General features: G+C 37.0%; 53 protein-coding genes and 2 pseudogenes (1 of these 55 running past the window's edge). 24 read left to right on the forward strand and 31 right to left on the reverse strand.

The window, feature by feature from the left end:
- Positions 1 to 353 precede the first annotated feature (353 nt).
- The 3 genes from BUC06_RS19995 to BUC06_RS20005 are packed head-to-tail and all read right to left on the reverse strand — an operon-like array spanning position 354 to position 2,598.
- The gene (locus tag BUC06_RS19995; RefSeq protein WP_123881212.1) at positions 354 to 1,043 is read right to left on the reverse strand and encodes a Bax inhibitor-1/YccA family protein; all 690 of its coding nucleotides are present in this window, start codon (positions 1,041 to 1,043) and stop codon (positions 354 to 356) included.
- A gap of 32 nt (positions 1,044 to 1,075) precedes the next feature.
- Complete coding sequence (locus tag BUC06_RS20000) at positions 1,076 to 1,519, reverse strand: peptidylprolyl isomerase (protein WP_073335838.1); 444 nt, start codon at positions 1,517 to 1,519, stop codon at positions 1,076 to 1,078.
- 44 nt (positions 1,520 to 1,563) lie between these two features.
- Positions 1,564 to 2,598 (reverse strand): acyl-CoA reductase, encoded by a 1,035-nt coding sequence (locus tag BUC06_RS20005; protein ID WP_073335840.1) that lies wholly within the window; start codon positions 2,596 to 2,598, stop codon positions 1,564 to 1,566.
- A gap of 59 nt (positions 2,599 to 2,657) precedes the next feature.
- Between BUC06_RS20005 and BUC06_RS20010 the strand changes: the two genes are divergently transcribed.
- From BUC06_RS20010 to BUC06_RS20035, 6 genes are all read left to right on the forward strand, one after another.
- Positions 2,658 to 3,008, forward strand: coding sequence for a 4Fe-4S binding protein (locus BUC06_RS20010; RefSeq protein ID WP_073335842.1), 351 nt, complete (start codon positions 2,658 to 2,660; stop codon positions 3,006 to 3,008).
- Between the two features lie 119 nt (positions 3,009 to 3,127).
- Positions 3,128 to 4,192 (forward strand): 3-phosphoserine/phosphohydroxythreonine transaminase, encoded by a 1,065-nt coding sequence (gene serC / locus BUC06_RS20015; RefSeq protein WP_073335844.1) that lies wholly within the window; start codon positions 3,128 to 3,130, stop codon positions 4,190 to 4,192.
- A 116-nt stretch (positions 4,193 to 4,308) separates the two neighbouring features.
- Entirely contained in the window at positions 4,309 to 5,274 is a 966-nt protein-coding gene (locus tag BUC06_RS20020) for a D-2-hydroxyacid dehydrogenase (protein ID WP_073335846.1), read from the forward strand.
- A 3-nt stretch (positions 5,275 to 5,277) separates the two neighbouring features.
- Positions 5,278 to 6,522 carry a DUF1015 domain-containing protein gene (locus tag BUC06_RS20025; RefSeq protein WP_073335848.1) on the forward strand — a complete coding sequence of 415 codons (1,245 nt, stop codon included), beginning with the start codon at positions 5,278 to 5,280 and terminating at the stop codon, positions 6,520 to 6,522.
- A gap of 55 nt (positions 6,523 to 6,577) precedes the next feature.
- Entirely contained in the window at positions 6,578 to 7,981 is a 1,404-nt protein-coding gene (locus tag BUC06_RS20030; protein ID WP_083564144.1) for a M28 family peptidase, read from the forward strand.
- 3 nt (positions 7,982 to 7,984) lie between these two features.
- Positions 7,985 to 9,343 carry a M20/M25/M40 family metallo-hydrolase gene (locus BUC06_RS20035; protein WP_073335850.1) on the forward strand — a complete coding sequence of 453 codons (1,359 nt, stop codon included), beginning with the start codon at positions 7,985 to 7,987 and terminating at the stop codon, positions 9,341 to 9,343.
- 157 nt (positions 9,344 to 9,500) lie between these two features.
- On the opposite strand, the gene BUC06_RS20040 is transcribed toward BUC06_RS20035, so the two are convergent.
- Complete coding sequence (locus BUC06_RS20040; protein WP_073335852.1) at positions 9,501 to 10,031, reverse strand: hypothetical protein; 531 nt, start codon at positions 10,029 to 10,031, stop codon at positions 9,501 to 9,503.
- A gap of 495 nt (positions 10,032 to 10,526) precedes the next feature.
- On the opposite strand from BUC06_RS20040, the gene BUC06_RS20045 reads away from it, so the two are divergent.
- Positions 10,527 to 10,781 carry a hypothetical protein gene (locus tag BUC06_RS20045; protein WP_123881224.1) on the forward strand — a complete coding sequence of 85 codons (255 nt, stop codon included), beginning with the start codon at positions 10,527 to 10,529 and terminating at the stop codon, positions 10,779 to 10,781.
- 459 nt (positions 10,782 to 11,240) lie between these two features.
- Here BUC06_RS20045 and BUC06_RS20050 read toward each other — a convergent pair whose 3' ends face one another.
- The 7 genes from BUC06_RS20050 to BUC06_RS20080 form a co-directional block, all read right to left on the reverse strand.
- Complete coding sequence (locus BUC06_RS20050; RefSeq protein ID WP_073335856.1) at positions 11,241 to 12,407, reverse strand: retropepsin-like aspartic protease; 1,167 nt, start codon at positions 12,405 to 12,407, stop codon at positions 11,241 to 11,243.
- A 95-nt stretch (positions 12,408 to 12,502) separates the two neighbouring features.
- Positions 12,503 to 14,077 carry a tetratricopeptide repeat protein gene (locus tag BUC06_RS20055; protein WP_073335858.1) on the reverse strand — a complete coding sequence of 525 codons (1,575 nt, stop codon included), beginning with the start codon at positions 14,075 to 14,077 and terminating at the stop codon, positions 12,503 to 12,505.
- Positions 14,078 to 15,124 (reverse strand): protein kinase domain-containing protein, encoded by a 1,047-nt coding sequence (locus tag BUC06_RS20060; protein WP_073335860.1) that lies wholly within the window; start codon positions 15,122 to 15,124, stop codon positions 14,078 to 14,080.
- 131 nt (positions 15,125 to 15,255) lie between these two features.
- Positions 15,256 to 16,296: a peptidylprolyl isomerase gene (locus BUC06_RS20065; protein ID WP_228423857.1), complete on the reverse strand. Its 1,041-nt coding sequence runs from the start codon at positions 16,294 to 16,296 to the stop codon at positions 15,256 to 15,258.
- Between the two features lie 81 nt (positions 16,297 to 16,377).
- The gene (locus BUC06_RS20070) at positions 16,378 to 16,890 is read right to left on the reverse strand and encodes an FKBP-type peptidyl-prolyl cis-trans isomerase (RefSeq protein ID WP_073335864.1); all 513 of its coding nucleotides are present in this window, start codon (positions 16,888 to 16,890) and stop codon (positions 16,378 to 16,380) included.
- Between the two features lie 391 nt (positions 16,891 to 17,281).
- Positions 17,282 to 18,553 (reverse strand): spondin domain-containing protein, encoded by a 1,272-nt coding sequence (locus BUC06_RS20075; RefSeq protein ID WP_083564145.1) that lies wholly within the window; start codon positions 18,551 to 18,553, stop codon positions 17,282 to 17,284.
- Between the two features lie 115 nt (positions 18,554 to 18,668).
- Complete coding sequence (locus BUC06_RS20080) at positions 18,669 to 19,742, reverse strand: branched-chain amino acid aminotransferase (RefSeq protein WP_073335868.1); 1,074 nt, start codon at positions 19,740 to 19,742, stop codon at positions 18,669 to 18,671.
- A gap of 85 nt (positions 19,743 to 19,827) precedes the next feature.
- Here BUC06_RS20080 and mnmD point away from each other — a divergent pair, with 85 nt between their 5' ends.
- Together mnmD and BUC06_RS20090 are read left to right on the forward strand one after the other, a co-directional pair.
- Entirely contained in the window at positions 19,828 to 20,553 is a 726-nt protein-coding gene (mnmD, locus tag BUC06_RS20085) for a tRNA (5-methylaminomethyl-2-thiouridine)(34)-methyltransferase MnmC2 (RefSeq protein WP_073335870.1), read from the forward strand.
- Between the two features lie 86 nt (positions 20,554 to 20,639).
- Positions 20,640 to 21,056 (forward strand): NUDIX domain-containing protein, encoded by a 417-nt coding sequence (locus BUC06_RS20090; protein WP_073335872.1) that lies wholly within the window; start codon positions 20,640 to 20,642, stop codon positions 21,054 to 21,056.
- Between the two features lie 22 nt (positions 21,057 to 21,078).
- On the opposite strand, the gene BUC06_RS20095 is transcribed toward BUC06_RS20090, so the two are convergent.
- Positions 21,079 to 21,783 (reverse strand): DUF4294 domain-containing protein, encoded by a 705-nt coding sequence (locus BUC06_RS20095; protein WP_073335874.1) that lies wholly within the window; start codon positions 21,781 to 21,783, stop codon positions 21,079 to 21,081.
- A gap of 51 nt (positions 21,784 to 21,834) precedes the next feature.
- On the opposite strand from BUC06_RS20095, the gene chrP reads away from it, so the two are divergent.
- Together chrP and rpe are read left to right on the forward strand one after the other, a co-directional pair.
- Positions 21,835 to 22,908 (forward strand): chryseobasin maturation metalloprotease ChrP, encoded by a 1,074-nt coding sequence (chrP, locus tag BUC06_RS20100; protein ID WP_073335876.1) that lies wholly within the window; start codon positions 21,835 to 21,837, stop codon positions 22,906 to 22,908.
- 143 nt (positions 22,909 to 23,051) lie between these two features.
- On the forward strand, positions 23,052 to 23,702 hold the full coding sequence (gene rpe, locus BUC06_RS20105) for a ribulose-phosphate 3-epimerase (RefSeq protein ID WP_072923387.1): 651 nt from the start codon (positions 23,052 to 23,054) through the stop codon (positions 23,700 to 23,702).
- 73 nt (positions 23,703 to 23,775) lie between these two features.
- Here rpe and BUC06_RS20110 read toward each other — a convergent pair whose 3' ends face one another.
- The 4 genes and pseudogenes from BUC06_RS20110 to chrA form a co-directional block, all read right to left on the reverse strand.
- On the reverse strand, positions 23,776 to 24,405 hold the full coding sequence (locus tag BUC06_RS20110) for a DUF4082 domain-containing protein (RefSeq protein ID WP_139263406.1): 630 nt from the start codon (positions 24,403 to 24,405) through the stop codon (positions 23,776 to 23,778).
- 322 nt (positions 24,406 to 24,727) lie between these two features.
- Positions 24,728 to 25,216, reverse strand: a complete 489-nt coding sequence (chrI, locus tag BUC06_RS20115; protein ID WP_167367442.1) for a chryseobasin maturation helper ChrI — start codon at positions 25,214 to 25,216, stop codon at positions 24,728 to 24,730.
- A gap of 39 nt (positions 25,217 to 25,255) precedes the next feature.
- A complete protein-coding gene (chrH, locus tag BUC06_RS20120) occupies positions 25,256 to 26,350 on the reverse strand; it encodes an MNIO family chryseobactin maturase (protein ID WP_073335882.1) in 1,095 nt (364 codons plus the stop codon).
- A 3-nt stretch (positions 26,351 to 26,353) separates the two neighbouring features.
- Positions 26,354 to 26,566, reverse strand: a pseudogene (gene chrA / locus BUC06_RS24510) (MNIO class RiPP chryseobasin precursor ChrA).
- Between the two features lie 281 nt (positions 26,567 to 26,847).
- Here chrA and BUC06_RS20125 point away from each other — a divergent pair.
- A pseudogene (locus BUC06_RS20125) lies at positions 26,848 to 28,598 on the forward strand (alpha-L-fucosidase).
- Between the two features lie 76 nt (positions 28,599 to 28,674).
- Here BUC06_RS20125 and BUC06_RS20130 read toward each other — a convergent pair.
- The 9 genes from BUC06_RS20130 to BUC06_RS20170 form a co-directional block, all read right to left on the reverse strand.
- Positions 28,675 to 29,091 (reverse strand): nucleoside-diphosphate kinase, encoded by a 417-nt coding sequence (locus BUC06_RS20130; protein WP_034687444.1) that lies wholly within the window; start codon positions 29,089 to 29,091, stop codon positions 28,675 to 28,677.
- 656 nt (positions 29,092 to 29,747) lie between these two features.
- Positions 29,748 to 30,674, reverse strand: a complete 927-nt coding sequence (gene rsgA / locus BUC06_RS20135) for a ribosome small subunit-dependent GTPase A (RefSeq protein ID WP_073335884.1) — start codon at positions 30,672 to 30,674, stop codon at positions 29,748 to 29,750.
- Between the two features lie 112 nt (positions 30,675 to 30,786).
- Complete coding sequence (locus tag BUC06_RS20140) at positions 30,787 to 31,869, reverse strand: chorismate mutase (protein ID WP_073335886.1); 1,083 nt, start codon at positions 31,867 to 31,869, stop codon at positions 30,787 to 30,789.
- A 436-nt stretch (positions 31,870 to 32,305) separates the two neighbouring features.
- Positions 32,306 to 32,884 (reverse strand): hypothetical protein, encoded by a 579-nt coding sequence (locus tag BUC06_RS24205; RefSeq protein WP_228423852.1) that lies wholly within the window; start codon positions 32,882 to 32,884, stop codon positions 32,306 to 32,308.
- Between the two features lie 32 nt (positions 32,885 to 32,916).
- Positions 32,917 to 34,002: a DNA polymerase III subunit gamma/tau gene (gene dnaX / locus BUC06_RS20150; protein ID WP_073335888.1), complete on the reverse strand. Its 1,086-nt coding sequence runs from the start codon at positions 34,000 to 34,002 to the stop codon at positions 32,917 to 32,919.
- A gap of 97 nt (positions 34,003 to 34,099) precedes the next feature.
- Positions 34,100 to 34,741, reverse strand: coding sequence for a TetR/AcrR family transcriptional regulator (locus BUC06_RS20155; RefSeq protein ID WP_073335890.1), 642 nt, complete (start codon positions 34,739 to 34,741; stop codon positions 34,100 to 34,102).
- Between the two features lie 6 nt (positions 34,742 to 34,747).
- Entirely contained in the window at positions 34,748 to 36,004 is a 1,257-nt protein-coding gene (locus BUC06_RS20160; RefSeq protein WP_073335892.1) for an aminotransferase class I/II-fold pyridoxal phosphate-dependent enzyme, read from the reverse strand.
- Positions 36,005 to 36,421: 417 nt separating this feature from the next.
- Entirely contained in the window at positions 36,422 to 36,775 is a 354-nt protein-coding gene (locus BUC06_RS20165; RefSeq protein ID WP_073335894.1) for a helix-turn-helix domain-containing protein, read from the reverse strand.
- Positions 36,776 to 36,977: 202 nt separating this feature from the next.
- A complete protein-coding gene (locus tag BUC06_RS20170; protein WP_073335896.1) occupies positions 36,978 to 37,721 on the reverse strand; it encodes a response regulator transcription factor in 744 nt (247 codons plus the stop codon).
- Between the two features lie 83 nt (positions 37,722 to 37,804).
- Here BUC06_RS20170 and BUC06_RS20175 point away from each other — a divergent pair, with 83 nt between their 5' ends.
- From BUC06_RS20175 to BUC06_RS20200, 6 genes are all read left to right on the forward strand, one after another.
- A complete protein-coding gene (locus tag BUC06_RS20175; RefSeq protein WP_073335898.1) occupies positions 37,805 to 38,452 on the forward strand; it encodes a DUF1349 domain-containing protein in 648 nt (215 codons plus the stop codon).
- Positions 38,453 to 39,001: 549 nt separating this feature from the next.
- The gene (locus BUC06_RS20180; protein ID WP_073335900.1) at positions 39,002 to 39,451 is read left to right on the forward strand and encodes a hypothetical protein; all 450 of its coding nucleotides are present in this window, start codon (positions 39,002 to 39,004) and stop codon (positions 39,449 to 39,451) included.
- Positions 39,444 to 40,055: a response regulator transcription factor gene (locus BUC06_RS20185; RefSeq protein WP_073335901.1), complete on the forward strand. Its 612-nt coding sequence runs from the start codon at positions 39,444 to 39,446 to the stop codon at positions 40,053 to 40,055. The genes BUC06_RS20180 and BUC06_RS20185 overlap by 8 nt, the downstream gene beginning before the upstream one ends.
- 557 nt (positions 40,056 to 40,612) lie before the next feature.
- On the forward strand, positions 40,613 to 41,575 hold the full coding sequence (locus BUC06_RS20190; RefSeq protein ID WP_073335903.1) for a helix-turn-helix domain-containing protein: 963 nt from the start codon (positions 40,613 to 40,615) through the stop codon (positions 41,573 to 41,575).
- A 116-nt stretch (positions 41,576 to 41,691) separates the two neighbouring features.
- Positions 41,692 to 42,894, forward strand: a complete 1,203-nt coding sequence (locus BUC06_RS20195) for an MFS transporter (RefSeq protein ID WP_073335905.1) — start codon at positions 41,692 to 41,694, stop codon at positions 42,892 to 42,894.
- Positions 42,895 to 43,097: 203 nt separating this feature from the next.
- Positions 43,098 to 43,514: a hypothetical protein gene (locus tag BUC06_RS20200; RefSeq protein WP_073335907.1), complete on the forward strand. Its 417-nt coding sequence runs from the start codon at positions 43,098 to 43,100 to the stop codon at positions 43,512 to 43,514.
- A 137-nt stretch (positions 43,515 to 43,651) separates the two neighbouring features.
- Here BUC06_RS20200 and BUC06_RS20205 read toward each other — a convergent pair whose 3' ends face one another.
- On the reverse strand, positions 43,652 to 44,176 hold the full coding sequence (locus BUC06_RS20205) for a thermonuclease family protein (protein ID WP_073335909.1): 525 nt from the start codon (positions 44,174 to 44,176) through the stop codon (positions 43,652 to 43,654).
- A 387-nt stretch (positions 44,177 to 44,563) separates the two neighbouring features.
- Between BUC06_RS20205 and BUC06_RS20210 the strand changes: the two genes are divergently transcribed.
- Positions 44,564 to 45,667, forward strand: a complete 1,104-nt coding sequence (locus BUC06_RS20210) for an alkene reductase (protein WP_073335911.1) — start codon at positions 44,564 to 44,566, stop codon at positions 45,665 to 45,667.
- Positions 45,668 to 45,906: 239 nt separating this feature from the next.
- On the opposite strand, the gene BUC06_RS20215 is transcribed toward BUC06_RS20210, so the two are convergent.
- On the reverse strand, positions 45,907 to 46,749 hold the full coding sequence (locus BUC06_RS20215) for an AraC family transcriptional regulator (RefSeq protein ID WP_073335913.1): 843 nt from the start codon (positions 46,747 to 46,749) through the stop codon (positions 45,907 to 45,909).
- Between the two features lie 112 nt (positions 46,750 to 46,861).
- Between BUC06_RS20215 and budA the strand changes: the two genes are divergently transcribed.
- From budA to BUC06_RS20230, 3 genes are all read left to right on the forward strand, one after another.
- Positions 46,862 to 47,632 (forward strand): acetolactate decarboxylase, encoded by a 771-nt coding sequence (gene budA / locus BUC06_RS20220; RefSeq protein ID WP_073335915.1) that lies wholly within the window; start codon positions 46,862 to 46,864, stop codon positions 47,630 to 47,632.
- A 28-nt stretch (positions 47,633 to 47,660) separates the two neighbouring features.
- Positions 47,661 to 49,061, forward strand: coding sequence for an L-dopachrome tautomerase-related protein (locus BUC06_RS20225; protein WP_073335985.1), 1,401 nt, complete (start codon positions 47,661 to 47,663; stop codon positions 49,059 to 49,061).
- Between the two features lie 148 nt (positions 49,062 to 49,209).
- Entirely contained in the window at positions 49,210 to 49,509 is a 300-nt protein-coding gene (locus tag BUC06_RS20230) for a putative quinol monooxygenase (RefSeq protein ID WP_073335917.1), read from the forward strand.
- Here the strand turns inward: BUC06_RS20230 and BUC06_RS20235 are convergent.
- The 4 genes from BUC06_RS20235 to BUC06_RS20250 all read right to left on the reverse strand — a co-directional run bounded on the left by BUC06_RS20235 (position 49,504) and on the right by BUC06_RS20250 (position 55,401).
- Positions 49,504 to 50,799, reverse strand: coding sequence for a TolC family protein (locus tag BUC06_RS20235; RefSeq protein ID WP_073335919.1), 1,296 nt, complete (start codon positions 50,797 to 50,799; stop codon positions 49,504 to 49,506). The genes BUC06_RS20230 and BUC06_RS20235 overlap by 6 nt on opposite strands.
- Positions 50,800 to 50,853: 54 nt before the next feature.
- Positions 50,854 to 53,268 (reverse strand): ABC transporter permease, encoded by a 2,415-nt coding sequence (locus BUC06_RS20240; protein WP_073335921.1) that lies wholly within the window; start codon positions 53,266 to 53,268, stop codon positions 50,854 to 50,856.
- A 133-nt stretch (positions 53,269 to 53,401) separates the two neighbouring features.
- On the reverse strand, positions 53,402 to 54,124 hold the full coding sequence (locus BUC06_RS20245) for an ABC transporter ATP-binding protein (RefSeq protein ID WP_073335923.1): 723 nt from the start codon (positions 54,122 to 54,124) through the stop codon (positions 53,402 to 53,404).
- A 29-nt stretch (positions 54,125 to 54,153) separates the two neighbouring features.
- The gene (locus tag BUC06_RS20250; protein WP_073335925.1) at positions 54,154 to 55,401 is read right to left on the reverse strand and encodes an efflux RND transporter periplasmic adaptor subunit; all 1,248 of its coding nucleotides are present in this window, start codon (positions 55,399 to 55,401) and stop codon (positions 54,154 to 54,156) included.
- 207 nt (positions 55,402 to 55,608) lie between these two features.
- Here BUC06_RS20250 and BUC06_RS20255 point away from each other — a divergent pair, with 207 nt between their 5' ends.
- Both BUC06_RS20255 and BUC06_RS20260 read left to right on the forward strand, forming a co-directional pair.
- The gene (locus BUC06_RS20255; protein WP_073335927.1) at positions 55,609 to 56,952 is read left to right on the forward strand and encodes a sigma-54-dependent transcriptional regulator; all 1,344 of its coding nucleotides are present in this window, start codon (positions 55,609 to 55,611) and stop codon (positions 56,950 to 56,952) included.
- Between the two features lie 22 nt (positions 56,953 to 56,974).
- Positions 56,975 to 57,671, forward strand: partial view of a sensor histidine kinase gene (locus tag BUC06_RS20260; protein WP_073335929.1) — the 5' portion only. Its footprint extends 620 nt past the window's final position; the window shows 697 of its 1,317 coding nt (coding positions 1–697); its start codon is at positions 56,975 to 56,977; the stop codon falls past the right edge of the window.

Raw genomic sequence — 57,671 nt, forward strand, 5'->3', positions numbered from 1 at the left:
AAGACTTAATCTAAAAGGAAAGAGTCCGGTACAGTACCGAACTCTTTCATATAATAATATTGTTTAATTTTGTCTAAACTTTGGGGTGCAGTCTAAAATGTCATCAGGATTTTTTGGGTTGAATTTATTAAGGTTTATTAAACACTAATTACACTAATGGTTTGCACTGATAACACCAAACAGACACGCAACATTAGTGATATTTGTGAAAAAAAAATTAGTGGGTATTTGTGTTTATAAAGTTCAGAAGAGTATAAAAAATCCCGGTGAAACGATCACCAGGATTATTATTGATAAGAGATTCAATCTGAATTTACCACTCTTCATTCATCACTTTACATCCTTCATTTAAACTAGCTTCTTCTGCTCATTAAAATTCTCAGAATGTACCAGAACAGTAGCATAATAGAAGCAAAAAGCTGTAAAGAAGCTCCCACATACTGTCCCGTAGTGTAGGTATTCTTAAGTTTGCTGGTTTCATACAGAATACTTGCAGAAGCCAGTACCATCATTCCTACTGAGAACCAAAGGCCCAGGTTGAAGCCGAAAATAGCTCCTGCCACAATCAATCCTATCGAAAGAAAACCTCCGATAATAATGATGTTTCTTAAGAATGAAAAGTCTCTTTTAGAAGTAAATGCTATTAATGAAAGGCCTGCAAACATAGCAATTGTAAGCATGGCAGCCTGGAAAATAATATTCCCTCCACCCTGCATTCCGGCAGCAATATAAAGCATTGGCATAAAAATAACAGCCTCCAGAATGACATAAAATCCAAGCCCGAAATACTGTGTAGTCCTGCTTTGAGAAAGCGACCATTTAGACGCTAACATCGAAGCAAGCCAGAAAACACCAATGATCAGCAACCAAGTGTATTTCTGTCCGAACATCATCGCAATGATTTCCACAGGAACCGTTTTTAATAAAATAGTTTCAACCCCAATAAACGCGAGAATTGATAAAGCAACGTGCAGATACGTTTTTCTGTAAAAAGCTGCTTTTTCCATATCTGAGGAATGGGCAACCAAGACATCTGTCATCATAGTTATTATTTTTTCGTTTTTCTACTATAAAATTATTTTTCTTTTTTCGCCGGCATCACTCCAAGGATCTTTCCATCCTCTTCAAACACAGCCATAATCACTTCCTTTGAAGAAGAATCTCCTGCATATTTGTAATGAATGCTTGGCAAATTGGACCCGTCCATTAGTTTATGATAGCCTGTTTTTAAAATCTCCAGCTTTTTATTGACATCAAAACCTTCCTTTACTTTTTTAAGGACATCATCCGTCACGATTTCCTTTACTTTTTCTGAAAGAAGCAAATCAACGGCAGGTCGGTCTGAAGCTTTAAGTGCTGTGACAAACTTGAGAAAGTTGTCATTGTACAGACTAATCTTCTCTTTGCTCAATTGTGCCGGAACTTCTTTCTGAACTTTTTCAACCTTCACGCCGGTCACTTTCTGAGCAAACATCAGCTGTGCGGCAAGCATTGTAAGTCCTAACAATATTTTTTTCATAATCTATCTGTTATTGGGTAAATCGGTGAGTTAAGATACGAAAATCAGACCAATTCCAAAAATTTCATCGTATCTACATTATCAGCATAAGTATCAAGAGAAGGGTGCTGAGCCTCTCCAAAAGGAATGGAGTCCAACCCGAGTTCTTCTTTTGCGACAATACACTGAATATTTTCTTCATTTTCAGCAATAAAACTTTTAACTTCATCCAAAGATGAATATCTGCTGAAATTGATCACAGAAAGCGGACTGAAAAGTTTTTCATCTTCTTTCATCATCACGAAATTATTGTCCCAGAATTTATCCTGATTCAGAAGATAAACCGCCCTGTTATAATCATAATTATTGGCATACTTGTGATGGTTGATGATATCCTGGAATCCTACAAAACTTTCAAACAGTCTGTCGATTACAAAATCCTCCGGAATAAAAACTCTTGTCACATTTCTGCATCCAAGCCCGAAATATCTGAAAATATCCTCAGCCAGCAGCTGAAGCTCTTCAGGCGTTTCATCCCCTTTTAAAACCGCTGCAGAAGTTCTGTTTTTTCTGATGATGCTTAAATGATTTTTGAAATAGTATTCAAGATATCTTGCCGTATTATTACTTCCTGTTGCAATCACAGCATCAAAATTTTCCAGTCTTTCAACCAATTCAAACTGAACGGCATCTCCGGAAAACTCATTCCATTTTTTAAGAAGAAACGGAACCATCAGTTTATCTTTTGAAGATAGTTTGATCAATGGAATATGCCCGCTCAAAACAACGGAAACCACATCATGAAATCCCACCAGAGGAATATTTCCGGCCAGGATCAATCCTACTCTTTTTGAAACCTTAGAAACGGAATAGTTTCTGATCCAGTTATTTATATTTTCCTGAGTAAGCAGATTGGCCCACTCCTGAAGAGCAAATTTCTGATTATCAATAGTAAACCATGGGTTTTCTATTTCAGACCTTTTGAGTAATAATTCAAACTCTATATCAGTCTCATTATCATCCTCCGGATTCTTTGTTAAATACTCTTTTATATACTCGCTTAACTTAATAAGTCCTAAAACTTGATTTTCGATATTCATAATTACTTTTAAATTGGGGAATATTTTGTAATTTTGTGCAAATTTAAAAAAAATTAGCGATGGCTATTAAAATAACTGATGAATGCATTAATTGCGGTGCCTGTGAACCGGAATGCCCAAATAATGCCATATATGAAGGGGCCGTAGATTGGAAAGCTTCTGAAGGTACCGCTCTGGCCGGTACAGTGACCATGACGTCAGGACTTACTGTTGATGCAGATTCGCCGCAGGAACCCGTGAGTGATGATGTGTATTTCATTGTAACAGACAAATGTACGGAATGTAAAGGATTCCACGAAGAACCTCAGTGTGCAGCAGTTTGCCCGGTAGACTGTTGTGTTCCTGATGAAGATCACGTAGAATCTGAAGAAGCGCTGCTTGAGAAAAAAGCGTTCTTACACGGTGAATAATAAAGGCTCCGTCTCACCACTATGAGACGGTTTTTTTACCTTTAAATCTCAAAAAATCTAGTAAATAACAATAATAAACCGCAAGCCCAACCACCTTGCACAACCTAAAAAGTAAAAATATGAGCAAAAAGCACAACTTCAGCGCAGGACCATGTATCTTACCTCAGGAGGTATTCGAAAAATCAGCAGAAGCTATTTTGGATTTCAACGGGATTGGATTGTCTCTTCTTGAAATTTCGCACAGAAGCAAAGATTTCGTTGCGGTAATGGACGAAGCGCGTGCCATTGTGAAAAGACTGATGAACCTTGGTGATGACTATGAAGTACTTTATTTAGGAGGCGGTGCAAGCCTTCAGTTTGCGATGGTTCCTTACAATCTGCTGAAAGTAGGCGGTAAAGCGGCTTATCTTGACACAGGAACATGGGCAGCCGGTGCTGTGAAAGAAGCTAAAAAATTAGGAACTGTGGATGTAGTAGGTTCTTCCAAAGAAGACAATTATTCTTTCATTCCAAAAGATTATACGGTAGGTTCAGAATACGATTATTTCCACTGCACCTCAAACAATACGATTTACGGAACTCAGATTAAATCTTTTCCTGAAGTAGATACTTTGATGGTTTGTGATATGAGCTCTGATATTTTCTCAAGACAGCTGGATTTCTCCAAATTTGATCTGATCTATGCGGGAGCCCAGAAAAACATGGGACCTGCCGGTGTAACATTGGTGGTGATCAAAAAAGAAATTCTTGGAAAAACAGGTAGAGAAAATATGTTGTCTATCCTGGATTATTCTCAGCATATTTCAAAAGAATCGATGTACAATACCCCTCCGGTTTTCCCGGTTTATGCTTCTCTCCTTACGCTACAGTATCTTGAAAAGAACGGAGGAATTGCAGCAGCAGAAGCAAGAAATGAAGCGAAGGCAAAACTTTTATATGATGAAATTGACAATAACCCTCTTTTTGAAACGTTCTGTGTAAAAGAAGACCGTTCATTAATGAATGTCTCTTTCCAATTGAAAGACGAAAGCAAAAAGGAAGAATTTGACAACGCATGGAAGGCTGCAGGGATTAGTGGACTGAACGGACACAGAAGCCTTGGAGGTTACAGAGCAAGCTTATACAACGCTTTACCAATTGAAAGCGTGCAGGTTCTGGTGGACGTTATGAAGTCAATAAAATAACTTATATTAGACGGCCCAAAAAATTAAAAAGATCTAAGGATTTCAGATGCCGGATATCATACTTTAAAGTCTAGTTTCTAACATCTTATCTCTACCATCTATTAAGACCATAACACATGAAAGTTTTAGCAAACGACGGAATCTCGAAAACAGGAGAACTGGCCCTTACAGAAGCAGGATTTGAAGTCTTGCCCAACAGAGTGGCTCAGAATCACGTTATCAATTTTATCAATGAAAATAACGTAGATATTCTTTTGGTAAGAAGCACGACGAAAGTAAGACAGGACATCATCGATGCCTGCCCTAGCCTGAAAATCATTGGGCGCGGTGGTATAGGCATGGACAATATTGATGTAGATTATGCCAAAAGCAAGGGGATCAAGGTAATCAATACCCCTACGGCATCTTCAAAATCAGTAGCCGAACTTGTTTTCGGACACTTTTTCGCCCTGGCAAGATTCCTTCACGAATCGAACCGACTGATGCCGCTGGAGGGAGAAACTCACTTCGAGGCTATGAAAAAGTCATTCAGCAAAGCGTATGAACTTTCAGGAAAAACACTTGGAGTGATCGGCTTTGGAAGTATCGGGCAGGAAGTCGTGAAAATGGGAATAGCATTAGGAATGAAAATCAAAGTACTGACAAAAAATCCAAAGACAAGAGTTCTTACCCTGGACTTTTTCGACGGACAGAGTTTGAATTTTGAGATCACTTCTACCAACGATATGGATGCTTTTCTTAAAGACACAGATTTCATCAGCATCAATACGCCAAAAACAAATGAATATATTATAGACACGCCTCAGTTTGAAAAAATGAAAGACGGCGTCTACATCGTCAATACGGCAAGAGGAGGTGTGATCAATGAAGTAACCCTTATTGATTTCATCGAATCCGAAAAAGTAGCGGGAGCTGCACTGGATGTGTTTGAAAGCGAACCAAGTCCGGAACTTCCTTTACTGATGAACCCTGCTTTATCCCTTTCTCCTCACGTAGGCGGAAATACAGTGGATGCCCAGGAAAAAATCGGCGCAGAACTTGCAGAACAAATTATTAAGCTACAAAAAGAAACCATAAGATAAAATATGCCTGTTTTTAAACCTTTCCGTGGAATAAGACCTCATAAAGACTTTGAGAGTACTTTCCCTACCCATCCGCTGGACAATTTCACCCAGGAGGAGATCGCAGAGAAAGCTCAAGTTGAAAATACTTACATCAACATGATTAAGCCGTATGTTGTAAGTAAATCTAAAGATATTGACCGGAATTTAAGAAAGATCCGATCAACGTTTGAAGAGCTTCTGGATGAAAAAAAACTGGTCCAGGACAGTTCAGCTTACTATCTTTATGAGCAAATATACCCCAATAAACAGATTTTCAGAGGCTTGCTTGGATTAGCAAGTATTGAAGATTTCTGGAACGGAAAGATCAAAAGACATGAAAGTACCATTCCTCAGAAAAAGGAAAAACTGGCTCATTATCTGGAGAAAGTAAATCTGCAGGCAGAACCTGTACTGCTTACCTACCCTTCCAATTCCAAGATTGAACTTCTGATGAATCATGAAGAGAAGAATGTTCCTATTTTCAATCATGTAGATTCTATCGGGATCAGACACAAGATCTGGAGAATAGACAACCGTCTGAAACTTCAGCAGTTCAAAGAAGTCATTGACCAGATTGACTCTTTCTACATTGCGGACGGGCACCACAGAATTGGTTCTACCGCATTGAATGCAAAGTACCACAAGGAGAAAAACAAAAGACATAACGGTACCGAAGCGTATAATTTTGTATACAGTTTTATCGTATCCAACCAATCCATTAAGATCCACGATTACAATAGAATCCTGTCAGATCTGAATGGCCTTTCAAGTGAAGAATTTTTAAAGGAACTGGATCAGTATTTCCTGATTCATGAAAAAGGTGAAGCATCTTACTTCCCTTCTCAGAAATTCCATATTTCCATGTATCTGGACGGCAAATTCTACTCGCTTCACGTAAAGCATGATCTCCGTTCAACGGAAATGTCTCTGGATAATCTTGACCATCATCTTTTGGATAAATATATTTTTAAGAATATTCTCAAAATTGAGAATTCTGACAGCTCGGAAAAAATTACGTATGCTAAAGGAACCTCTAACATTCAGGGAATTAATTCTTTAAAAGAAAAAATAGACAACGGAGAAGGAAAAGTAGGATTTGGAATTTATCCTGTGAGTTTCAACGATATGATCAAAATTTCAGATCTGAAACTGAGCATGCCTCCAAAATGTACCTTCATTGAACCTAAATTGGTTACAGCACTGCTAATGTACGATATGAAACCTTAATAAATTACTAATTTTTCCCTACTTTTAGCATCGGAAAAAGAAAGGTAAATAAAAAATGAAAAAAATCTTCATTATACTTCCACTCTTTTTGAGTGGATTTTTATTTTCTCAAAAAAAGCCAATTAAAAAACCTGCGAAAAAGGTTACTACGGCAAAGTTCAACTATCAGGATGAATTCAAGAAGATCTCGGATGAGATCATGACCAACGGAACCGCGTACGACAATCTTGGTGAACTTACCAAAGGAGTGGGTCCCCGTTTCAGTGCAACTCCAGGATATGCGAAAGCAACAGAGTGGGCCGAAAAAAAACTTAAAGAAGCAGGTGCAGAAAATATATGGAAACAAGACGTCAGAGTACCTATATGGATCAGAGGAAAAGAATCTCTTCAGATCAAATCTGGTAGCAGCGACTGGAAGAATATCAGAATGCTCTCTTTTGGAAACTCGGAAGGAACAGGCGGTAAAGATCTCACTGCCGAGATTATACTGATCAATGACATAACAGAGCTTAATGCTTTGACATCTTTACAGTTAAAAGATAAAATCGTCTTTGTCAACACCCCTCTGGACCCAAAAGTGATCAATACCGTTGACTCTTATCTTGTCACAGCCAAATCCCGACTGCTGTCTGCTTCAGTCATCGGAAAAAGAGGAGCCAAAGGCCTTATTATCAGATCACTCACCACGGCTTCGGATGATACACCCCACGCCAAGATGATCTATTATGAGCCGGACGACAAAGCAAGAATCCCGGCCGTCACCATTGGGGTAAGATCTGCTGATGAATTGGAAAAACTTCTGAAAAAACAGAAAGTAACGGCAAAACTGAATATGTCTGCCGAATCCAAAGGAGAAACAATTAATCAAAATATTATTGGAGAAATTCCCGGCAATAAAGATGCTAAAGTCATTGTTCTGGGAGCTCAGCTTGACTCATGGGACTTTGCAGAAGGAGCTCACGATGACGGTTCCGGAGTTGTACAGTGTATTGAGGTATTAAGAGCCTTCAAGGCGCTTGGATTGGCGAATAACCATACCATAAGGGTTGTCCTGTATGCCAATAGTGAAAACGGTGGCCAGGGAAGAGAGATGTATGCTTCTTATGTAAAAAAGAAAGATGAAAAACATATTTTTGCTTTAGGAACAGATTCCGGAGGCTACTCACCGAGAGGATTTTCACTGGATATGCCCCCTCAAAGAAGAAGACAGATTTTTGAGTGGAAAAACTATTTCCTTCCTTACGGCATTTATGATTTTGATCAAACCTACGCGATACAGGACATTGCTCCTCTTAAAAAACTTGATATTCCGCTGGCAGAGCTTGTTGTAGATACCCAGCGTTATTTTGACTATCATCATTCTGTGGAAGACACCTTTGACAAAGTCAATAAAAGAGAGCTTCTGCTGGGGGCCACAGCAATGACTCAGCTTATTTTTATGATCGATAAAAACTGGTAAACTATGAAAAAGATAATTGGAACTTCATTATTATGCCTGGGAATGGCTGTTTTTGGCCAGTCTAAAGAAGATTCTATCCAGTTCAGCAAGATTTCTACTGAAATACTGAACAATGGAAAAGGCTATACAGAACTAAAGGATTTAAGCAAAAACATTGGTCACCGCCTCAGTGGTTCAGAAGCTTACGAAAAAGCTGTAAAATGGGCAGAACAGAAACTTCGTGATGCGGGTGCCGATAAGGTGTGGCTGCAGGAAGTAATGGTTCCTGTATGGACAAGAGGAAAGGAATCTCTGCAAATCAAAACAGCAGATGGAAAATGGAAAGGCCTGAAAATGCTCTCGCTTGGTAATTCTGAAGGTACAGGCGGAAAAGATGTATCAGGCGAGATCATTATCGTGAAATCGATGGAGGAATACGATAAGCTTTCCGAGGATGAAGTAAAGGATAAGATCGTATTCTTTAACTACCCTTTCAGTCAGTCTTTTGTGGAAACATTCAGAGGCTACAGCGATGCAGCAAAATACAGGGTAACTGCAGCTTCATTAACGGCTAAAAAAGGCGGAAAGTTTGCAATTGTCCGATCACTGTCTTCCGCTTTTGATGATGTTCCTCATACAGGAGGAATGCGTTATGAAGATCAGGTTTTAAAGATTCCGGCAATAGCCATCGGCACTACGACAGCAGACGAACTGGAAACTCTATTAAAGACGCAGAAAGTAACGGCAAAACTTAATTCCAACTGTGGTATGAAAGGTGAGAAACTTTCCCACTCTGTTATTGGTGAAATCACAGGAAAAAAAGATAAGAGCGTGATCGTTGTCGGAGGACATCTTGATTCATGGGATGTAGGGGAAGGTGCACACGACGACGGTGCCGGAATTGTTCAAAGCATTGAAGTCCTGAGAACGTTTAAAAAATTAGGAATTAAAAATAATCATACGATCCGGGTTGTTTGTTTCGCCAATGAGGAAAATGGCGTCAAAGGGGGAATCCAATATGGAAAAACAGCTAAAGAAAAAAATGAAAAGCATCTTTTTGCGATAGAGTCTGATGCGGGAGGTTTTGCGCCAAGAGGCATCGCGTTGGAAATGGATGAGGAAAAGAGACAACAGATCAAAAGCTGGACGGGGTTATTTCTACCCTATGGTGTTTACAATTTTGAAGGAAAATATTCGGGAACGGATATCTATCCACTTCATGATATGGGAGTTCCTACTGCTGAGCTGGTTCCTGATTCCCAGAGGTATTTTGATATCCATCACACGGAGGAAGATACTTTTGAAAAGGTGAACCGAAGAGAGCTTCTTTTGGGCGCTACAGCCATGACCCAGATTATTTATATGATTGATAAGAACTGGTAGAATTTTTATTAAATATTTTGTCAACAAGTTAATTCTTACGAGTTTACTTGTTGATTTTTTTATTGGATTTTTTAAACCACCCCGTCAAAAATTCTTTGAATTTTTGCCACCCCTCCGGAGGAGGGGAATGTGATTCCATCAATAGAATTTTGTGTTTTTAAATGGGACAGTGGTCTATTTTTTTTACCTTCTTTATTTTTCTTCCGTACTTCAATTCATAAAGAAAACTTTTCCAATAGTGCCTTAATCCTCCACCCGATTCCCAGTTGATATCAAACTTCTCTCCTTCCAAAGAATACCCCGGCTGTGTAATCTTAGCGTGAAGCATCGGCGGATGATCTTTTATTTTTTCATAATAATCAGGCTCCCCTTTTGATTTTCTGTAGTACTGAATTTCAATAACCGTTTCTTTGTGTAATGCTTTAAAAATGTAAAGATTAATATCATACAGATCCGGGTATTCTTTTTTTAATACTTCAATAGCAGCATCTAACGGGAGTGGTCTTTTATATTTATTGATCTTATTCCTCAATTTTCTTCTTTCCCGAAAATTTTCGCCAAATTCATTACAGTCAGAAACAATAAAAGTCAGATGATCTGAAATTTTATTCCAGCATCGGTCTTCTGCCCATTGTATAAGTTTAACAGCAATATTCCGTATATTTTCCTCCAAACTGTCCTGAGTCATCAATGATAATTTATTTGAATTTAAAGCAACTTAACCCTAAAATTACATCAAAAAATTCACTTTGGCATGATATTCGCAAGCTAAATGATTGAAAAAAATTATTCAAACACAAACGATGATTAAAAGTTGCCGCGGGATTTTCAGTTTCCGCTGGGCCGGATAAAGGCTATTTATCATATTTATATGATCCTTTTTCTTTAGATACCGTATACAACGGAAGAGATAATCCTCTTATCAATTCCATTTTTTACGATGTACTGTGTACGGTGTCATAAAGCTCATGAATCCCTTTCCGGATTCAACACTGCTTTTAATTAAACTTTTCCGGGTAGCATAAAGCATGCCCTGATACTGAACAATAAAACGGCCATTTGATCATGACCTTAGCAAGGTTTTAGCCATGATCCATGTCCCTTTAATCAATAACGGAATAAGTGATTCCGGACCGTTCTATGAAAGGACGGAAAACAGATGTATAACCCTTAAAAAGTGATTATGATGAGAGACTTTTTTGAAATGATTTTTAAGAGAAATGAAGATGCCGCAAAAATGAATATCTGGAGCCTTATGCTCTTGTTAAGTTTTGCCGTTTTTTCCGTACTAGTATATGCCTCAAAACCTAGTTTTAACAGCTTAATAGTATACCTTACCGCATTTGCGGCATATCTTGGCTTTGGACTTGTATTTATCAGCTCCCTGGCCGGAAAAATGAATTCTTCCCAGATGAGGAAGAAATCAAGACACGCATAATTTTAATTTCTATTTTTACTAGAAAACCGTTCACTATTGTTGAACGGTTTTTTTGTTGGCTCATATTTATAACTTATCCAAAACATCGATTTTTAAAATATTTTTTAACTACAAAAGTTTTTAAACGTTCTACTTGTTTTTAAGATAAATGTACAACGCTCAAGGAATCTACTTAAGCTCTAATGAAAGTCTTTTTATTTCTAATTAAGAGTACATTAAGGCATTCCATACCTTAAAAACCTCGATCTGTTTTGTGATCAGATAAGCATAAAAAAGAAAAAAATAACAAAATCTGTTACACCAACTTCAATTTCCAGAGAAATCTCAAATTCCCATCCCTTGGAGGGGTGGCGAAAATTCAGAGAATTTTTGACGGGGTGGTTTAAATTTTCATATTCCACATCATAAAATATGAGTAACCTGAGAAACGTCTAAACCCTTACACTCTCCAACTCCACCTTATACTCCCAAAAACTCCTTCTTCTCCAGCTTTATCTCCATTTCCTTACCTTCTCTCATGACCTTTACGTTAATGGCATTCTGGCCGCTCTCTACCCTGTTAAGGAAATAATGGCACGCAGCGTCCTTGTCCAGATGATTAAGATTTATATTGTTTATACTGATGATCGTATCTCCTATTTTCAGTGGGAAATTTTCTTCCTGAAAAACGAAGGCAACTGTGGGTTTGGCATCAACAAATCTATATCCGAAGCCGAAAGATTCCAATTTGACAGGTTCGTTTTTGATACGCTTCATGTAGATCTTGTTTTCGGACCAATCGAGAATGAAAATAAAATTTTTAAAGAAATCGTTTCCAATCAGGCTTGTACTTCCGGTAGCGATGATTTCGTTGGAAAAGCTCTTATTTCCCAATGACAGATCTGCAGTCCTGAAAATATATCCCGGAGCAGGCTTTCCGGCCCCGTATGCCCCAACAGAACTCGTTCCATACACTTCTATGCTCTTCAATGCTTTTTGGGCATCATAGGACTTGTCTGTGACCTTGAGTCTTCCGGAAAATCCGGTATCAAAAGTAAGATCGATCTTTTTGCCCTGCCAATCGGTTTCTACCACAGGCGTTTTCTGCACTCTCGGACTAAAAGGAATGACAATATCATAATCTTCGGGATTAAAATGAGCCAGGTGTTTTGAAGCTTCCAGTGAATTTTCTGAATAATTGATCTTCCAGAAGAGCTTTGCCATTTGATTAGCCCCCAAAATACCATCGATTTTGAAGCAGCTCAGTTCCGAAACACTGAAATCCATCACAACTGCGCCTACGTCTTTGAAAACAACCTGATCAACAGTCATTTCAGGCAAAATGGTAAAGATTTGTTCGTGTTTATTTTTCTGAGAATCCTTTACCGTACTTTTATGTTTTTTCTCTAATCCCAGTTCAGCATAGACCGCTGTAGAAATAACGGTCGGAGCTCCGGTATCAAACAGAAAATTATAGGATTTACCGTTGATGCTTACCTGTACAAAAGGCAGATCATTGGCATATCTAAGATTGATCTTTTCTACAGGATTTTGAAGCTGCACTTCTCCACTTTTAAAGAATTTCTTCCCCTGAGCGGAAAAAGTGGTTGTGAAGAGAATAAGAACGGTGTAGAGGATTTTTTTCATGAAATAACTTTACACGAAAATATAAATTTATAGTTAAAAATATCATTTTAATATAAAATTATTAAGACTCAGAATCCCTGTAAGATATACATACATTACAATTTATAGACATTATTATTATTTTCGGCATAAAGTTTTAAAACATCTTTTTTCAAAGTATTAATAACAATATCTTTATTACTATCAGGAATCTTTGAAACTACATCAATCAAATGCCCGGTGTACTCAGAGTTGATTAAAACTTCTTCACGTGCATAATTTAAAATAGCAAGCCAATTTAATTCTCTATTCTGTTTTGTTTGTGTTTGTTCAATAGCTTTAATATAGAATGAACGTCCTTCGTCATATTTTCCACTTCTAAAAAGTGCTAAACCTTTAGTTGCTGCTAAGCATATGTTAGTTACTTCATCAGTAACTAGTGAATTTTTAATTTTATTTAATTCAGCCATCGCCTCAATTGGTCGATTATCTAAAGCCAGTGCATATGCCAAATTATTAATTAGTTGGGGATCATTCGGATGACTTATTAAGCCGGCACGAACAAGGGATATTGACTTTTTTTGATCTTTTAACAATGTACTTGATAAGCTTGATCCAAACATAATTGGTCTTTTAGAAAAAGGCATATCTGCAAACCATTTAACAGAATTACTTAATGCTTCATTAAAATTATTATTATTAAAATTATCTAGAGCCAATGCTTCAAAATTTAGCTTAACATTAAATTTATCTTGTTCAATTTCCAATTGTTTATCTTTTGTAGAAGCCCACTCTACCTGTGCTAACGAATTATCATTTGGTGATATTAAAGCTTTTCTAAAAAGATCTCTACTCTTTTTAGAATTACCATTTAATAACTCAACAGTACCTAAGCTACTTGCTAGTTCTGATAAATTAAAAGGAGAAATATTTTTGGAATTAACTAAATCATTGGCTTTCTTGATAAACTTAGAGTTTCTCCCTCTTAAAGTTGCGATCGAAATTTCTGCAGAAGTCAACCAAGGATCGTTTAATATGAGAGGACTTTTCCTTAAAAAGTCATGTATATAATCTACAAAATCATTTGATTCATTATCAAAATGTAAAAATAATCTAATTGCAGATCTTAACACAAATCTGTTATGAGGAGCTAGGTTTAATGCGATCTGCATTGATTTAATAGATTGTATTTCTTGGCCTATTATAGAATAATATCTAGAAAGCTCCACATACAATATTGGATTTAAATGATAGACGCTAATCTTTGCCTTTAAAACTTTAATCTTTTCATATATTAATTCTTGATTAATCAAATTTGATATGTTATCTAAAGTAATTGTATCATAAAAACTGTGATTCTGAGGTAAATTTTCAACACCTAAAATGAATTTGGAAGTTGAAATTTGCGAATATGTTGCCTGCACCTTATTTTCAATTATAAAATGTGCTGCATTAATAACTTCTTCATTAGATCTACTATTATTAACAATAGCAGCACTTATAAGATCTGAAGCATGAATTAATGATTTATTTTTTGTCCAATCAAGAATATATTCATTAATATCTATATTTCTTTTAATAAGCATCTTAGAATTATTAAGTGCATCAAGCTCTCCCAATGAAATCGTTTTTTCAAAACTTCTCCAATTAGGAATTACCCTTCTATCCTCCTGTTCAAATAAATTAGCCATTTACTTTTTTTTTATTTTTAACTCTGCTTTCCTTTTTAATAAATCAAGTTTTGAAACAAATCTCTCTAAATTATAATTACTACCTACCGATAGTATATTCTTAGGATGTCCTCTTTTATCAGGAAAAGGATTACACAAATATTCAACCAAAGTTTTTAAGTCTGACAAATATTCTTCTTGTCTAATATTATTTTCAAATTCAATAAGAGAGCTTGTATAAGCATTCTCTAAGTATGGTCTAATTTCATAAAAATCACCCTTCCAAAAATCCCAAGAAAACTCATTAGGAATATGTTTTCTAAGCAATGCTGTCATACTAATCCCAGAAAAATAAAATACAATCAAACTTCCTAACAGATAACAATCCGTAGCAAATACTCGTTTATACCAATCTCGTTCATAAAACCTATACAATAGCTCAGGAGGAGCGTAATTCCAGTCTCCAGTAAATACTTGGTTATTATATGGACCATCCATTGATTTACACATAGACCTACCTAAATCTCCAATTTTACTTTCTTCATTAAAAACTAAAATATTAGAAGGTTTCAGATCTTGGTGTGAAACTTCTATCTTATGAAGTTGCTTTAATCCAACTGATATATCATGTAAAGATTTAAATCTCCACGCATAATCCAGATCTGAAGAAAAATTTAATGTTTTTCGAATATCACCTTTTGCTAAATCAAAAATCAAGTACGGTACAACAGAAAACGTAAATCCTGAAACAAACTCTTCACCAGACTCTTTTACAAAAGAAACTTTATCTACATTTTTATCTCTACAATAATTTGATAAATCTCTTTCATATTTAAAAACAGTTGTCATTTCATTCATTACATCCATCATACTTTGTCCTGGCATAATAGAATTAAATTTCATTATATCAAGTGCTTTTAAAAAACAAGTTTCACCATTTTTTTCCACGTAATAACATACAGAAAAAAAAGCACCAGTCTGATTATCTTTTTTTTCAATTTTTTCTACAACCTTCCAACCAGTTTCTAAAGTAAGCCCTAATAAATTGTGAGCAGCATTGTTATCCATTTAATATAATTTTCAGAAATATAAACCTACAAATTTATATTTATTAAATCTTACGGCTACCCGTATTTCTACGGAATTTTCCACAAAAAAAGCCGTCCTCACGGACAGCTTTCAATATCTTGAATTTTCAATTACTGTACTTTCACAAGCTCAACATCGAAGATCAACCAGGCGTTTGGTGGAATAACCCCTCCTGCTCCTCTTTCTCCGTACGCCATTGCTGGTGGGATCAATAAGGTAGCCGTTTCACCTTCTTTAAGCAACAGGATTCCTTCATCCCATCCTTTGATTACTCTTCCCATTCCGATTGGAATTTCAATAGGCTCGTTTCTTTTGAATGAAGAATCGAATTCTGTCCCGTCGATTAATTTACCTGCATAGTGTACAGATACATTATCACCAGATTTGGGAGCTTTTGCCCCTGCCACTGTTTTTGTGATCTTGTAATATAATCCCGATTCAGTTTTCTGCATTCCAGCTTTAAGGTCTTCGACCATTTTCTCCTGGTTAGCTTTGAATTCCTCTTCTTTTTTCTTTTTGTCAGCTTCTTCTTTAGCAATATACGCTTTATTGTTTTCTGCGATTTTAGCTTTTCCTTCCGTGAAAGTTTTTGCTGCATCGTAGTTCTTGTAAGCATCCCCTTTTCCGAAAACAGAAACTTTCTCTAAAACGATATCTGTTTTAGGCTTGTCCTGAGCTCCTTTTTCTACGTTAGCGATTGCATCGATGACATCGTTACCTTTCACTACTTTTCCAAAGATCGTGTGTCTTCCGTCTAACCAAGGAGTAGCCACTTCAGTGATGAAGAACTGAGAACCGTTGGTGTTAGGTCCGGAATTCGCCATAGATAGGATTCCTTTACCTGTATGCTTAAGGTCGTTTTTCTCGTCCTCGAATTTATATCCAGGATCTCCCATTCCTGTTCCCTGAGGATCACCTCCCTGGATCATGAAATCTTTGATCACTCTGTGGAAAATAGTTCCATCATAAAAAGGAACTCCTTTCGCTTTAGCTTTGTTGTCTATTTTCCCTTCTGCAAGACCGATAAAATTGGCTACAGTTACTGGTGCTTTTTTGTCTTCGAACTGCACGATCAGATTTCCTTTAGAAGTCTGAAGATTTGCATAAAGTCCGTCATTAAGACCTTCGTAAGTTTCTTTGTCTACGTTCATTTTTTTATAGATTGGGGTACAACTCATCAGCGAGATACTTGCCGCTGCCAGAATTATATTCTTGTTAAACAATTTCATTATTTATAGAGCTTTTAATTTTATGATCAATGGTATATCGTTGTCTATATTCTTTTCGTCTCCAAAAGTCCCGTAGGCCAGTGAAGAAGGGACCAAAAGCGTTACTTCCTCTCCATCATGCATAAAACGCAAAGCATTCTCTACCGCTTTCAGTTCATCAAAATGCCCGAATCTGGCATCTCTTCTTTCAAAAGGTTTATCGTAGATCCTGGTTTCGTCAAAATCATACAGATCGTAGGAATAAGAGATCGGCGTATCATCCGCTCTTCTAGTTCTCTGATCAAAACCTTCAACAGTTACCCAGTAATTAAGCTGTGTAGGATAATACTTCACAGACTGTCCGGTGATCCAATCCTGAATCTGGCCTCGTTCTATGGTATTCAGATTCTTCATCCTTTCCTTGGAAACATCCAGATCTTTCTGACTCAACACTCCGCCTACGGGAGGATGTGCTGTGGGCGCATTCCGGTTGCAGCTTAACAAACTTACTGCTGATATGAAGAGTAATTTTTTCATAAACTTTTGCGAAAATACGCATTTCGGGGAAATATTGTTCAATCGGTTTTAAAAAATTTTGGAGAAAATGATGAAGTATTTCAGGAGGATGAGATTATGGGAGATTTAAAGATTAAAAAAAATTTAACCACAAAAGTCACAAAAGCTTAGAAAACACTTTAGTAATTTTTAAAGTTGAATAGATTTCGCATAGTAAGAACACTTACGTTCTTATGAAAATCTTTGATTTTCTGCTTTTGTGATCTTATTGTTTTCACGATGCTAAAACGTTTAAAACTGTTCTGAAGTGTTTAACATTAAAAACTTTTGTCTCTTTTGTGGTTGAATTAATGAGTTATTTAAAACAAAATCACCCCACAAAGAGGTGATTATATGCTTTGGTATTGATCTATTACTGGATAGTCACTTTAATCATCTGTGGTACGGCAGGAAGAGTAGTAAACGGATTGGGATTGGCTAATTGCTGTACCGGCTGGCTTTCAGCCTGCGCCGGCTGAGATCCGATATGAGCGCCCGGGAAAGAGCACTGTAGTGTTCCACTATCAAAAAGCCCCATGATAGAAGAGATATCTCCTCTCGTTGAGCCATCTACTCCGTTATTGACAGATGCAACGAACCAGTCATTAGATTGCCCGTACATCGTTGCGAGTGCGATACGATCTCCTTTTCTAGCGGATATGGATTGGGAAGCTTTACCACCATTGTTCCCGTTGATTCTGGGCTGCAAAACAGTTGTCGCAGGATCTTTAAGAACATATACTTCTTTAATGCCGGATTGGGTTTTAAGAAAAGCTGCAAGCACATCTGCATTTCCCTGCTGGGAAAGTTCCTTCAGACCTTGTCCGCGGTCATTTTCTCCGGTTTTAAAGATAGGATTATCATTGCCGCTGTATACTACGACCAATACCGGTGAAAACGGAGAATTAGGTCCAGTAATACCTGTAAGATACTGTTCAAGAGTGGTTGTTTTTCCGGTTTCAGCAAGATCGGTCAATCCGTTAGCTGATAATTTACCCGGCGTAAAAATTGGATCTTCTTTTACAAGCGTATTCCCTGAAATATGGGATACGGCCCATACTCCTGCACTGATAGGTGTTTCATTGGCTGTCCCGCCTGAGGTATTGGTGATTTTCAAAGTGAACTTGGTTCCTCCGTCATGGGTCAACTCAGCTTTCAGCAATTGGTAGGCAGGAACGCTTAATGCAATTTCAGCCACATTCTTTATCGGATTTTCCACTGTTCCAGGATGATTCACTGAGGGTCCTGGAGTTTCATTGACACGGGTCCCGTTGTCCCAAAGTCTGATCTGTGAAGAAACATTTCCGGTTACCGGATCACCATTGTCCTGATACAATTTTATTCCAGGATTGGCAGGAGCGAAAAACAGATCATTGCTATTTCCGTACATCGCCGCAAAACTTATGGTCTGACCTTTTCCGGCATAAAAGCTAAAAGAAGTAGATTCTCCCGGATTAAGAACAGGGGATGAACCCGCATTCTTGAACGTTCCGAATTGGGTCAGTGCTTTACTATCAATTATATTTTCTACGGTTATTGTGGCCGAGTCATTTACCGCCTGCTCTGTATCATCATCAGTACTGCATGAGGAAAAAGCTAAAACGCCGATAACCGAAAGCAGACCAAGAAGTAATTTGAATTTCATCAATTGCATCGTATTCTAAATTTTCTGAAAAATTACCAATATTTAGCGAGAAAATAAAAAAAACCGGCAGAATAAATTTCTGCCGGTCGTATTATTGAATCAAATCATGTTAAAATTAAACCGTTTCCAGAACGTCTTTTTCAACGACTACTCTCCATCCGAAAGAGTCTTCGCTCAGGTTGTTCTGAAGATCTGTAAGGTCCTTTTTAAGGATTGCAGCATAGCTTTCCTCATCTGATAATCTTGGAAGTTCAAGTTTTACGCCTTCATATCCTAAAGCCTGGAATACAGTAGTTACAACCGCTGTCCCTACTCCCCAAACTTCTTTCAACGTTCCGTTTTTCTGAGCTTCTACAACCGTTTTCACTGCTACAGGCTCTATTTTCACCTCAATTCCTCTTTTCTTAGCAAGTTGGATGAAGCTGTCTCTTGTTACCCCGTCAAGGATTTTTTCAGAAGTCGGCGGCGTGTAGATAGTATCGTTAATTCTTACGAATACGTTCATGGTACCACTTTCTTCAAAATATTCGTGAGTTGCATCATCCGTCCAGATAATCTGCTCGTATCCTTCTTCAATAGCCAGCTGTGTAGGATAGAAAGAAGCGGCATAGTTACCTGCTGCTTTTGCTGAACCTACTCCTCCGTTGGCTGCTCTTGAATAATGATCTGAAATTTTTACAGAAACCGGCTCTGAATAATAACTTTTCGCTGGTGTAGCAACAATAGCAAACATATATTTATTGGCAACTCTTGCTTTCAAAGCTTCCTCCGTAGCAAAAATCAATGGTCTTATATATAATGACATTCCCTCTCCTTGTGGAATCCAGTTTCTGTCAACGTCCACCAATGCTTTTAATCCGTCCAAAAACATTTCCTCAGTTACTTCAGGCATTGCCAGACGAGTTGCTGATTTGTTGATACGCTCAAAATTCTTTTCTGGCCTGAAAAGGAAAACCTGCCCGTCTTTGTCTTTATAAGCTTTCATACCTTCAAAACAAGCTTGTCCGTAGTTTACACCCATCATGGCTGGTGTAAATGGTATAGGACCGTAAGGAACCAATTTTACATCACCCCACTTTCCATTTTCATACTCACATATCACCATATGGTCAATAAAAGTACTTCCAAATGAAAAATTGTTCGGATCGAATTCCGAAAGTCTGGAGTTTTCAGTTTTTTGAATTATCATTTTTAAAAATTTTTACGATGTTCTACAAATTTAACATAATTTTCTAAATATAAAAATTTTGGAGTAAATTTGACAAAAAAATAGCTTGAAAAGAGAGATTAAAACCACAAACGACGGTAGTAAAACATTGTTTATCAGTGATTTAAATGAAAACTACCATTCTCATCATGGAGCGCTCCAGGAAGCAGAACATGTGTTTATCAAAAATGGACTAAATCAAGTAAATGATTATGAAATTAATATTTTAGAACTCGGTTTTGGAACAGGTTTGAATGTTTTGGTGACAATTAATGAATATTTAAAAACTGACAAAAATCATGTCATCAACTATTTTTCTCTGGAAAAATACCCCATAAATGAATCCGAAATTAATGATCTCGCCTACTTTGAGCATTTTGATAACCCGGAATTCAAAAATATTTATCAAAAAATTCATCAGGCAGACTGGGGAAAATCGGTTGAAATCATTAAAGGTTTTCATCTTAAAAAGATCGAATGCGACTTCTTCTCCCTGAAAGACATAGACTTACCTAAAATCAATCTGGTTTATTACGACTGCTTTGGTGCAAGAGTACAGCCTGACTTGTGGGAAAAACCGCTTTTTGAAATGGTTTCCGACAAAATGTCCGTTAACGGTTTATTAACAACCTACTCTTCAAAAGGAAGTGTACGAAGAATTCTTCAGGATCTTAATTTTAAAGTGGAAAAAAAACAGGGACCTCCGGGAAAAAGAGAAATGATGAATGCCGTAAAGATGGAAATCAAAGAAAACGAATCAAACAACGAAGAAGAGGCAGAAGCTAAATCTTAAAGAACCAAGCAGGGAATGGCAAATTTATCTTTTGGGTTTCGCCTTTTCCACTTATTTCCTTATTTTAGCGATACAAAATATTATATATGATTGATAAGGTCAACATTAGAGTATATGCGTGCGCAATAAAAGATAAAAAAGTACTGACCCTCTTTGAAGAGTATGCTGGTGAACCCCTAATGAAGTTTCCGGGAGGCGGTTTAGAATTTGGAGAGGGACTCCTGGAATGTCTTCACAGGGAATTTGATGAAGAACTTAATGTTAAGATAGAAGTTGTAGAGCATTTTTATACCCAGGAAGATTTCCTTGTTTCCCGTTTCAGAGAAAATGAACAGTTGCTTACCATATATTATATAGTAAAAATCACCACTGAAGAAGACTTTCTTATCCTGGATCCATGTATTGAGAGAACAGAATGGATAGACATCGATACACCAGATAATCCATTTCCGCTTCCGGTAGATAAAATAGTATTCGATAAATTAAAAGAAAAATTCCTGTAAATAATTTACAGGAATTTTATATTTATTTTCTGACTTTAAAATCTCCAGCTCCCGGATAAGGCTGCAAATACCCTGAATTCCAGTTAGACTGCAGAAGAGACTCAATAAACTCATCTGTTCTGTTTTTATGAGGATTGTATTGGTCTTTCAGGTCAATATCTGCCATTTTACCTTTTACATTCCACCAGAAAGCGCTCCATCCGCCTCTAAGTTCTTTAATGATCTCATATACATTTTTACCGGTAGCTCTGTTCATGAGCTTGGCAAAAACCTGGCCTTCCGTCGTGGTAAGATCCCTCAGTTGCTTTTCATACTGATCAGCAAGCATATTCTGTCTTTCTTTGACAAATTTCCTTTTGGCTTTACTGTCCATATCATTCATATCAGCCTGGATATCTCTGTACTGCTGGAGTGCAGTAACAAACAGCGGATAGACTCTGTTCAGTTTTTTATTAAGGAAATAATAGTAATTTTTATCCAGTTGGTTATTAAACCTCGGTTTATTCACCAAAACCAGCTCCTCCAGCACCACCACCGGCTCGCCGTTAATTTCATAAACCTTCATCTTCTGACGTTCGTCATAATAATATTTATTACCGAACTCATCTACTTTCAATGATTCCGCAGGATATTGATTGAGAGGTTTTGCAACAATAGAATCCTTCTGACCAAAAACACTGACTCCAAAAAAGAAGATAAAAAGACAGACAATCTTACTAAAATTCATTATTTTTACACTTATAATAACAAAAATTAAACGCAAAAATCATTCCTTTTTATGAAATTTGAAAAGAAATCTTTAAAATTTTTAGAAAAATATTTAAATACCTCTTCTCCAACAGGTTACGAACACAAAGGCCAGGAAATCTGGATGGACTACATCAGACCGTATGTAGATACAATCGAAGTGGATCATTACGGAACATGCTATGGGATAATCAATCCCGAGGCCGAATTTAAAGTAGTGATTGAAGCGCATGCTGACGAGATCTCATGGTACGTGAATTACATTACAGATGACGGATTGATCTATGTTATCCGAAACGGTGGCTCAGATCAGACCATCGCGCCTTCTAAAGTGGTACATATTCATGGTGAAAACGGAATTGTAAAAGGCGTATTCGGATGGCCCGCCATTCATACCCGGTCCAATCAGAATGAACCTACTCCTAAAATTGAAAATATCTTTATCGATTGTGGAGCCATTTCCAAGAAAGAAGTGGAGGAAATGGGAATTTATGTAGGATGTATGATCACGTACCCAGACGAATTCTTTGAAATGAATGACAGATATTTTGTCTGCAGAGCACTGGACAACAGAATCGGAGGTTTTATGATCGCAGAAGTGGCCAGACTTTTAAAGGAGAACAAAAAATCGATTCCTTTTGGACTGTATATCACGAATTCTGTACAGGAAGAAGTGGGATTGTATGGCGCTGACATGATCGCAGATACCATTAAACCCAATATTGCTATCGTAACAGATGTTACCCACGATACCACTACCCCAATGATTGAGAAGAAAAAAGAAGGTGACCAAAAGTGCGGTGACGGACCTGTGGTTTTCTTTGCTCCAAGCATTCATCATACCATCAGAGAACTCATCATTGATACTGCAAAATCCAAGAAAATTCCTTTCCAGAGAGCTGCCGCCAGCAGAGCTACTGGAACAGATACTGATGCTTTCGCCCATTCCAACGGTGGAGTACCAAGTGCGCTAATTTCGTTACCTTTGCGCTACATGCATACAACGGTAGAAATGGTATCTAAAGAAGACGTAGGCAACGTGATCAAACTAATCTACGAAACTCTTCTGAAGATCAAACCGGAGATGAAACTGAAGTATCATTAAGAGACGAAAAGACACAAGAACCAAGATATAAGATGTAAATGGGCAGCTATTCAAATGTCTCCTACCTTTAAAGAGTCCTGATTCTTGGGTATTGGCTCTTGACTCTTGGTTCCTGATTCTAAATATCTAATATAAAAGTAAAAATGAAAACGAAGCTTATCGCTCCTTCCCTTTTATCCGCAGACTTCGGGAATCTGCAAAGAGACATTGAAATGCTGAACAACTCCCAGGCAGACTGGTTCCACATTGATGTGATGGATGGGAGGTTCGTTCCCAACATTTCATTTGGTTTTCCCGTAATGAAGACCGTTCAGCAGCATGCTAAAAAATTTGTAGATGTTCATTTAATGATCGTTGAGCCGGATAAATACGTAGATGAATTCATCAATCATGGTGCAGACCTTATTTCTGTACATTATGAAGCTTGCACTCACCTTCACCGAACGATCCACCATATCCAGAGCAGAGGGGCAAAAGCTGGGGTAGTTTTGAATCCTTCCACTCCGGTATTGATGCTTGAGGACATCATCGCTGATGTAGATCTTGTACTTTTAATGAGTGTAAACCCAGGATTTGGAGGACAGAAATTCATTGAAAACACGTATAAAAAGATTGCAGAGACTAAAGATCTTATCCTGAGCAACAATTCAACGGCACTGATCGAAATTGATGGTGGTGTCAATCTTGAAAATGCTTCAAAACTATTCGAAGCAGGAGCAGATGTTCTTGTGGCAGGAAATGCAGTATTCTCTGCAGAGAGTCCGGAAAGAACGATTGAATTGCTGAAAATCTAAAAACTTAACAAGTACTTACCTACCAAAGGCAGCCCAATAAGCTGCCTTTGATTTATTAGTAAAACAATGGTTATTAGTCTACCTGCTGAAAATTAAAACTCAGATCACCTCCATTGTAATTAAACGAAATATTAGTAGGAAAAATCTGTGATGAAGTACTCAACCAACGGTATTCCAGAAATTTAATATTGCCTGCAGTGATTGGATATACCGCATTACCATTATCTGGCCTGGTCTTTTTATACCAGTCATTGGAATTCATTGTAATCACATACTTTTTATCTTTCTCCAGAGCTAATTCTGCAATAACCTTTGTGAATAAAGTGTTTGAAGCTGACACATTTACCATTTCCGTCCTCAGCACCGTTTTAGCAGTATAATCCCATATTGTCACCTTTAAATCAGGATTTACATCCGGCAACCGTAGTGTAATTGCATTGATCTTTCCTTTTACATTCGGTGAAAACACGAGACCAAATTCATAATTTCCTGAATTGATAAAATTAGTGGTCATTGTAAATCCTGCATTTTCCTGATATTTAGCTAATGGATTCTCTTCTGCATAGACGATAGGTTGAGGAATCGATTCATCATCATTCTTACTGCAGCTTGTTATTAAGAATACTGAATTCAAGGCCATTGCTATACAAAGACTTTTACGAGATAGCGATCTCAAAGTAGAAAAAACTTCTAAATGTTTCATTGGTTTTAATTTTAATCATTAATGGCACAAAGATTAAAATAACCGGGAGATAAAACATCAGGAAAAACACTGTTTTAAGATGAGTTATTGCCCTATTTTTGATGGTATACAATGACTAAAAAAGAGAAAAAGGCAGCTCCTGAGGGCTGCCTTTCTTCTTGCGGAATTTGAGCTTATGTGGTTATTAGTTTTTTATTATAAGATTTAATGCTTAAGATTCCTTGTGTTATTGCTGACGTAAAATTGCAAATAAAAATACATACGGCACATCCGTAGAAATACTGAATCTCCATTAGGTATTTCTACTTAATCCCGGAAATAATTAAGGTAATTCTTTGCGCCAGATACAGGCACAAATTACCAAAACGATACTTATGACTGAAAATATCGTTCTGACCGTATTCAGAAGATTCCATCTGTTTTCAAAACTTTCACGCATCTGCTTAATAGCTTCTACTGTCGAACTGCTGATATCAAACTTATCCAGCATATCATTTAAAGGAACATTTCCTACAATGGTCACCCCAAATACACCGATCAGATAAGCAGCAGAAGCCAATAAAAGAAAGATAAAAACAGATGACTCACCACGGAACAGAAAAGTGGTTACAGGAAGCAACACCGCACTCCCCATAAAACTCATAAAGAATACAGGATTAAGAATCTCCCGGTTAATACTCTGCATGGATTTGAGATATTCGGTGTCAGAAAGTTTTCCCAGTCCGAGTACAACCGAACATGAGTAGGCATAGAAAAGCCCGGCGATCAAAGCCGTAAGTACGGCAGTCATGAGTAAAAATACCGTTGTCATTTTCATATATTTTGATTTGTGATATAAAACAAAAGAATCCTAGTAAGGATTCCATTTTTTGATGATTTGCTGTGCGGTCATGATCATTTCTTCATCCCAGTTCTCGGGTTTGAAATACTGAAACGCTTCATTCTTAACTTTTGCGACACTACTCTCATCAAACAGCATCTTTGTCAATTTTGTCTGTTCATCATAAAGCACCATATCTTCTACAGGTTTCGAATCCACTCCAATTCTTCTGTTCCAAACTTTCTTATCTTCAGACCGATCTTCAGACTTACTGATAATTTCTTTGACCCGATTAAAATCAGCAAAAAAGAAAAGCTTATCAGACTCAGCACTTAAGGTATGCCCAAGCCTTTCGATAACAATATATTCAAGGTTTTGACATTGGGATAATACTTCAGGCAACATCTCTACTATTTCGTCGGGAATACGGTCATCATGGGTATCTCTCCTGACTGGTTTCTTTGCGTAAGCACTTTCCTGCCAGCTTCCTCCGGAAAGATGGATTTCTTTCACTTTCTCCAGTGGATACAGTTTTATAATTTCCTGCATGCTTACTCCAAAATTGCATGACTGACAGTAGATATTATGAAGATCCAAAATAAGAAAACCTTCAATATCTTCTACGAGTTGATCCAGAAAAACTCCCTGCTCTTTCACATCGTCTATAGAAAAAGAAAAAGCAAGATTTTCGACTCCAACCGGAATTTCAACAGCATCCTGAAGTCTTTTAAGCCTGTCTTTTCCAATCTGAAGGGTTAAGGGATGCATTGGAACAGGCAACGGAACCCCCTGATGAAAATTTTCAGTATTCATAAACCCGAAATGTTCGGTGATATGATTGTATTTTCGATTGGCACATTCCTTTTTTAATTTTTTAAGCCATATTTCCTGCCTCTCATTCCATCTGGCATCAAAAAGGGAATAATAAACGCCATGTCCCAAAAGCCGGTTATTGGCTGCATAAAAATCCAGTAATCCCGAAAGCCATTCCGGCTCATTTACATCATAGAAGGTATCAAAAGACCATTCCAAAACATCCACAGAATTATTCTGCAGAAGAGGAAGTATCGCGGAAACAAAATCTGCTTCCGGCATCATTGATAATCCTAAAAAAGGCTTACTCATAAATTATCCCATTCCACAGGCAGGACAGCCGCCACCAGTTCTGAGAATCGTATCTTTTTTGGGAACAAACCTTGTTTCAGCAGTCTATATGGACTTCGGAGAATCTGCTTTCTTTATTTTACTTGCCGGTTTTTTCGCCTTTTTAACAGGTTTTGTAGTCTGTGCCGATACACTTACGGCCAATAAACTGGCCATTACTAATGCTGGAATTTTCATATTCTTTTTTTAATGGAACTTACAATAAGTATTCCATTCATGATTATGCTAAAAATACAACAATTTACGGAAGGACATTTTAAAATTTAAAGTTCTTGCTGATATTTTAATACGAAAAATCAGAATCACTCTAATTATCCTAAAATGTAATATCCTTTATTTATATTTAACGTAAATTATAAAGGAGCATGAAGAACAGGTTGATCAAAGCCATTTTCTTAGGATTGATAGCATCATCATATACCATTAACGCACAGACCGAATCACCTGACAACAGCAAAATGGAATGGTTTAAAAATGCTAAACTTGGTATCTTTATCCATTGGGCATCTACTCGGTGGATGGAATTTCTGAATCGTGGTCGTTCTTCAATAATTATATTAACCATGAAATTTACATGAAACAGCTGAACGGATTTTCAGCTTCCCGATATCATCCTGATGAATGGACTGAGCTGATCAAAAAGTCCGGCGCTCAGTATGCAGTAATAACAACCAAACATCATGACGGCGTTTCACTCTGGAACTCAAAAGCCGAAAAAGCAGTGACAATACCCACTCATTCTTTGGCAAAAAAAGACGTTTTGACCCCTTTTGTCAGCAGTCTTAAAAACTCAGGGCTGAAAACCGGACTTTACTTTTCTCTTCCCGACTGGAGCCATCCCTATTATGACATTCACACAAGAACAAAAAAACGGTACGAAATCAAAAATGATCCGAAGCGATGGGAACAGTTTATCCATTATTACCAAACCCAGTTAAGTGAGCTTTCTTCACAATATCATCCGGACCTGTTATGGTTCGACGGGGATTGGGAACACTCCTCCACAGAATGGAAAGCTCCTCAAACATTAGACATCCTAAAGAAATACAATCCCGGGATCATCATTAACTCCAGGCTTAACAATCACGGGGATTATGACACTCCTGAACAGGGAATCCCTGTCCTAAGTCCACAAAGTCAATATTGGGAACTCTGCTATACAATGAATGATTCATGGGGATATCAACCTGATGATCATCATTATAAAATACCTAATATGATCGTGAGAACTTTGGCAGATGTGATCAGCATGGGAGGAAATTTACTTCTAGACATAGGACCAAAACCTGACGGCACCCTTCCTGAGCAACAGATTGAAATTTTGAAAAATCTGGGAAGATGGACCTCAAAAAACAAAGAAGCCATCTATGGAACAACCCGCGGACTTCCATTTGAGAATTTTAAAGGAAAATCTTCTGTCGCAGGAACCAAAAAATCTATATTCCTGTATCTTGAAGAAGCTAAGGATTTCGTAAAGGTATATGGTTTGGCTAACAAACCGGATGCGGTGAAAATTGTTGGTGAGCGTGATGCTAAAGTTAATTTCAGTTTTAGCAATGAAGGCACTGTTATCATTGATTTATCTAAGGTTTCATTTGATCAGGATGTCACCATAGTAGAGCTTGTCTTCAAAAATCCTCCTGCCCTGATGGAAAACTTAAAAAAGGATCGACAAGTTCTCACGACTATTCTTGAAAACAAAAGCACCAGAATCGCAGCTTATGATATGGCAGACCTTCTTCACAGCGGAAACAATCTTCTGAATGGATCGGGTCTTACCAGCGACGGACAGGACATGAAAATTCCCCAAACAGCCAAAACCAATCCTGAAACCCTGCAATGGATCAGCAAACATGCGGTAGCTTTATACGAAACCGGAAAAGGATTGCCAGCAGGACATTACCCTGGAATGAGTGCATTGTCAAAAGACAGAAAAACCCTCTATCTTTTTGTAGAAGGAACTCCTACAGGCCCAATAGCATTAAAAGGAATAAAAAATAATATTTCAAGAATCAGAATTGTGGGTGAGGGATCTATCATCAGTCATTCAATTTATAATAAACTGTACTGGAGTGACACGCCTGGAATTATCTATATAGATGTTCCAAAGCAAAGGCTTGACAAAAATATGACAGTAATCGCTATATTGCTTGATGATCCTGTAGAATTGTACAGGGAAAAGGTTGGGGCTATAGAAAACAACCTGTAAAATATTATTTCGAGACATTTTGACATAAAAAAACCAGAGAAAATTCTCTGGTTTTATATTTTTTAAGGATATTTTCTTAGAAAATCTCTCTTCCTGAAAAATGGAACTGAGCTTCAATAAGAGCGTTCTCGTCAGAATCTGAACCGTGAACCGCATTTTCTCCGATGCTTCTTGCAAACATTTTTCTGATTGTACCTTCCGCTGCTTCTGCAGGGTTGGTAGCGCCAATCAATGTTCTGAAGTCTTCAACTGCATTGTCTTTTTCTAAAACAGCAGCTACGATAGGACCTGAACTCATGAATTCTACCAATTCTCCATAAAATGGTCTTTCAGCATGTACTTCATAGAATTTTTTAGCGTCAGCTACAGTAAGCTGAGTTAATTTTAAAGCTTTGATCTTAAAACCTCCTTCTGCGATCTTACCTAATATAGCACCGATATGTCCGTCTGCTACTGCATCAGGCTTAATCATAGTGAATGTAATGTTAGACATAAATGTATATTTTTTTAATGGCGCAAAATTACAAAAAATATCTTTGATTTTTATTTTAATTTTTTTTTAACATAAAAATAACTTTTATTAACAAAGGCAGAAAAATTTTTGGCACAGAAATTGTTAATTCTATTACGATTCTCATGTTTAATTTGAGTTTTCATGGTTATTAGTTTTTACCCAGCTTCGGCTGGGTTTTTTATTTGCAATAATCTGAATAATAAATTGCGAATTTGATAATTTTTAAAACCTATTAAAATCATATTAATACACTATTGCTTCTATTTCAATCAATGAAATAAATTTATTTTTTCACTATTTTTTCAGTTTTAATTTCTGAGAAAAATCGGAATGACAAAAAAATACTTATCTGGCAGAAAAAACGCAGACAAAAAGTGGAGTTATTGTAGATGTGGAAATATTTTTGTGAGGAAAAAACCTGATTTTTTTTAAAAGCAAAATTTTTTCAGAATCAAATTCAAAGATTGGAATTCAGATCCGACTGATCCCTCTTGAATTGATTGACCAAAAATCTTACAGGAAGAGGTTGGATATGTGACAAAAGTTCTTTCCCTAAATAAGGATAGGACAATTTCTCAGATTAATCATTTTAATCCGGCAGATTACTAAAATCCGATTTTACATTTGGAATATTTCTATTGCCTGGTCGCTTCTTCAGCCTCTTCCATCAATTTTATGTAGTTCGCATAGCGGGAATACTGAATTTCTCCGGTTTCAAGAGCGTCAAGAACGGCACATTTAGGTTCATTGACATGAAGACAGTTGTGAAATTTACATTCTTCCCTCTTCTTAAAGATCTCAGGGAAATAATGCTGTACTTCTTCTTTTTCAATGTCAATCATGGCAAACTCACGTACCCCAGGTGTATCAATAACATTTCCGCCAAAATCCCAGAAGTGCATCTGCGCAAAGGTTGTCGTATGTTTTCCTTTCAGGTGAGAGTCTGAAATTTCAGACGTTTTTAAATTTAATCCGGGCTGTAACGCATTCACCAATGTAGATTTTCCACATCCTGAATGCCCAAAGAATACAGAGGTTTTATCCTTAAGAAGATCCTGAAGCTGGTCGAAGTTCAGTTTGGAATAGGATGAAGTTTCTAAAGTTTCATACCCTATTTCCTGATAAAGGAATTCTATATCCTTAACAAGCTCTATTTCTTCTTCGTTCAGAACATCAATTTTATTGAATAAGAGCAAAGGTTTAATATTATATGCTTCACAACAAGCCAGAAATCTGTCCAGGAATCCAAGTGAAGTTTCCGGATGTTTGAGGGTAAAGATGAAGCAGGCCAGATCTATATTGGAGGCAATGATATGGGCTTCTTTTGAAAGGTTGACAGATTTTCTGATCAGGTAATTCGTACGGGGTTCTATTTTGGTGATCCAGGCTACGTCATCCTGCTCTAACTGAAATTCCACAAAATCTCCTACAGCAAGCGGATTGGTAAGCCTTGTCTTGATGAGTTTGAATTTGCCACGGATTCTGGCTTCGAAAATTGTATTGGTTTCGAATTCCATGACCTGATACCAGCTGCCTGTAGATTTAATGATTTTTCCTTTCATATGATAATTGGCTGCAAAGATAAGCAATTAGGGCTTAGGATTTCGGTATCTGAGTAAACTCTTCCCTATTTCCTAAGCCCCGTTGCTTATTAACTATTGTATTAAGTAAGACTTATTGTCTGTCAATCATAATACTGTTCTGTACTTCAATAGATTCTTCATGAATCGCTTTGAAAACTTTTTCAATAAATTCATGAGACATTCCGGTTTCCTTGGCTTTTTGATTTGCGTATTCTGTGATCACTTTCCATCTTTCAGGCTGGAAGATCGCGATATCGTTCTCTTTTTTAAGCTTACCGATCTTTTCAGAGATCTTCATTCTTTGGGAAAGAAGTTCGATCAGCTGGAAGTCAAGATCAGAGATCAGGGTTCTGTGTCTTCCCATTTCATTATCAAAACCTGCCAGTCCTGAATTCCTTACTTTCAGGTTGCCAATCAGTTCTGCCAATACTTCAGGAGTGATCTGCTGTGAAGCGTCGCTCCATGCTTCATCAGGATTGCAGTGCGATTCAATGATGGCTCCCTGGTATCCTACGTTTAATGCTTCCTGAGTAATGTCTGCAAGACCGGTTCTGTTTCCACAGATGTGGGAAGGGTCGATCAGCATTGGAATATTGGGAAACTGGCTTTTGAAATCAAGGGCGATCTGCCAGTTGGGGTTATTTCTGTATTTTGTTTTCTGGTAGGTTGAAAATCCTCTGTGGATGGCTCCCAGGTTTTTAATATCCTGTCCTAAAAGTCTTTCCAAAGCACCGATCCATAAAGCAAGATCCGGATTGACAGGATTTTTCACAAATACGGGTTTATCTGTTCCTCTTAAAGCCATCGCAATTTCCTGAACGGTAAACGGGTTTACCGTGGAACGTGCCCCAATCCAAAGAACATCTACATCTGCTTCCAGGGCAGCAAACACGTGGTGAGCATTGGCTACTTCTGTAGCGGTCTTAAATCCGTATTCTTCTTTTACTTTTTTCAGCCAGTTTAAACCGATTACTCCTACTCCTTCGAAACCGTTTGGTTTGGTACGGGGCTTCCAGATTCCTGCACGAAAAACAGAGACATTAGCGTTGGTTTCTCTTATTCTTTTAGCAGTTTCAAGCATCTGAGCTTCACTTTCCGCACTGCATGGTCCCGCGATCATTAATGGCTGAGAAAGCTCATTGATCCACTCGTTTTTTACATCGTTTAAATTCATACTTTTAAATTTATTGTTTTTTTATATTTTTCAAATTAACAGCAATAGTCCTTTCATTATAAAATTTACTTTATAATTCTTTTCAAAAAATGCCGTTCAAAAATGGTTTAAAGGAATCAGGAAAATAAAAGGACTTTAATCCTCCTGTATTTTTTGGAAAGAAATTCAGTTAGCAGTACCAATAAAATCGATAATACGTTCTGAAATTTCTATAATAGAAAGCAGAAAAACTAAAATAACCGCTAAAGTAATTAGCGGGTGCAAAATGAGACAGATATGGGAGTAATACTTTTTCCACTTGAGTTCTGAAACTTCTGTTTATTTAGCTTTTTAAATCTAATTTGTTTTTGTCAAAAAATTATTTTTCACAAAATTATTTGACAAAGATATAAAAAAACTCAGTCTGACAAAAAAAAATTGAGATAAATACAAAAACTTATGTCAGATCAAATTTCATCAGATCGTCAAGATCCTTTAAAACCGGATTTTTTTCAATAAATTTTTCGAATATTTTTCTTTTGGTAACGACTTCAATCTTGAGGCTATCGAAATCGCGCTGGTAATCTACTTCAATGGAATGGTTGTGAACCTTTGTTTTGAAATGATTAAAGAATTCTCCGGCAATTTTATCAAATTCCACTTTGGCAGAATCTGAAGGATATAAAACTTTAATCGTATTTTCTCCGGATTTGACGAGTTTAAATGCTTTTACCGCATTGAAAATAAAACTACTTCGTTTCTGAAGCTGCTTAAGCATCAGGTTCCATTCCATCTGCAGATCTGTTTCTGTAAAATGGTTTTTGGGAAGACTTTCTGTTTTTACGGCTACAGTTTCCTCTTTCACTTCTTTCTCTTCCTTGTTCAGGAAAGAATTGATGCTAAAGCCTGAAGTGATCCCCTGTCTTGACAGCGGCTTGGTTGTTTTAATCGTAGTTTCCTGAACTATTTCAGCCTGAGCAGGTTTTTCTGCTTTTACTTCTTTTTTCTCAGGAGCTTTTTCCTGGATGATCTTCACTTCCTGTTTCTCACTGAGAAACGGGGCCAGTATTAGGAACTTTTTTTTTTAGTATCGCCTAAATTAGCTGTCAGCGAGGACAGCTGCATCAAAGCAATTTCTACTGTAAGTCTTGGGTTTTTGGAGTTTTTATAATTGATATCCGCATGGTTGCAGATTTCAACGCCGTCAATGAGCTGCTGGGCATTCCATTTCTGGCTTTGCTCCACAAATTTCACCTTTGTCCTCTCCCCGACTTCAATGAGTTCTATTGTTCTTGCATTCTGGGCCATCATCAGATCTCTGAAATGATTTCCTAATCCTGCAATGAAAATATGGGGATCAAAGCCTTTCTTGACAATATCATTAAAAGCAAAAAGGACTTCGGGAATTTTATTCTCCTTGGCCAGGTCCACGATATTGAGGTACTGGTCGTAATCCAGAATATTGAGAACTTCGGCAGCTTTGGCCAGTGTGATATTTTTCTGGGAAAAAGTAGAAAGCCGGTCGAAAATGGAAAGTGCATCCCTTAAAGCACCGTCAGCTTTCTGAGCAATCAGATAAAGCGCATCGTCTTCATACCGGATATTTTCCTTCTGAGCGATGTTTCTTAAATGTCCCTGAATATCTTCTATGGTAATTCTTTTGAAGTCATAGATCTGACAACGTGACAGAATCGTAGGGATTATTTTATGCTTTTCTGTAGTCGCCAAAATGAAAATGGCGTGCGCAGGCGGCTCTTCCAGTGTTTTAAGAAAAGCATTGAAGGCTGCAGAAGACAGCATGTGCACCTCATCGATAATATAGACTTTATATTTACCTACCTGAGGCGCAAAGCGGACTTGATCTATCAGTTCCCTGATGTCATCCACGGAATTGTTGGACGCCGCATCCAGTTCATAGATGTTGTAGGCGAAGCCGTCTTCTGAAACAGAACCATCTTTTTCATTGATCTTTCTGGCAAGAATTCTTGCACAGGTAGTTTTACCTACCCCTCTTGGACCGCAGAAAAGCAAAGCCTGGGCCAGCTGATTTTCTTCAATAGCGTGTTCAAGCGTATCCGTAATATAAGATTGCCCTACGACAGTGTCAAACTGTTGGGGGCGATATTTTCTTGCAGATACGATAAAATTTTCCATTGGTCAAAAATAAGAAATATAGTTTTAATCTGAAAATTAAAAGTTTTCAAATATCAACAAAAACTGAATTTAGGTAAAATTGGAAAACTTTTAATAATTAATCTTTTGCTTTTTTTGTTTTGTAGTAATGTTCAATAATCTCAACGATCACTTTTTCAACTTCACCTCTTCCTTCATCTGTTCTCATATCAATACCACAGAATTCTGTTCCGTTGTATGCAGGAAACAAGTTCAGATAATAGACTCCCGCTGCTATCAAGGCTAGCATTGCTCTTACGTTTGTCGCATTTTCTCCGAAATAAGGATCTGTTACATTTTCAAATAAATTGGCAGCTACCTCTTCTCTTTGCTTTAATATATTTTTCAGTATTGGCTTACTTTCAGAAAGCTCCCAAAGAATAATTTTTTGTAGTTCCTTATTTTTCTTCAGGCTTTCAAACTGCATAAGAATTCCTTGAATTAAAGATTCTTTACCTTTACCCACCTGCACTTCTTCTTCAATATCCGGTCTGAATTTGCTCCAGTAATCCTGAGATTTTATATACTCATCAATAAGCTTATCGGTACTTCCAAAGTACTCATAGATAAGCTTTTTATCGAAACCAGCTACTGCTGCAATCTTACTTACCTTCAGACCAGAGTATCCTTTTACTCTCAAAATTTTACCAACTGCTGCGAGCAGTTTTTGCTTTGTCTTTTCTTTGTCCCTAATGGGCCCTTGCACTACTTTTCTAGGCATAATTTATTATTTTTTTGCAATATGCAATTTTTTATTTATATCATCAAAAACATTAAGTGTTTTATCAAGATGCTCTCTTTTGTGCCGCGCTGTTACAGTCATTCTTATACGCGCATCTTTTCTAGCTACAGCAGGATACATAATCGGATTTGTATATACTCCTTCTTCAAGCAATATTCTGCCAATATCCCACATTTTATTCTGATCTCCTATTTTCACCGGAATAATTGCTGAGCAGGTAATGCCGGTATCTAAACCTAAATCATTAAGCCCTTTTTTAAAATAATTGATATTATCCCATAATCTGTCTTTCCAGAATGGTTCTTCATCAATCAAATCAATTGCTTTTAAAATTCCAAAAGAAGAAGGGGGTGGTGTTACTGAGAAAATATGCTGTCTAGACTGAAACTTAAGGAATGATGCTATTTTTTTATTAGCAATCACATATCCTCCCAGGTTACCAAAAGTCTTGCTGGACGTTCCTGTTATAAAATCTACCTTATCTAATAAATGATCATCTTCAAGGGCTCCTCTTCCGGTTTTCCCCATCACTCCTACACCATGTGCATCATCAACCATCATATAGGCATTGTATTTTTTCACAAGAGCATATATCTCGCTAGCGCGTGAAGTATCTCCTTCCTGAGAGTATACTCCATCTACGATAACAAGTTTGGTACGGTACGTATTTTCACATACCTTCAAAATGTGTTCCAAAGCTTCCAAATTATTGTGAGGAAATGTTTTTTTATTTGTAAAAGCACATCCTTCATGTACGCTGGCATGTACACCCATGTCTAAGATTGCTATATCTTCTTTCTGCATCAGAATCTGCAAAGTAGCACTATTAGCAGCATATCCGGTAGTAAAAAGTACAACTTCTTCTTCATTTCTTCCAAAAAATCCGGCAATCTTTTTTTCTATATCACTATGGTAATCAAAATATCCACCAATAAGGGGTGATGCTCCTGTACCTGTTCCGTATTTTTCAATCCCTTCAATAGCAGCCTGTTTTACTTTTGGATGCTGTGTAAATCCCAGATAATCACTGGAGACAAAACTTACGTATTCATTATTTTGGTTTGCAATATTGATATTTAATGTTGCATTGGTTCCTGAGGTATTTTTCAGTCTGTAATTCATGTGACCTTTAGATTTCATATGGTCCAGAAATTCATAAAAGTAATTCGCTCTTTGAGCAATATCATAGTCTGAAATATTCTCAAAATCTTTAAATGTTGCTGTTTCAAAATTGATACTCATCCTTAATAATTGTTAGTGTTAGTTGTTAGTATTAGTTGTTTGAAGAAACAAATATATGATTATTTAAAGCTTGTAAAATCTATCTATTATATTAAATATTATACACCATATAAGACATTTAACCTTATAATCTGATAATCAAATTATTTAACTTCATAAATATATTCACACTGAGCTTTTATGGTTAGTTATTTTTTTTAATGAATCTAAATTTAACAAAAAAAACACAACAATAAATAAATACAGGTAAACAAATCACAAAAAAAAGGCCATTTTTTCCACAATCGCCTCATTACTAAAATCTTATTTTCTGGTTTTATTGAAAGGGATTAAATCTCACTAAAATTCCTGGGTATCAAAAAGACTATTGCCCATATTTTTTTTATTTCCAAATAAAACTTACCGAGACTTGTATGATTATAATTTACTGTTCTTTCTAAACTGTCCCGGTGTGATCCCGGTGATCTTTTTAAAGAATTTGGAGAAGTTGGACGGGTCATACGTCAACAGTCTTGCAATTTCTGCAATGGACTGATCTGAATTTGCAATCATAGCTTTGGCTTCACTGATGATTTTTTCATCATAAAAATAACACGGATGCTGCCCTTTTTCTTTTTTAATGGTATCTGTAAGGTGTTTATGGGACACAGCAAGCTCACCTGCAATTTCATTGAGTTCCATAAATTCAGGAGCTCTTCCGGACATTACATCCTGAATGTGTTTCTCGAGAAAATCAAAATATTGTATGGTAATTTCTTCACTTCTTTTCATTTCCAGATCCTCATTGGTTTATCGTAAAATATTAATCTATAAATTTAAAGATAAGAATAATAAAAACATGGTGAACTTTTCGGATTGCTGTAATGAAACAGAGCATCTCTTGTAGTCAATATAACTTATTGAATAAAAGCTAATTTCCCTTTCAAATTCGGCATTCCCAGTTCTCTGATCTTCTTTTACCAATATCATCTGATCAATAGAAACTGTCTTTAAATGCCTGCACTGAATTTTTCACTTTCAGTTTTTCAAGGATGTTTTGACGATGTCTGCTTACGGTATTAATGCTGATAGAAAGAAATTCGGCGATTTGTTTACTGGCATAGCCTTCACCAACATATTTTAGTACTTCAATTTCTCTGGGAGACAAAATAGTTTGATAATCCAGTTTGTCTTTCACAACCACCTCTCCCCGTGTTGTATTAATAATCATAAAATTGGAAACCAGAGGAAGTGCCCGATCAAGAGCCAACTGATAAAGACAGAATGTGAATCTCAATTTTCCGTTATCCGGAGAATAGATATAGAACATCCGGTGTTTTACCAAAATATAGTCATCATCTTTATTTTTCATCCTGATTTTGGAGAGAACACAGTACTCTGCTCTGATATCGATATCCAGAGAATCCATCATTTCATAAAAACGCATTTCATGGATGTATTTTTTGAGCCGGTCATCGGGATGAATTTTTTTAATGATTTCTTCCTCCCAGATAGAATGGATCTCTGCCGGATTTTGTTCTGTACTTAAACCCAATTCAAGAGCAGCCTTTGATTTATACACATAGCTTTTGTCAGCCTGCATATCGCTTAATACGGATACAGCCCCTTCCATCTGCGCATACATCAGTGCTTTCTTTTTATACAGTTCTATATCCAGCTGGCATTTTCCGGCCGTTGTATGCAGAAGCCGGCTGTTCAGTTTTTCTATGATTTCCATAAATGGTTATTTATCAGTATTGGCGAAACATGGGTTTAATACTACTTTTGCTAAAATAACAATTTACGCCCAGCTAAAGAGAAATGAAGAAATTGGCTTTAAGTTTTTGTGCTATTTTCCTGGTCCAGAAGACCTTTGCACAGACATTGGAAAAAATGAACTGGTTCAATGAACCTGAGAAATGGGAAATTAAAAACAACAGTTTATCGATGTCAGTCACTCCGCAGAGTGATTACTGGAGAATTTCCCATTATGGATTCACTGTAGATGATGCGCCTTTTTACTATACGACGTATGGTGGAGAATTTGAGGCAAAAGTAAAGATCACCGGAAACTACAAAGCGAGGTTTGACCAGATGGGTCTTATGCTGAGAACAGATGAGAAAAACTACATCAAGGCAGGCATTGAATTTGTAGACGGAAAGTATAACCTGAGTACAGTGGTTACACACGGAACAAGTGACTGGAGTGTGATCGCACTTGATAAAGCACCTCCCGCAGTATGGATAAAAGCAGTACGGAGACTTGATGCTGTGGAGGTTTTTTATTCTTTTGATGATAAAAATTATACTATGATGCGCAACGCCTATCTGCAGGATAATACGCCGGTGATGGTTGGTATGATGGCCGCCTGTCCGGACGGAAATGGTTTCACGGCAGTTTTTGAAGGTTTTAAAGTAAAGCATCTTCCTGATCAGCGAAGGCTGAAATGGCTTGAAAACAATAAATAGCGATTCAATTTTTATTCAATATACAGTCAATTTTTATTCACCTCCCATTTTTTGGGAGGTTTTTTGTTTATAGAGCCTGATTTGGGGCCAGATACATGATATTTTCAAAAGAAAAGCCGAAATCTAAGACAGTCATCGTTCCTTCGGCCCTGCACCTCTGTTTTCAGAATATCCCGGTTAATTGAGGTTACGGCCATCACTGGTTTCAGAAATAAAATTCTTTCAACTAACGATGAAATAAAATCTGTAGATTAAAATTTTATAGCATATAGAATTTTTTCTACAAAAATTTCCGTTTATTTCTCTTGTTTAACTAGATAAAATTCATATCAAATATCTTTAACTATGATAATTTATGTGCATAAAATCACTATTTTTACAGCTCAGAACCCATCTGTTTAATGACAAGACACAAAACGTAGAAATATTAATGAAAAAGAAATGGATTCAGTTATTCCCAACATTTAAAAGAACTTCGGCTTGTACAATGACTATTATTAATACATCTCCGTACTAATCAAACGGAAAGCATAGATCATTTATGCCTATATGAAAACCTGGACCTTGTTTTTTGTAATTCTGTTTTTAAACATTTACATACAGCGTCATCCTTTCACGTGGACCATTACTGACAACGGACTACCGCACCCCAGCACAAAGGCCATTGTCAAAAACGGTCATGGCTTCTTGTCCGAAAAAGTTTCCGAAAGCAACAGTTTTCTACAAAAGATGCCTGATGGAGCGTTCAAACTTTATATCAACGAAAACAAACAAAAACTAACCCCAATAACCACCGATACGAGAGCGGAAATTATTTCTGAACAGATCAATACCTACGTCAGCCTATTAAACAATCGAAAGCTTAAAAATCCTTTTTTTAAAGGAAAAGCCCGAATGCTGCCTATGTTTTCACATCTGTCAAAATTAATTTTACCTTCCGCCATCCCAAAGGAAGTATCGTTGAAACAACTCTTATTAAAGACCATTTTATATGAATGAAAGAATCTTAATTGCTGATGATCACTATGTAGTAAGAGCAGGAACTGCTTTAGTGTTAGATTCCGCCTACCCACAATTTAAAATAGATTTTGCAGAAAATTATGATCAGGTAAAAAACCATCTAAGTAACCACCCATGTGATCTTCTCCTGCTGGATATTGATATGCAGGGAACCAAGTACAAAAAAATGATACCCGAACTTAAAAGCATACAGGAAAGTTTAAAAATTCTTGTATTTTCAAGATATGACAAAGATGTCGCCATCCAGTATATCAGGGAAGGTGCTGAAGGCTACCTGAATAAACAGAGCAGTGAAGAAGAAATTAAAGAAGCTGTAAGATCTGTGATAGAAAAGGGCTATTATTATCCTGCTGAACTCATTGGGCTTATTATCCAGAATAAAAAAAGTAATCCTGCTGAGAAGCTGTCGTCCCGTGAATATGAGATTTTTAAACTTCTGGCCAGCGGCACGGGAAATCTTGAAATCGGGAATAAACTGGAGATTCAGATGTCTACTGTAAGCACCTATAAAAAGAGGATTTTTAAAAAGCTCAATGTTTCCAACATTGCAGAGCTTATCAAGGTGCATGAGATGATGCATTAAGATAGACATCCCACAACAGTTTTTATATTCTAAAAATTGGGACTGTGTGTTGTATTTTCAAGATACAGTCCCGTTTTAATGCTGAAATGGTTGGCGCCTGCTTACGTCTTATTTTATCTGTCAGCTTCTATCGTTGGAATGACATTTTTTTTAACATCAAAAGAGATCTGTAATAGATGTCATTACATGCGTGTACAATTATCTTCAAAGTAATTCCAGATAACTATTAATGAATACCGGATTAAACCAGACCCCCTGTAAAAACAGGTCCAGGAGATCATTTTACTTTCTTCATTTTTAATTATATTTGTCTTTTGTTTATACCACAAAATACGGTCAAAACATTAATTTATATCAGGACAGCTCAATTGTCATTGATTTTTTTAATAAATAGTAACGCAAGTGATCCGCAATGAATCAACTTTATCAGTAAAGAATAATAAACAAAAGATAGATACCAAGAAAACAGTAAAAAAGAATCACTTAGTCCAGTCATTTTTAATACTTGACCACTCATGTAGGTATAGAAATAAAATATAATGATCCTCCAAACATAAATGACAGTAAAAAAAAACATAAAAACTGAGAGAATTGAAGAGTACAAAAGAGAACTGATCCACTATTATATTATCTTAATGAATGTCATTCTTTTTTTGTTTGCTCTGAAGTTTACCTTTATCACTCCCTACAGAACCATGTCGTGGTACTTGTACGGTGGGATGTTTTTTATCACGTACACGTATCTTATCATCCGTAAAAGTTATTCTGTGGACATCCTGGTGCATGGATATATGATTCTGGCTTCTCTATATAATTTCTATGTTATGCTGGCTTTCTGGAACTATTCGGTAGCCAGTTTTGTATGGCTGATCCCCATTCCACTGGCAGCTTATGTTTTTTTCACAAGAAAGTATGTGCTTATTTATAGTTTGTATGTACTTTTTAATATTTTAATGGGCTACCTGATCAATAGAAGTTTTGCATTTGATTTCCCAAAACAAAGTCCTGAAGATATCAGGATAAGTGATACTTTCCTGGTGATCTCCAATGTTGCTGTAATAGCACTTCTGCTCTATTTTAAAGATAAGATCAAACGGGTAGAAATCTATAATGAAATAGAAGCAAAATTACAGACCGAAGAGAAAACCGCATCCACTTTGGTGGAGCATGATACTTTCTCTGAGGAACTGTTTGAAAAAATTGAAAACCTGATGAAGGAAAAGCATCTTTATAAGGATGTGAGCTTCAATATTTCAAAATTAGCGGTAGAAATGAACATCAACAGCAGCTATATTTCAAAAGCCATCCGATACAAAGGTTACCCGAATTTTAATAATTATCTCAATCTGTACAGAATCAACTGTGTAAAAAAACTCCTTGATGAAAATGATCTGGAAAGAGTAACTTTGATGTATATCTACACTGAAGCCGGATTTTCCAATCAGTCTACTTTCAACCGGGTCTTTAAGCAGATTGAAGGCACCACTCCTTCGGAATACATCAGCAGAATGTCTCTATGATTGGTTTTGCCAATATACTTTATCGAACAAAGCGTTTTCATGTTTAAAAAAATATCATGAACTTTACAAGACTTTAATTTCTATAAAAACCTGAGTGTTTTTAATTGTAAACAATCATGAATCTATCTGAAAAAGCGGAAAAAGGAAGCCAACGTTTCCGATTGATAAAACTTTGTATTTTCTTTTCTGGACTTTCTGTTTTTGCGCAGCTTTATCTTTTTCAGCCGTTGCTTCCCACCGTGGCAGAGTATTTCAAAACGACGGCGGGAGACAGTTCCCTGCTGGTATCTTCTTCTACCATTGGTATGGCTGCCGGACTGCTGTTTTTTGCGTTCAAGGCAGACAGCTATTCCAGAAAAAATCTGATGACCTTTTCACTGATCTCATCTGCTTTACTTACCATTATCTCATCATGGATGCCAAGTCTCAGTCTGCTTATTGCAACAGGAGTTTTAAAAGGGTTTGTAGTATCCGGAGTTTCGGCAGTTGCGCTTGCTTATCTTACGGAAGAAGTACATACTTCTGTGGTTGCGCTCGCCATCAGTATGTACCTCAGTGGCAATACCATTGGTGGAATGAGCGGAAGAATAATGGCAACGATATTAGCTGGAGAATTCGGGTGGCGAAATGCTGTGCTCATCATTGGAGTAGAAAGCCTGATATTGGGTATTATTTTCTGGAAATTTTTTCCGCAATCTCAATTCTTCCATCCACAAAAAATAGATTATTCCCTCAAAATAAAACAGATGGGGCATTTTTTCACTGATCCCTACATGCTTCGTTTATACTTTATTGCAGCCTTGCTGATGGGTACTTTCGTGAGTGTCTACAATTACCTGACGTTCAGATTGGAAGATCAGCCTTTTTCATTAAGTCATTTTGTGATTGCCTTTATATTTCTCATGTATATTTTCGGAGTATTCGGCACGATGATTACCAGCAGATTAACAAAAAAATTCAGTCGTCATTTTATCCTGAAAGGTTCTGTACTATTTATGATGTCCGGAACGGTATTGTTGCTTTCAGAGAATATTTATGTTGTTATTTTCGGACTGGGTCTGTTTACCCTGGCTTTTTTTGCAGCTCATACGATGGCCAGCCAGATGACAGCGCTACATGCCAAACAGGGAAAATCTTCTGCCACTTCTATCTACTGGCTCTTTTATTATTTCGGATCCAGCATTCTTGGAACGGGTACCGGATATATTCTTCACGCATTTTCCTGGACTATTTTTATAACGGTTCTGCTGTTTTCTGTAGGAGTTTCATTTATATTGGTCACCAGAAATCAGGATTTAAAAGATATTAAAACTATTTAACAAATAATAAATACCACACAGGTACCACACTTATTTTCTATTATATCCTAATTTTAAGAAAAAACTGCAATATTTTAACATATAGTTCATTATTGATGGAAAAAATTAACAAAATATTCAAAAGCGGAATGGAGTTACTATAATGCTGGGCATAATATTTGCAAGTATATAAATGACCACACACCTTTTTAACTCACAATATTATGAACGCAGCAGATCTTAAAATTAAAAACTTAGTTGATTACAAAAATCAAACGTACACCATTACTGAAATATTTCATGGGGCAAACCATGATTATTTTGTAAAAATTGAAAATGATTTTCATAGTATTTCAGTTCCGGCAGACTCTATCAAACCAATCCAGATTACAGAGGAATGGCTTGAAAAATTTGGATTTTTAAGAACGTATATTTCAGAACAGAGAATTCGTTATGAAAGACCCGAAACGTTTATAAAATACGACTTTGACCTGAGTTCTAAAAAAATAATGGAAGGGCTGAAAATATACGGCAACTCCATCAGATGCAAATACATCCATGAGTTCCAGAATATTTTTTCATGCCTTTTCGGAAAAGAACCTGCAACGTCTGGCTTCGGGCTGTTGAAGACAGAATCTTAGTTTATTATTATGTTTATTATATGGGAACCGCTGCTCTTTATGCAGCGGTTTCTGTTTTTATATATCGCCGAAATGGTGTATTTTAAGATGGCATGAAATTCTCCACTAATTATCTGCTGATTCTGCCAAGCTTTAGATTATTTCTGGTCTATCACAGAAAGCTGTTCCATCTGTTTCTGAAGCCGCTTTGCCTTGGCTTTTCCACGCTGCTCTTTCCGGAAATCCCAGGGTGAAACTGCTTTTTTATCCTGCCATAAACCTCGCTTTCTGGCTTTGGCTGTTTCCTGCATCTTTCCAAGATCTGCATCTTTGGAGTAACTATAATACCACCATCCGTATCCTGCTTTTATAATTTCAGCTGAAAGATATTTCCCGTTATCATAATAGACTTTCGCTATAGATCTTCCGTAGCGGTCCTTCTTCGTTTCTGTAAATCTGATCTTTTTAGCAAAAACCTGATCTGATGTAAACTGTTTGGCATTTTTTCCAAAAGGCTGTTTCTTTTCGGGACAGTCTACCTCTGCCAGCCGAAGCTTTTTTTGAACATTCCCATCCAATAAAACCGTGATTGTGTCTCCGTCTGAAATCCCAACTACTTTTGCCGCCGTCTGTGAGAAAAAGGAAAGAGGAAAGCATAACAATGCAAATAAAACTATTCTCATCGTGCGAAATTATGTATTTATTTCTAATGTTCATCGGCCTGAAAGGTGCTTTAACAGACGAAATCTTTTATCCTCTTTAAAGACAGCGCAATAGATATATCTTAATAAAAAAGAGACTTCAATTCAATTCAAAAAATAACAATTGATCATAATCACCATTAACAATTCAGGTAAATTGATCTATCTATCTATCTATCTATCTATCTATCTATCTATCTATCTATCTATCTATCTATCTATCTATCTATCTATCTATCTATCTATCTATCTATCTATCTATCTATCTATCTATTGATGGATTATTACAAAAACAGAATGTTTTTTTACAGCATTCTTTAATCCTTTAATGTTCAATTTTGTTCAATAAATAGTATACAACAAAATCTTATGATCACAAAAATTTTCGAACCTTATCAGTTAAATTCGATTGAACTTAAAAACAGATTCTTAATGGCGCCAATGACAAGAAGCCGTGCCTCCGTAAAGGGTCACGCTCCTGTTACACTGATGGCTGAATATTATGGACAACGTTCTTCAGCAGGATTAATCATCACCGAAGCTACACAAGTTTCGATGCAGGGAATGGGATACTCAAGAACCCCGGGAATTTATTCCGATGAACAGATTGAGGGCTGGAAACAGGTTACCGAAACAGTTCACAGAAAAGGAGGGAAAATCTTTTTACAGCTTTGGCATGTAGGAAGGGTTTCATCTTCCAGAGTCAATGGTTTACAGCCCATCGCTCCCTCTCCCATTATTGCGGCCAATACCAGTGTGTATATTTTTGATGGAGCCCCCAATGGTGATGCTACATTTATCCCCGTAGAGGAACCGAGAGAAATGAGCAAAGCCGATATTGCTAATGTGATTAAAGAGTTTGAACAGGGAGCCATCAATGCTATGAAAGCAGGCTTTGACGGAGTGGAGATCCATGGAGCAAACGGTTATCTCATCGATCAGTTCCTGCGAAACAACAGCAATCAAAGAACTGATGAATACGGAGGAAGTAAAGAAAACCGGATCAGACTCCTGCTTGAAATTACTCAGGCTGTTACCGGTGCTATTGGTAAAGAAAAGACAGGTGTTAGACTTTCTCCTTTTATTAAATTCAAAGATATGGATGATCCTGAGATTCTGGATACTATTATGCTGGCCACCGAAAGATTAAATGAACTGGATATAGCTTATCTTCACCTTTGTGAAGCAGACTGGGATGATGCTCCCGCTATACCAATTACATTCAGACAAAACTTACGACAGAAATTCAAAAATGCAATTATCGCTACGGGCAATAAAACGCCAGAAGAAGGTGAAGAGTTACTGCAAAACAACTGGGCAGATCTTATAGGATTTGGAAGAAAATTTTTAACCAACCCGGATTATCCTGAAAGGGTGAAAAAAAATGCTGCACTCAATTCAATTACAGATCCGCATACTTTATTTGGCGGTGGAGACGCAAGAGGTTATACTGATTATCCACTTTTAAAATAAATAACCTGAGTTGATAAAGAAAATAGATAATATAGTTCTAAAACAGTGAGTTTAGGGACTGTTGTACGATCCATGTCATGCTTAAAACCTTTACATCGGTATTTCCCGAATACTTACTTTTCGTCAGGACAGTTTATTGCATAAAAATATTCTACTCTCAGTCCCACTAACTTTCCAGATATTTCAATACCTATTAAAGCAACTGAAACAGCCCTGTAACGGGTATTGAAATGTCTGGTTTACTGTTCTACAAATTCCAGTCTGAAAGCTTTCGGACTTTTCCCGCGCTGAGCTTTAAAAAATTTATTCAGGTGGCTTTCATCCGTAAACCCCAGTTCATCTGCAATTTCGTTGATTCTTTTGTCGCTGTGTTTCAGCCGATGCTCTATCAGGGTGGTTTTATAATTATTAACGTATGACTGCAGGGTTTCGCCGCTGTGTTTTTTGAAATATTTACCCAGATAATTTTCTGAAAACCCAAAAGCTTTGCTGATACTTTCCGTTCGGATCATTTCGGGTTCGTAAATATTGCTCTGAATATAATTCAAGATGTTTATGATGCGTGACTCGGAAGTTTCATCTATTTTCTGAGGCAGGTATTTGGCAATATTACGGGCTACAAGAACAATCAGGGTATTGACCAGCTGAGCAGTGATATCACTGTGGTAAACATCTCTGTTAACCGCTTCTCTTATCAATGCCTCTACCATCGGACGGATGAGGGTTTTATCACTTTGATTTTTTAGAATACAGCCGGGTTTGTGATTGGCATTTTCCATAATAAATTCAAGCCTCTTGATATTTTCCTTTGAAATACGATTGTCTGTTAAATAGATATTGCTGAACTGCAGAAAGAAAAATCTAGTTGTACTATCGATCCAAAACTGACTGCAATCCTGAGGCGTCAGCAGAAACATATGATTGGCTGAATACGAAAAGCTATGCTTATTAATACAATGGCGCCCTGTTCCAGATAAAATAAAAACAAGTTCAAAAAAATTCTTCCTGCTTTCCTTTTCCGGAAAAACATCTAAGGTTTCAAAGTGAATGCTGTAAGGTTGGTATAATACATCGCGGTTCATACAAATGGTATTTTATCTACAGAGCAAAAATATACAAAAAGATAGAAACAATATACCAATAATCTGCTAAAAATCAGTATAATTTTGCTTAATCAAATAGACATTTTGATTTATGACAAAAACATTATTAAGGATAACATTGTTATCTATGTTCTCAGTTTCACTGCATGCACAGCAGACTGAAGATAAAATTTACCACTACTCTTCCATGGATGCCATGAGAAACGGAGTGTATACCGGTGATGTCACCGTGAAGGAACTCAGACAAAAAGGAGACTTCGGATTGGGAACTTATAATTTTCTGGATGGCGAGCTGATCGCGCTGGACGACAATATATTCCGAATAGCGACTGACGGTTCCGTTGAGAAGGCGGATGAGCAAAGAAAAGTCCCATTCGGTTCATTTACTTTCTTCAGAAAAGATCAGGCCTTTGTGATGGAACACATCAGTACTTTTGCAGACTTTCAGCAAAAATTACTAAAGATTTTACCTTCCCGCAATCGGTTTTATGCCGTAAAAGTTGAAGCTTCTTTCACAAGTATAACCTTAGGCGGAGCTATCAAAGTAGATGAAAAGGATACGACAGGTATTGCTTCTTTCATGAAAACAAGACCGCTGTATAAAAAACAGAACATCAGGGGAACTCTTGTAGGTTTTTACAATCCCGGATATGCAGGTGGTCTGGATTTATCACCGTTTCATTTCCATTTTATATCAGATGATAAAAAGAGCGGTGGACATATGGTAGAAGGAAATTTTTCCAATACAAAAATTACCGTTCAGCTCGACGAGAAAAATGCTTACGAAGTGATACTTCCGAACAGCAACGATAAAGGCTATCAGAGAACCTGGACAACTTCTGAAGCAAAAGCACAGTATTAAATTAATTAAAAAATAAATGTTCAATCTAATGAAGACAAGAAAATCAATTCTTTTACCACTGGCTCTGATTTCATTCAGTGTAATCTCTGCACAGCAAAAAGTCCTGCAGACGGATTTCAATAAAGGAACCTGGGAGCAGGTAGGTAAAGGCTTACAGCGCAAATGGGTTTCGGGAGCGGAAAGTACTTTTGCATTCTGGAAAATGGACAAAGGGGCGCACGTTCCGCCGCATCAGCACCCTAATGAGCAGGTAACTTATATTACGAAAGGCAGTGTAAGGGTTTTGATGAATAACAAAGAACATATTGTCAAAGCTGGCGGTGTGCTAATCATCCCTGGAGGAATTACCCATGAGTTTTTCTGCCTGGAAGACGGTACGGAGGACCTGGACTTTTTCACTCCGGTGCGTAAGGACTGGACAGACGGAACGGCCAGTTATCTTAAGCAACAGGGAAATCCCCTTGAAATCGTTGCGCAGTTCAATGAGGTGAGACCTGGAAATGTGGCGGTAAGCCGCGACGGGCGTGTCTTTGCAACCATTCATCCTTTAGCATCACCTAAACAGCAGCTTGTAGAAATTGTAAACGGTAAGCCAGTTCCGTTTCCTTCAGAAAAACTTCAAAAAAACGGAGGTAAGGCAGATCATCAAAAGTTCGATACTCCTCTTGGGGTAGCGGTAGATAAAGAAAACCGTCTATGGATGATCGACATGGGTCTTGAACTTGGAACAACCCGCCTGTGGTGTTTTGATCTGAAGAAAAATATGGTGACGGAAAAAATTGAATTGCCTGCTGACATTGCGCCTAAGGGAAGCTTTGTGCAGGACGTAGCTATCGACGAAAAAAATGGCTGGGCTTACCTTGCGGATATTGCTAATCCAGGCATTATCGCTTTGAACCTGAAAACGAAAAAAGCAAGAAGGTTTAGCGGTCACAAAGCTTTACAATCCGAAGATGTAGATATGATCATTGATGGAAAAGTAATCGATTTTGGAGGAAAACCATCCCGTGTAGCCGTTAATCCCATTACTCTTTCTGATGACAGGGAAACCCTGTTCTTTGGATCAATGAACGGTACTTCCTGGTATCAGGTTCCTGCAAAGCTTTTCCGTGGAAATGCTGATGACAAGATCATCGGTAATGCTATTCAAAAGTTTGGAGATAAGCCTGTAAGTGATGGCGCTGCTACGGATCAGTATGGTAATCATTACATTACCAATCTTGGCGGACACAGCATCAGTAAGCTGGATGCTAACGGACAATTGAGTGAAGTCGTTAAAGACGGAAGATTGCAATGGCCGGATAATGTAGCGGTTTCTCAAGACGGCTATTTATATATTTCCGTGAATCAACTGAATACGACAACGGCATTTTCCGGACAACCGGATCAGGGGAAACCTCCTTATTTTATTTACAGGATTAAACTTTAATCAGAAGACCTGTACTTTAATTTTTTTTAACCACCGCGGCAAATCTTCGATGATTCCTCCATGAAAGAGAAATTCTCGTGCATTCACCGGCAGTGGTTACAAAAAATGAAGATTCAAAAAAAACAATTAATAATATAATTAAAATATAATGATCAACGAACAATTTACATCAACAGCCGTTTTAAAAGCTAAAGAAGGAAAAAGAACGGCATTAAAAGAAGCTTTGCTGGAACTTATCAATCCTACACGAAGCGAACCGGGATGCCTTTATTATATTCTTTTTGAGGATAAAAATCATGAAGGTACCTTTTATATGCATGAAGCTTTTAGAGACAAAGCAGCATTTGACTTCCATATTGAGACTGTTCATTTTAAGAACTTTGCAGTACAAATGGATGAGCTGATGAGTGAACCTATACAGCTCATCGAACTTGTCAAGATCTTATAATCCGGTTTTCAGTATTTTCAGCAATTCCGTTTGCTGAATGACGTCATTTTTACTGCTGATCAGGTTATAATTGGCCTGAAGCCAATTGTTTCTCACCACAAAGAAGGTGTACGCATCCATGAGGCCTTCTTTGTATTTTTCCTCTGATTTCTGAAAAGAGAGTTTCTGGTTTTCAAAATTAGATTCTAAAAGGCCGTACTTTTCCTGAGCATTTAAAAACTGGGCTTTGATGGAATTAATGGTCTGGGTCAGATTATTGACAATCAATTCTTTATCATAAGTGGAATTGATGACATTCAATTTTGCAACTTCTACATTGTTTTTGACCTGAAGCTTATTAAAAATAGGAATAGTAAGTCCAAAAAACACCGACTGGTTTTTGTTTTGGGTCAACTGGTCAGAAAAACTGATGGTAGAAGCATTATTATTTAAAGATTTGTTATAAAAAGTAGACCAGCTATAGCTTCCGTTAAGGGTTGGAAAATAGGCTGAGGCTGCAAGATTTACCGTTTTTTCCTGAGCTTTGATTTCTGCAAGAACGGTCTGGTAGGCGGGATTATTTTCTAATAATCTTTTGGTAAAATCAGAATAATCAAAGTCTTCTTCCGCTAAAGCCGACTCATTATTCATCACAAAATCTACAGAGTCCTGAGTGACGGCTAAAGCGTTAAGAAGATTAATTTTGGCCAGGTCGCGTTGATTTTTTGCCGTTACCCATTGTTCCTCCAACGTTCCTAAATTGGCTTTTATATCATAGATATCACTTTTTGAGCGGCTTCCAATTTCCACTTCTTTTTCTGTTCGTTTAATTTGCTCTTCCATTCCAGAAATCTGAGTTTCCAGAACATTAAGCCAGCTTTTACTGTTCTGGTAGCTGAAAAAGTTTTGAATGACATTCAATTTCACATCATTCTGAGCCTTCTTAAGTCTGTAAGAACTGGTTTCTTTGTTCAGTTTTGAAAGAGAAATAGTCACATAATTCCGCCAGTTGAAAAGCTCAATATTGGCCTGAGCCTTCAGCTGATCGTATTGTGTATTGAGTACTTCTCTCTGGTTACTGGACTGATTAATGGAAGAGCCAAAACTATAACTATGATCTACTCCAGCCTCTACAGAAGGTAATAACATTCCTTTTGAGGCTGCAATCTGATGATCATTTTTTTTAATGTTTACCGTTGCCTGTTTTACCAGCGGATGATTGGCCGCAGCATAATCCATACATTGCTGAAGGTTCCATGATTGCTGCGCAGGAAATAGCCCGACAAAAAATATGAAAATAAAATTTTTCATGCAGAAGATTAATTTAAATGAATTTTAAAGAAAAATAAATACTCAGAATGAATATCATTCATATTTAAGATACTTCACAAGACTTACTTTTGTCGCTTTATAGGCTTTAATACTCACTACTGCAAATGTTAAAACAAGGAGAACAACAAGACTTATCATGAATGGCCAGACCGGCATATCAATACGGTAAGCAAAATCTTTCAGCCATTCGTTCATGAGGTAGTAACTGATCGGAATACTGATAAGAACAGCCACTAAGGTAATCCATAGGAATTGTTTTGTCAGCCCCATAATTAAAATTCCATCGGAAGCTCCTAATGTCTTTTTAATCGCTACATCTTTCAGCTTCTGTTCGATCATGAGTGAAGACAATGCAAATAACCCTAGTAATGCCACCATGAGTACCATCGCATTCAGAATGGTGAAAAGGGTCTGCTGTCTCTTGTATTTCTCAAAGGTTTTGGCAAATTTCTGATCCACAAAGAAATAGTCGAAAGGATATCCAGGTTCTACTGATCCTGACCAGTATTTTTTAATTCTTTTTACAGTACCGTCAATATCATCAGGTTTTATTTTAAGCTGAATATTATAGACATTTAATCTTTTCCATTCTGTTTCCTTGTAATGAAAAAATATAACGGGGTCTATTGCGGCTCTCAAACTTCTGATATTGAAGTCTTTTACAATGCCTACAATATTATATTTTTTGGTGTCAAATCCCGGGCGGATTTCATTCTTAAAAACTTCGTCATCATTCCATCCGAATTTCTTTACAAAAGCTTCATTAACCAACACATTGTTGATGGTGTCAGATGAAAGATTATGATCCAGCCAACGGCCTTTTTTAAGTTTTACATTCATAAACTGAAGGTAATTGTAGTCCATAGATCCATGCTGAGCCTGAATACTTTTATCCATAAAATCCACATTTGAACTGCTGGACCTGTTGCTTCCGGGAACTATTTCACCATAAGAAACTTCAGCCACGCCCGGGATTTTGCTCATCTCTGTTCTAAGTCTTTCATACTTCAGCCATGATTTTGGATTAGATTCACTGAAGTTAATTATCAAAATCTGCTTACCGCTGTACCCAAGGTCTTTATTCATCATATATTTCACCTGTTGATTGACAATCAGTCCGCCAATAATGAAGAATGAGGAAATAATCAGCTGTAAAGTCAGAATTCCGTTTCTGAGCCAAATTCCATGTTTGCTTCTTGCGAAATTTCCTTTGAGGGTTTCTATCGCTTTGAAGTTGGACAGATACATAGCCGGAATCAATCCGGAGATTAATGTCACCAGAATAACCATCACGAAAGAATCGAAATAGATATGCCAGTCATTCATCTTCATTTCTTTATCAAAAAACTTGTTGAAACTTGGTAATAGAAGTTCCGTTAAAGCCAGTGAAAGCAAATAAGAAGCGATACAAATCACAAAGGTTTCCATCAAAAACTGAACAATCAGATTGGATCTTGTACTTCCAATGGCTTTTCTTACGCCGATCTCTTTAGCACGTTGAGAAGCCTGCGCGGTTTTCAGATTGATAAAGTTAATAGCCGATAAAACAACAATCAGGACAGAAAGTGTAAACAATATCATGATGGTTTTAAAGTCAGGGCTTCCAAACCAGGATGCTTTTGCATGAAGCTTTATTTCGTCAAGGGGAGTAAATACACTCCCGGTAGGGCCATAGAGATCCAGATATTGCTGAGGTGTCATTCCGGAGGAATCTTTGTCCAGCTTCGCTCTGTACTCAAAAATCTCTTTTAAAAATTTTTGTTGTAAATCGTCAATATTAGTTCCTTTTTTAAGCATAAAGAAGCAGCCGTAATTGAAATTACCCCAGTTCTTTTCATCATCTTTAATCTGCTGTACCGGGTTGATGATAAACTGCGGTTTAATCTGGCTGTTATCTTTCGGCAGCTCATAAACTGCCGTAACGACATAATTTTTTCCGTCAAATTTGACGCTTTCTCCGGCGGCATTGGTGGTACCAAAAAGATTTTTAGCCGCAACAGTAGACAACGCAATCACGCCCTCTCCTTTTAAAGCATTTTTATAGGTTCCAGAAACCAATTTGAAAGGAAAGAAGTTAAAAAAACTTTCCGTCCCGGTCATTCCTTCCTGCTGATAGACTGTTTTGTATTTAGTCGTCATTTTAAGTCCTATTCCGGAACCATTGAACAAAACATAATCCTCTACTCCCGGAATTACTTCTTTGGCCCGTCTTGCCATGGGAACAGAGATATTATTCCCATAAGAATTATCTGTCTTGTAGTAACTTTGGAAATAGTAAATCTGATCTTTTTTAGGATTCCATTTTTCGAATGATTCTTCATCATTCCAATGCAGCAGAATCAGCATAAAGCCGGTAAGACCTACCGTAAGTCCGAATAAATTGATTGCAGTAGACAACCAGTTTTTTTTATAATTGATGAAAGCTATTTTAAGCCAGTTATTTAGCATGATCGTATAATTTTGTAGTTGATGAAGGCATATTTCCAACCGTATTCAGGTTGAAAATACACCTGACATCAAAGAAGCTGAGCTTCCACGGTTACTAGTTTTTGACAATATAATGAGTTAAAGAATGGTCTAACTACCGGATTTCCTGAGCTTCCGCTTTTTCAAAAATATCTTTTCTCTGGGAAGCGTGTTCTTCATTAAATATTTCACCGTCTTTCATATTAACAATTCTGGAAGCAAAACCTGCATCATAAGAAGAGTGGGTTACCATGATAATGGTAGACCCTTCTCTATGAAGTTCTGCGAGAAGATTCATGACTTCATTTCCATTGGAGCTGTCAAGATTTCCGGTAGGTTCATCGGCAAGAATAAGTTGCGGTTTCGTAACCAGCGCTCTTGCTACGGCTGCTCTCTGCTGCTGTCCTCCTGAAAGCTGCTGAGGATAATGCTTTGCCCGGTGACCGATATTGATTTGCTCCATAATCTCCTCTACCCTTTTTTTTCTTTCAGAAGAGGAAACTCCGTTGTAGATTAATGGTAATTCTATATTTTCATACACACTCAGCTCATCGATCAGATTAAAATTCTGGAAAATGAAGCCTATATTTTTCTTTCGGATAGCGGATTTCTTTTTTTCTCCTGCTTTTACAGTTTCCACATCTGCAAATTTGTAAGAACCTGCAGAGGCATCATCCAGCAAGCCGAGAATATTAAGAAATGTAGATTTTCCACAGCCTGAAGGGCCCATTATGGCTACAAATTCCCCTTCTTTGATATGAAGACTGATGTTATTCAAAGCATTGGTCTGTACGTCTTCAGTTTTGTAGATTTTAGAAAGATTCTGAACATTGATCATTTTGATTCTTATTTAAAGGTGAGGGTTAATTATTTTTTGTTTTTAATCTCAAGGATTTCATATTTCTTAATATCTGAATAGTCAGATGTAATCACGGTTTCCCCGCTTTTTAATCCTGAAACTACTTCGTAAAATAAAGGATTTTCACGGCCTAAAACAATGTTTCTTTTTTCTGCTTTATTTCCTTTCACTACAAAGATCCATTTGCCGTTCGTATCTTTATAAAAGTTACCTTTTGGAACCATGACACTTTGGGTATCTGCGGAAAGTTTCATTTTAACGCCAAAAGTCATCCCTATTTTCAGGTTTTGTGGTTTTACATCTGTAAAGTTAAGTTCCACAGAAAACTGTCCGTCTTTTACTTCCGGTAAAATTTTAGTGATGATCACGCTATACTGTTTACTGTCGTTATCCAGACTTCCTTTGATTCCGTTTTGCAGTTTATTGATATAGTATTCATCTACTTTTGCCACTAATTTATAGCCGTCCATCAAATCGATTTTACCAATACTCTGTCCGGTGGTCAGGTTTTCACCTATCGAAACATTAAATGATGACAGCCTTCCCGAAGCGGGAGCCATGATCAGGAAATTATTTTTATTGGAATGCAGGATCTGAAGACTCTTCTCCATCTGACTGATTGAAGAATTCACCGCAGACATTTGCGAGCTTCTGGATTTTTTTTCATTAAAAGCTCCATTTTCTACGATTGATTTTCTTTGTTTCTGATAATTTAGATTCTGCAGGCTGATATCATAATCTGTCTTTTTTCCGATTTGAGCATCATAAAGACGTTTTTGTAGATTAAACGACTGTAAAGCCGTATTGTAATCATTCTGAGACTGTAACAGTTCTTTGTCCTGAGCGAATTCCTGATTTTTAAGTTCAAGAAGTGTACTTCTCATCTGACTGATCTGCTGCATGATTCCTGTTTCCTGATTCAGATAATTAAATTCTGTGTTGGGATTATAGACTTGCGCAATGGGCTGCCCCTTCGTCAGAATCTGTCCGTCTTCGGCAAATATTTCTTTGATGGCTCCTCCTTCCAAAACATTCACCAGAGAGGAATTAAGAGATTGGGTCTGCGCGGTAAGCATCAGCATATCTTCAAACTTTCCCCGGGTGACTTCTTCCATCTGAATGTCTTCCGCTGAAACATTATACGTTTTTTTTTGTTTGACAAAATACAGACTGAACAGTGATCCTGCCACTATTATTGTCAATCCGACTAAAACAATTTTCAATTTAGATTTCTTTTTTACTATTTTCGTATCCATAATAAGATAACTCGTTTGCTTACAATTAATTACACAATCCAGATGCCAGTAAATTATAAATCTGTAAGTCTTTGACAATCTGAAATAAAGCGTTAAGAGGGTTTGTAAAAACTGTTCATTATCGGACACTTTTTGTGCGAAAATGAACACTTAAGCCTTAATTTTGTGTGATGAGTTCTCTGTTTAATTAATTTTTTTTTAAATAATATGCGTAAAAAAGAAGCTCATATATTGATTGTAGATGATAATGAAGATATTTTATTTTCTGCAAGGGTTTGGCTGAAGAAATTTTTCACGGAGGTAAGCTGCCTGAGCCATCCCGCAAAAATTCTGAAATTCATCGTTGAACACCAGATCGATACTGTTGTTTTGGATATGAATTTCCGAAAAGGATTTGAAAATGGTCAGGACGGTCTGTACTGGATGAATGAAATAAAAACACTCGAACCGCAGCTTCCTGTCATTCTGATGACGGCTTACGGTGAAGTGGAACTGGCCATTGAGGGGTTAAAAAAAGGAGCGTCTGATTTTATCCTCAAACCATGGAATAATGAAAAACTGTATGCTTCTGTCAATCTTGCCGTGGATATTTCACGAAAAAACAAAAAGCTGAGCCAATGGGAAAATATCCATCAAAAAAGCAATCAGTATCAGCTGGACAGTCACTCACAAAAAATGCAGGAGATCCTTGATCAGATAAAAAAGGTCTCTCCTACAGATGCCAACATTCTTCTTCTGGGTGAAAACGGGACGGGAAAATACGTTCTGGCGGAGTCTATTCATGAGCAGTCCGACCGGAAAAATGAGCCTTTTGTACATATTGATCTGGGAAGTATTTCCGAGAATCTCTTTGAGGCTGAATTATTTGGTTATAAAAAGGGAGCATTTACAGATGCACATCAGGATTATGCCGGAAAAATAGAAAATACCCAGAATGGAACCGTTTTTCTGGATGAAATAGGCAATCTGCCGCTTCAGCTCCAGACTAAACTGCTGAGCCTGATCCAAAACAGAAAACTCTCCAGAATTGGGGAGACGAAAGAAAGGATGCTGGATGTTCGTTTTATTTTTGCCACTAATGAGAATCTGAAAAAAGCGGTAGCAGAAAATAGGTTTCGTCAGGATTTATACTACAGAATCAATACAGTGGAAATTAATATTCCGGCTTTGAGAGAAAGACAGGAAGATATCAATCTACTTGCGACCTATTTTTTAGACCGCTACAAACAGAAATACCATAAGCCGAATTTAGAATTATCAGAAACCCTTTTATCTCAGCTCAAAAATTATCCCTGGCCGGGAAATATCCGCGAACTGGACCACTGTATCGAAAGAAGTGTTATTTTATCCAATGATAAAAATCTTCAGCTGTTAATGCCTCAGCTGGAAGAACAGGAAAGCACGATCACCAATCTTAATATTGAAGAAATGGAAGAAATGCTGATTAAAAAAGCATTGAAAAAGCATCAGGGCAACATCTCTCTGGCTGCTGAAGATCTGGGACTTTCGAGAGCTGCTTTATACAGAAGGATGGAAAAATTCGGATTATAATTTCATGTATCTTTAGATTTCAATGAGTAAAAATAATTACCTCCGCTTCATTTACCTATCACTTGCTATTGCCAGTGGAATTTTATGCTATCATTTTTTCCTGATCGAAAAGTGGATTAATGTGCTTCTTTTTTCTACCCTGACTTTAATTTTAATCCTTTTAGTAAATTCTTCATTTTTATCTCAAATTGCAAAAACAGAGAGGATCGTTCAATCCATCATCAAAAAAGATTTTTCATTATTTCCCAAACAAGAAGGTTCTGAATTAATAAACAGCAGTGTACAATTATATTATCAGAGTAAAAACGAGCACCTTTCCCTATCTTCCTATAAACTACTATATGAGAGTATCTTAGATCAAATGGATATCGGTCTGATGATTTTATCAGAAGCAGATAAGGAGTGGAAAGTCTTTTATGTGAATCCTACCTTCCTGAATATTCTTGAAATTCCAAAATATAACTCATGGAAACTGTATGCCAGTAAAATCCCTGAATTTTACCGGATTATTGAGGAGACAAATTATGAAAGTTCACAGGACTTTCTTGATATTTCCATCCGTCAAAATGCAAAGCAATCTTTTTCCTTGAGAACGAAACAGGTGAAAAATGTTCAGCATAGTTTCTATATCATCACTTTAGAATCTGTTCAGAAAATCATTGAACAAAAAGAAAAACTGGCCTGGAACAACCTCATGAAAGTGATTTCTCATGAACTTT

It is taken from the genome of Chryseobacterium carnipullorum (assembly GCF_900142785.1).
GTDB lineage: Bacteria > Bacteroidota > Bacteroidia > Flavobacteriales > Weeksellaceae > Chryseobacterium > Chryseobacterium carnipullorum.

Bases quoted from the DNA above. Each gene is read 5' to 3' on its own strand.
- BUC06_RS19995 (WP_123881212.1), bottom strand. From the start codon at position 1,043: ATGATGACAGATGTCTTGGTTGCCCATTCCTCAGATATGGAAAAAGCA.
- BUC06_RS20000 (WP_073335838.1), bottom strand. From the start codon at position 1,519: ATGAAAAAAATATTGTTAGGACTTACAATGCTTGCCGCACAGCTGATG.
- BUC06_RS20005 (WP_073335840.1), bottom strand. From the start codon at position 2,598: ATGAATATCGAAAATCAAGTTTTAGGACTTATTAAGTTAAGCGAGTAT.
- BUC06_RS20010 (WP_073335842.1), top strand. From the start codon at position 2,658: ATGGCTATTAAAATAACTGATGAATGCATTAATTGCGGTGCCTGTGAA.
- serC (WP_073335844.1), top strand. From the start codon at position 3,128: ATGAGCAAAAAGCACAACTTCAGCGCAGGACCATGTATCTTACCTCAG.
- BUC06_RS20020 (WP_073335846.1), top strand. From the start codon at position 4,309: ATGAAAGTTTTAGCAAACGACGGAATCTCGAAAACAGGAGAACTGGCC.
- BUC06_RS20025 (WP_073335848.1), top strand. From the start codon at position 5,278: ATGCCTGTTTTTAAACCTTTCCGTGGAATAAGACCTCATAAAGACTTT.
- BUC06_RS20030 (WP_083564144.1), top strand. From the start codon at position 6,578: ATGAAAAAAATCTTCATTATACTTCCACTCTTTTTGAGTGGATTTTTA.
- BUC06_RS20035 (WP_073335850.1), top strand. From the start codon at position 7,985: ATGAAAAAGATAATTGGAACTTCATTATTATGCCTGGGAATGGCTGTT.
- BUC06_RS20040 (WP_073335852.1), bottom strand. From the start codon at position 10,031: ATGACTCAGGACAGTTTGGAGGAAAATATACGGAATATTGCTGTTAAA.
- BUC06_RS20045 (WP_123881224.1), top strand. From the start codon at position 10,527: ATGATGAGAGACTTTTTTGAAATGATTTTTAAGAGAAATGAAGATGCC.
- BUC06_RS20050 (WP_073335856.1), bottom strand. From the start codon at position 12,407: ATGAAAAAAATCCTCTACACCGTTCTTATTCTCTTCACAACCACTTTT.
- BUC06_RS20055 (WP_073335858.1), bottom strand. From the start codon at position 14,077: ATGGCTAATTTATTTGAACAGGAGGATAGAAGGGTAATTCCTAATTGG.
- BUC06_RS20060 (WP_073335860.1), bottom strand. From the start codon at position 15,124: ATGGATAACAATGCTGCTCACAATTTATTAGGGCTTACTTTAGAAACT.
- BUC06_RS20065 (WP_228423857.1), bottom strand. From the start codon at position 16,296: ATGAACGTAGACAAAGAAACTTACGAAGGTCTTAATGACGGACTTTAT.
- BUC06_RS20070 (WP_073335864.1), bottom strand. From the start codon at position 16,890: ATGAAAAAATTACTCTTCATATCAGCAGTAAGTTTGTTAAGCTGCAAC.
- BUC06_RS20075 (WP_083564145.1), bottom strand. From the start codon at position 18,553: ATGAAATTCAAATTACTTCTTGGTCTGCTTTCGGTTATCGGCGTTTTA.
- BUC06_RS20080 (WP_073335868.1), bottom strand. From the start codon at position 19,742: ATGATAATTCAAAAAACTGAAAACTCCAGACTTTCGGAATTCGATCCG.
- BUC06_RS20090 (WP_073335872.1), top strand. From the start codon at position 20,640: ATGATTGATAAGGTCAACATTAGAGTATATGCGTGCGCAATAAAAGAT.
- BUC06_RS20095 (WP_073335874.1), bottom strand. From the start codon at position 21,783: ATGAATTTTAGTAAGATTGTCTGTCTTTTTATCTTCTTTTTTGGAGTC.
- chrP (WP_073335876.1), top strand. From the start codon at position 21,835: ATGAAATTTGAAAAGAAATCTTTAAAATTTTTAGAAAAATATTTAAAT.
- rpe (WP_072923387.1), top strand. From the start codon at position 23,052: ATGAAAACGAAGCTTATCGCTCCTTCCCTTTTATCCGCAGACTTCGGG.
- BUC06_RS20110 (WP_139263406.1), bottom strand. From the start codon at position 24,405: ATGAAACATTTAGAAGTTTTTTCTACTTTGAGATCGCTATCTCGTAAA.
- chrI (WP_167367442.1), bottom strand. From the start codon at position 25,216: ATGACAACGGTATTTTTACTCATGACTGCCGTACTTACGGCTTTGATC.
- chrH (WP_073335882.1), bottom strand. From the start codon at position 26,350: ATGAGTAAGCCTTTTTTAGGATTATCAATGATGCCGGAAGCAGATTTT.
- BUC06_RS20130 (WP_034687444.1), bottom strand. From the start codon at position 29,091: ATGTCTAACATTACATTCACTATGATTAAGCCTGATGCAGTAGCAGAC.
- rsgA (WP_073335884.1), bottom strand. From the start codon at position 30,674: ATGAAAGGAAAAATCATTAAATCTACAGGCAGCTGGTATCAGGTCATG.
- BUC06_RS20140 (WP_073335886.1), bottom strand. From the start codon at position 31,869: ATGAATTTAAACGATGTAAAAAACGAGTGGATCAATGAGCTTTCTCAG.
- dnaX (WP_073335888.1), bottom strand. From the start codon at position 34,002: ATGGAAAATTTTATCGTATCTGCAAGAAAATATCGCCCCCAACAGTTT.
- BUC06_RS20155 (WP_073335890.1), bottom strand. From the start codon at position 34,741: ATGCCTAGAAAAGTAGTGCAAGGGCCCATTAGGGACAAAGAAAAGACA.
- BUC06_RS20160 (WP_073335892.1), bottom strand. From the start codon at position 36,004: ATGAGTATCAATTTTGAAACAGCAACATTTAAAGATTTTGAGAATATT.
- BUC06_RS20165 (WP_073335894.1), bottom strand. From the start codon at position 36,775: ATGAAAAGAAGTGAAGAAATTACCATACAATATTTTGATTTTCTCGAG.
- BUC06_RS20170 (WP_073335896.1), bottom strand. From the start codon at position 37,721: ATGGAAATCATAGAAAAACTGAACAGCCGGCTTCTGCATACAACGGCC.
- BUC06_RS20175 (WP_073335898.1), top strand. From the start codon at position 37,805: ATGAAGAAATTGGCTTTAAGTTTTTGTGCTATTTTCCTGGTCCAGAAG.
- BUC06_RS20180 (WP_073335900.1), top strand. From the start codon at position 39,002: ATGAAAACCTGGACCTTGTTTTTTGTAATTCTGTTTTTAAACATTTAC.
- BUC06_RS20185 (WP_073335901.1), top strand. From the start codon at position 39,444: ATGAATGAAAGAATCTTAATTGCTGATGATCACTATGTAGTAAGAGCA.
- BUC06_RS20190 (WP_073335903.1), top strand. From the start codon at position 40,613: ATGACAGTAAAAAAAAACATAAAAACTGAGAGAATTGAAGAGTACAAA.
- BUC06_RS20195 (WP_073335905.1), top strand. From the start codon at position 41,692: ATGAATCTATCTGAAAAAGCGGAAAAAGGAAGCCAACGTTTCCGATTG.
- BUC06_RS20200 (WP_073335907.1), top strand. From the start codon at position 43,098: ATGAACGCAGCAGATCTTAAAATTAAAAACTTAGTTGATTACAAAAAT.
- BUC06_RS20205 (WP_073335909.1), bottom strand. From the start codon at position 44,176: ATGAGAATAGTTTTATTTGCATTGTTATGCTTTCCTCTTTCCTTTTTC.
- BUC06_RS20210 (WP_073335911.1), top strand. From the start codon at position 44,564: ATGATCACAAAAATTTTCGAACCTTATCAGTTAAATTCGATTGAACTT.
- BUC06_RS20215 (WP_073335913.1), bottom strand. From the start codon at position 46,749: ATGAACCGCGATGTATTATACCAACCTTACAGCATTCACTTTGAAACC.
- budA (WP_073335915.1), top strand. From the start codon at position 46,862: ATGACAAAAACATTATTAAGGATAACATTGTTATCTATGTTCTCAGTT.
- BUC06_RS20225 (WP_073335985.1), top strand. From the start codon at position 47,661: ATGAAGACAAGAAAATCAATTCTTTTACCACTGGCTCTGATTTCATTC.
- BUC06_RS20230 (WP_073335917.1), top strand. From the start codon at position 49,210: ATGATCAACGAACAATTTACATCAACAGCCGTTTTAAAAGCTAAAGAA.
- BUC06_RS20235 (WP_073335919.1), bottom strand. From the start codon at position 50,799: ATGAAAAATTTTATTTTCATATTTTTTGTCGGGCTATTTCCTGCGCAG.
- BUC06_RS20240 (WP_073335921.1), bottom strand. From the start codon at position 53,268: ATGCTAAATAACTGGCTTAAAATAGCTTTCATCAATTATAAAAAAAAC.
- BUC06_RS20245 (WP_073335923.1), bottom strand. From the start codon at position 54,124: ATGATCAATGTTCAGAATCTTTCTAAAATCTACAAAACTGAAGACGTA.
- BUC06_RS20250 (WP_073335925.1), bottom strand. From the start codon at position 55,401: ATGGATACGAAAATAGTAAAAAAGAAATCTAAATTGAAAATTGTTTTA.
- BUC06_RS20255 (WP_073335927.1), top strand. From the start codon at position 55,609: ATGCGTAAAAAAGAAGCTCATATATTGATTGTAGATGATAATGAAGAT.